The sequence below is a fragment of the Clostridium tepidiprofundi DSM 19306 genome, from assembly GCF_001594005.1.
Taxonomy (GTDB): domain Bacteria; phylum Bacillota; class Clostridia; order Clostridiales; family Clostridiaceae; genus Clostridium_AC; species Clostridium_AC tepidiprofundi.
In genome coordinates, this window is the sequence record NZ_LTBA01000014.1 from 1 (window position 1) to 57,671 (window position 57,671).

General features: G+C 28.9%; 45 protein-coding genes and 1 pseudogene (1 of these 46 running past the window's edge). 34 read left to right on the plus strand and 12 right to left on the minus strand.

The features are described from left to right. A pseudogene (locus CLTEP_RS15170) lies at positions 1 to 159 on the plus strand (IS982 family transposase); the annotation flags it as partial. 240 nt (positions 160 to 399) lie between these two features. On the opposite strand, the gene CLTEP_RS07175 reads toward CLTEP_RS15170, so the two are convergent. Next, positions 400 to 843 (minus strand): hypothetical protein, encoded by a 444-nt coding sequence (locus tag CLTEP_RS07175; RefSeq protein WP_066824741.1) that lies wholly within the window; start codon positions 841 to 843, stop codon positions 400 to 402. Positions 844 to 1,451: 608 nt separating this feature from the next. Between CLTEP_RS07175 and CLTEP_RS07180 the strand changes: the two genes are divergently transcribed. From CLTEP_RS07180 to CLTEP_RS07205, 6 genes are all read left to right on the plus strand, one after another. Further along, on the plus strand, positions 1,452 to 1,916 hold the full coding sequence (locus CLTEP_RS07180) for a hypothetical protein (protein WP_066824744.1): 465 nt from the start codon (positions 1,452 to 1,454) through the stop codon (positions 1,914 to 1,916). A 120-nt stretch (positions 1,917 to 2,036) separates the two neighbouring features. After that, the gene (locus CLTEP_RS07185; protein WP_066824746.1) at positions 2,037 to 2,378 is read left to right on the plus strand and encodes a hypothetical protein; all 342 of its coding nucleotides are present in this window, start codon (positions 2,037 to 2,039) and stop codon (positions 2,376 to 2,378) included. 372 nt (positions 2,379 to 2,750) lie between these two features. Then, positions 2,751 to 3,560, plus strand: coding sequence for a tetratricopeptide repeat protein (locus CLTEP_RS07190; RefSeq protein WP_066824749.1), 810 nt, complete (start codon positions 2,751 to 2,753; stop codon positions 3,558 to 3,560). A gap of 369 nt (positions 3,561 to 3,929) precedes the next feature. After that, positions 3,930 to 4,274: a hypothetical protein gene (locus CLTEP_RS07195; RefSeq protein WP_153016294.1), complete on the plus strand. Its 345-nt coding sequence runs from the start codon at positions 3,930 to 3,932 to the stop codon at positions 4,272 to 4,274. A 234-nt stretch (positions 4,275 to 4,508) separates the two neighbouring features. Continuing rightward, on the plus strand, positions 4,509 to 5,768 hold the full coding sequence (locus CLTEP_RS07200) for a WD40/YVTN/BNR-like repeat-containing protein (protein WP_066824754.1): 1,260 nt from the start codon (positions 4,509 to 4,511) through the stop codon (positions 5,766 to 5,768). A gap of 232 nt (positions 5,769 to 6,000) precedes the next feature. After that, on the plus strand, positions 6,001 to 7,677 hold the full coding sequence (locus CLTEP_RS07205; protein ID WP_066824756.1) for an AAA family ATPase: 1,677 nt from the start codon (positions 6,001 to 6,003) through the stop codon (positions 7,675 to 7,677). A gap of 635 nt (positions 7,678 to 8,312) precedes the next feature. On the opposite strand, the gene CLTEP_RS07210 is transcribed toward CLTEP_RS07205, so the two are convergent. The 3 genes from CLTEP_RS07210 to CLTEP_RS07220 are packed head-to-tail and all read right to left on the minus strand — an operon-like array spanning position 8,313 to position 10,721. After that, on the minus strand, positions 8,313 to 9,044 hold the full coding sequence (locus CLTEP_RS07210; RefSeq protein WP_066824758.1) for an ABC transporter permease: 732 nt from the start codon (positions 9,042 to 9,044) through the stop codon (positions 8,313 to 8,315). Between the two features lie 16 nt (positions 9,045 to 9,060). After that, a complete protein-coding gene (locus tag CLTEP_RS07215) occupies positions 9,061 to 9,813 on the minus strand; it encodes an ABC transporter permease (RefSeq protein WP_066824760.1) in 753 nt (250 codons plus the stop codon). Continuing rightward, entirely contained in the window at positions 9,810 to 10,721 is a 912-nt protein-coding gene (locus CLTEP_RS07220) for an ABC transporter ATP-binding protein (RefSeq protein ID WP_066824762.1), read from the minus strand. The genes CLTEP_RS07215 and CLTEP_RS07220 overlap by 4 nt, the downstream gene beginning before the upstream one ends. Before the next feature lie 167 nt (positions 10,722 to 10,888). Between CLTEP_RS07220 and CLTEP_RS07225 the strand changes: the two genes are divergently transcribed. Both CLTEP_RS07225 and CLTEP_RS07230 read left to right on the plus strand, forming a co-directional pair. Further along, the gene (locus CLTEP_RS07225) at positions 10,889 to 11,599 is read left to right on the plus strand and encodes a response regulator transcription factor (protein WP_066824765.1); all 711 of its coding nucleotides are present in this window, start codon (positions 10,889 to 10,891) and stop codon (positions 11,597 to 11,599) included. Between the two features lie 4 nt (positions 11,600 to 11,603). After that, positions 11,604 to 12,983, plus strand: a complete 1,380-nt coding sequence (locus CLTEP_RS07230) for a sensor histidine kinase (RefSeq protein ID WP_066824768.1) — start codon at positions 11,604 to 11,606, stop codon at positions 12,981 to 12,983. A 139-nt stretch (positions 12,984 to 13,122) separates the two neighbouring features. Here CLTEP_RS07230 and CLTEP_RS07235 read toward each other — a convergent pair whose 3' ends face one another. Further along, a complete protein-coding gene (locus tag CLTEP_RS07235) occupies positions 13,123 to 14,592 on the minus strand; it encodes a methyl-accepting chemotaxis protein (protein WP_066824771.1) in 1,470 nt (489 codons plus the stop codon). 320 nt (positions 14,593 to 14,912) lie between these two features. On the opposite strand from CLTEP_RS07235, the gene CLTEP_RS07240 reads away from it, so the two are divergent. The 4 genes from CLTEP_RS07240 (at position 14,913) to sstT (ending at position 18,717) form a co-directional block, all read left to right on the plus strand. Next, positions 14,913 to 15,542, plus strand: a complete 630-nt coding sequence (locus CLTEP_RS07240) for a YgjV family protein (RefSeq protein WP_066824774.1) — start codon at positions 14,913 to 14,915, stop codon at positions 15,540 to 15,542. Positions 15,543 to 16,034: 492 nt separating this feature from the next. Further along, positions 16,035 to 16,292, plus strand: coding sequence for a hypothetical protein (locus tag CLTEP_RS07245; protein ID WP_066824777.1), 258 nt, complete (start codon positions 16,035 to 16,037; stop codon positions 16,290 to 16,292). Between the two features lie 257 nt (positions 16,293 to 16,549). Further along, on the plus strand, positions 16,550 to 17,191 hold the full coding sequence (gene cobC / locus CLTEP_RS07250) for an alpha-ribazole phosphatase (protein WP_066824780.1): 642 nt from the start codon (positions 16,550 to 16,552) through the stop codon (positions 17,189 to 17,191). A gap of 278 nt (positions 17,192 to 17,469) precedes the next feature. After that, positions 17,470 to 18,717 (plus strand): serine/threonine transporter SstT, encoded by a 1,248-nt coding sequence (sstT, locus tag CLTEP_RS07255; RefSeq protein WP_066824783.1) that lies wholly within the window; start codon positions 17,470 to 17,472, stop codon positions 18,715 to 18,717. 110 nt (positions 18,718 to 18,827) lie between these two features. Here the strand turns inward: sstT and CLTEP_RS07260 are convergent, their stop codons facing one another. Further along, the gene (locus tag CLTEP_RS07260) at positions 18,828 to 19,451 is read right to left on the minus strand and encodes a hypothetical protein (protein ID WP_066824786.1); all 624 of its coding nucleotides are present in this window, start codon (positions 19,449 to 19,451) and stop codon (positions 18,828 to 18,830) included. Between the two features lie 372 nt (positions 19,452 to 19,823). Here CLTEP_RS07260 and CLTEP_RS07265 point away from each other — a divergent pair, with 372 nt between their 5' ends. After that, positions 19,824 to 21,524, plus strand: coding sequence for an oleate hydratase (locus tag CLTEP_RS07265; RefSeq protein ID WP_066824789.1), 1,701 nt, complete (start codon positions 19,824 to 19,826; stop codon positions 21,522 to 21,524). Between the two features lie 782 nt (positions 21,525 to 22,306). Here the strand turns inward: CLTEP_RS07265 and CLTEP_RS07270 are convergent. Further along, complete coding sequence (locus CLTEP_RS07270) at positions 22,307 to 22,873, minus strand: TetR/AcrR family transcriptional regulator (RefSeq protein WP_084364744.1); 567 nt, start codon at positions 22,871 to 22,873, stop codon at positions 22,307 to 22,309. Positions 22,874 to 23,112: 239 nt separating this feature from the next. Between CLTEP_RS07270 and CLTEP_RS07275 the strand changes: the two genes are divergently transcribed. The 9 genes from CLTEP_RS07275 (at position 23,113) to CLTEP_RS07315 (ending at position 34,422) form a co-directional block, all read left to right on the plus strand. Continuing rightward, positions 23,113 to 23,781 (plus strand): response regulator transcription factor, encoded by a 669-nt coding sequence (locus tag CLTEP_RS07275; protein WP_066824795.1) that lies wholly within the window; start codon positions 23,113 to 23,115, stop codon positions 23,779 to 23,781. Continuing rightward, on the plus strand, positions 23,778 to 24,788 hold the full coding sequence (locus CLTEP_RS07280) for a sensor histidine kinase (RefSeq protein WP_066824798.1): 1,011 nt from the start codon (positions 23,778 to 23,780) through the stop codon (positions 24,786 to 24,788). Before CLTEP_RS07275 ends, CLTEP_RS07280 begins: the two co-directional genes overlap by 4 nt. 178 nt (positions 24,789 to 24,966) lie before the next feature. Further along, a complete protein-coding gene (locus tag CLTEP_RS07285) occupies positions 24,967 to 25,734 on the plus strand; it encodes an ABC transporter ATP-binding protein (RefSeq protein ID WP_066824801.1) in 768 nt (255 codons plus the stop codon). Further along, positions 25,724 to 27,667 (plus strand): FtsX-like permease family protein, encoded by a 1,944-nt coding sequence (locus CLTEP_RS07290; protein ID WP_066824804.1) that lies wholly within the window; start codon positions 25,724 to 25,726, stop codon positions 27,665 to 27,667. Before CLTEP_RS07285 ends, CLTEP_RS07290 begins: the two co-directional genes overlap by 11 nt. A 391-nt stretch (positions 27,668 to 28,058) precedes the next feature. Next, on the plus strand, positions 28,059 to 30,665 hold the full coding sequence (gene mprF, locus CLTEP_RS07295; protein WP_066824807.1) for a bifunctional lysylphosphatidylglycerol flippase/synthetase MprF: 2,607 nt from the start codon (positions 28,059 to 28,061) through the stop codon (positions 30,663 to 30,665). A gap of 165 nt (positions 30,666 to 30,830) precedes the next feature. Continuing rightward, positions 30,831 to 32,798, plus strand: coding sequence for a methyl-accepting chemotaxis protein (locus CLTEP_RS07300; protein ID WP_066824809.1), 1,968 nt, complete (start codon positions 30,831 to 30,833; stop codon positions 32,796 to 32,798). A 129-nt stretch (positions 32,799 to 32,927) separates the two neighbouring features. After that, entirely contained in the window at positions 32,928 to 33,614 is a 687-nt protein-coding gene (locus tag CLTEP_RS07305; protein WP_066824812.1) for a YeeE/YedE thiosulfate transporter family protein, read from the plus strand. A 13-nt stretch (positions 33,615 to 33,627) separates the two neighbouring features. Beyond that, on the plus strand, positions 33,628 to 33,852 hold the full coding sequence (locus CLTEP_RS07310) for a sulfurtransferase TusA family protein (protein WP_066824815.1): 225 nt from the start codon (positions 33,628 to 33,630) through the stop codon (positions 33,850 to 33,852). 42 nt (positions 33,853 to 33,894) lie between these two features. Further along, entirely contained in the window at positions 33,895 to 34,422 is a 528-nt protein-coding gene (locus tag CLTEP_RS07315; RefSeq protein WP_066824818.1) for a YeeE/YedE thiosulfate transporter family protein, read from the plus strand. A gap of 93 nt (positions 34,423 to 34,515) precedes the next feature. On the opposite strand, the gene CLTEP_RS07320 is transcribed toward CLTEP_RS07315, so the two are convergent. Then, entirely contained in the window at positions 34,516 to 35,406 is an 891-nt protein-coding gene (locus tag CLTEP_RS07320; RefSeq protein ID WP_066824820.1) for a LysR family transcriptional regulator, read from the minus strand. Positions 35,407 to 35,564: 158 nt separating this feature from the next. Here CLTEP_RS07320 and CLTEP_RS07325 point away from each other — a divergent pair, with 158 nt between their 5' ends. From CLTEP_RS07325 to lepB (CLTEP_RS07365), 9 genes are all read left to right on the plus strand, one after another. Beyond that, positions 35,565 to 36,953, plus strand: coding sequence for an alanine:cation symporter family protein (locus CLTEP_RS07325; protein ID WP_242863886.1), 1,389 nt, complete (start codon positions 35,565 to 35,567; stop codon positions 36,951 to 36,953). Positions 36,954 to 36,968: 15 nt separating this feature from the next. Further along, positions 36,969 to 38,666, plus strand: a complete 1,698-nt coding sequence (locus CLTEP_RS07330) for an FAD-dependent oxidoreductase (protein ID WP_066824827.1) — start codon at positions 36,969 to 36,971, stop codon at positions 38,664 to 38,666. 84 nt (positions 38,667 to 38,750) lie between these two features. Further along, a complete protein-coding gene (locus CLTEP_RS07335; RefSeq protein ID WP_066824829.1) occupies positions 38,751 to 40,010 on the plus strand; it encodes a YeeE/YedE family protein in 1,260 nt (419 codons plus the stop codon). A gap of 106 nt (positions 40,011 to 40,116) precedes the next feature. After that, complete coding sequence (locus tag CLTEP_RS07340) at positions 40,117 to 42,180, plus strand: sigma-54 interaction domain-containing protein (RefSeq protein WP_066824832.1); 2,064 nt, start codon at positions 40,117 to 40,119, stop codon at positions 42,178 to 42,180. A 336-nt stretch (positions 42,181 to 42,516) separates the two neighbouring features. Next, positions 42,517 to 43,251 carry a gamma-glutamyl-gamma-aminobutyrate hydrolase family protein gene (locus tag CLTEP_RS07345; protein WP_066824835.1) on the plus strand — a complete coding sequence of 245 codons (735 nt, stop codon included), beginning with the start codon at positions 42,517 to 42,519 and terminating at the stop codon, positions 43,249 to 43,251. Positions 43,252 to 43,276: 25 nt separating this feature from the next. Next, positions 43,277 to 44,581 (plus strand): APC family permease, encoded by a 1,305-nt coding sequence (locus tag CLTEP_RS07350; RefSeq protein WP_066824839.1) that lies wholly within the window; start codon positions 43,277 to 43,279, stop codon positions 44,579 to 44,581. A 226-nt stretch (positions 44,582 to 44,807) separates the two neighbouring features. Next, positions 44,808 to 45,824, plus strand: coding sequence for a calcium/sodium antiporter (locus tag CLTEP_RS07355; RefSeq protein WP_066824843.1), 1,017 nt, complete (start codon positions 44,808 to 44,810; stop codon positions 45,822 to 45,824). Between the two features lie 1,093 nt (positions 45,825 to 46,917). Then, positions 46,918 to 47,499: a signal peptidase I gene (gene lepB, locus CLTEP_RS07360; RefSeq protein WP_084364750.1), complete on the plus strand. Its 582-nt coding sequence runs from the start codon at positions 46,918 to 46,920 to the stop codon at positions 47,497 to 47,499. A 31-nt stretch (positions 47,500 to 47,530) separates the two neighbouring features. Next, a complete protein-coding gene (gene lepB / locus CLTEP_RS07365) occupies positions 47,531 to 48,079 on the plus strand; it encodes a signal peptidase I (protein WP_066824846.1) in 549 nt (182 codons plus the stop codon). 55 nt (positions 48,080 to 48,134) lie between these two features. Here the strand turns inward: lepB (CLTEP_RS07365) and CLTEP_RS07370 are convergent, their stop codons facing one another. From CLTEP_RS07370 to pflB, 3 genes are all read right to left on the minus strand, one after another. After that, on the minus strand, positions 48,135 to 48,806 hold the full coding sequence (locus tag CLTEP_RS07370; RefSeq protein WP_066824861.1) for a Crp/Fnr family transcriptional regulator: 672 nt from the start codon (positions 48,804 to 48,806) through the stop codon (positions 48,135 to 48,137). Between the two features lie 66 nt (positions 48,807 to 48,872). Beyond that, positions 48,873 to 49,592, minus strand: coding sequence for a pyruvate formate-lyase-activating protein (gene pflA, locus CLTEP_RS07375; protein ID WP_066824863.1), 720 nt, complete (start codon positions 49,590 to 49,592; stop codon positions 48,873 to 48,875). A gap of 107 nt (positions 49,593 to 49,699) precedes the next feature. Beyond that, a complete protein-coding gene (pflB, locus tag CLTEP_RS07380) occupies positions 49,700 to 51,949 on the minus strand; it encodes a formate C-acetyltransferase (RefSeq protein ID WP_066824865.1) in 2,250 nt (749 codons plus the stop codon). Positions 51,950 to 52,862: 913 nt separating this feature from the next. Here pflB and recQ point away from each other — a divergent pair. Further along, positions 52,863 to 54,995: a DNA helicase RecQ gene (gene recQ / locus CLTEP_RS07385; protein WP_066824868.1), complete on the plus strand. Its 2,133-nt coding sequence runs from the start codon at positions 52,863 to 52,865 to the stop codon at positions 54,993 to 54,995. 198 nt (positions 54,996 to 55,193) lie between these two features. Here the strand turns inward: recQ and CLTEP_RS07390 are convergent, their stop codons facing one another. After that, the gene (locus CLTEP_RS07390; protein WP_066824872.1) at positions 55,194 to 56,093 is read right to left on the minus strand and encodes a hypothetical protein; all 900 of its coding nucleotides are present in this window, start codon (positions 56,091 to 56,093) and stop codon (positions 55,194 to 55,196) included. A gap of 541 nt (positions 56,094 to 56,634) precedes the next feature. Between CLTEP_RS07390 and CLTEP_RS07395 the strand changes: the two genes are divergently transcribed. Further along, positions 56,635 to 57,671, plus strand: the 5' portion of a protein-coding gene (locus tag CLTEP_RS07395) for an OPT family oligopeptide transporter (RefSeq protein ID WP_066824875.1). The gene runs 868 nt beyond the window's last position; 1,037 of the gene's 1,905 nt are visible here — the first part of the coding sequence; its start codon is at positions 56,635 to 56,637; its stop codon lies beyond the right edge, outside the window.

Sequence of the window (57,671 nt, forward strand, 5' to 3'; positions counted from 1 at the left end):
GAACAACTAAATATTCAAAGAGTACTAGCAAAATCTAAATGGGGCTTTATTACTAGAATAATTAATAAAGTATTAGCTCATAATCTTTGTTTCTTTATCAATAAAACGTTAGGTATTAATGTAAATCTAGCTAAAATTAAAGAACTTATATTTGGTTAATTATTCCTGAAGCGAACTTGATTTTAGTGGATACTTATACTTATTCTTAATGGAATAATTATCATTTAAATAAAAATTATTCTATTAGCACAACGGGTATAGAAAAGTAATTACTATATTCCATATTGAGTCTTTATACTAATTATCAAGTGATAAAGACATATAACTTAACAATTTAGGTTATATGTCTTTATTAACAAATTAAAATAGTTATTTTTTCATTAAAAGTCCAATATCAATTTAGTTTCTTACATGTATTGCGATAACATATGTTACATTTCCTTCTTTCCATTTACAATCTAAAAAATATATTTGTGTGCCTTCTTTTTCAGGTATAGTTATAATATTATTTTTTATAGTAGGTGAATTATCTGAAGTATATCCTCCCGTTAAAGTAATATTTTCAGGTTGATAATTAAAATGTAATTGTAAATTACTATTGCTACTTACATTTGAATAAGGCATTAATTCAACTATAATATTTGCATAATTGTCAACAATAAATTCTTTTGTTTTGAATCCATTCCTCCAAGTGTAAGACCCTTGACCTACTTTTAAGCTTTTTTCTTTATAAGTAACTGTTAGTTTGGGAATTTCCGGATGCTTATACATGAATTTAATAAATAAAAGAAAACTTATAACTATAATAAAGAGTGTAATTATAAATATTTTTTTTTTAGTCATAATAATATCTCCTCCCTCAACAATTTAATATTTTCTTTGAAATTCTCTTGTTTTCATAGAATTTCAATTTATATAATATAATGTATGACACTCCTTTCTACAATCTACCATTTTTAACACCAAATTAATAATACTACTTTACCATACTTTTTGCAATGCTAAAGCTCCTTAGCTTTTACACTAAAAGCTAACCGATTTTCAGTCGGTGGTTTTTATCTTACGCATGGAAAATAAAAAATAAACCATAGGGGTGATAGACGGGAACTCTTTTTTTGATATTTTTAGGGTGTTTAAAACAGGTATTGTATGGTATAATAACATTATTAATACTATATTTGTAATATTTTGTGTAGATGTAGAATTGAAAGGGGAATATATTTTCGAAAGAGATAAAATAGATATTCCATTTCTATCTTTAGATGTGGAACACGCACTCTATCGCACAGAAATAAATTAGAACAATAATAAAAAGATTTATCGTAGTGTTTGTTAGAATAATAGATAGTTTTCTATTGAATGGTATGACTACATTAAGATTACAAAAGTAATGCAATCTTGGAACAATTACCTGAATTAGATATTACTCAAAAGAAACAAGGATGATGTTTATGAATAATAGGTGTTATTTTGTAGTTGTAATTAGCTTAGTTTTAATAGTGACAATATTTAGCTATTGTAATAAGAATGATAATGTAGCTGAGGAGTTTATAAATACTTTTAACTTAGATATTGATAGTGATAAATTAAAGATTTCAACAATATACAATGATTACGGAGGAGTTCCTTATGAGGGACAGGCTTTATACAAATTGGAAGGCATAGAAGAAATTGAATTAGAAAATGAAGATTGGCTTGAGTTGCCGTTAACAGCTGAATTATCAGAGTTTTTGTATAAAGATAATGATGGAGTATCAGTAGCTAAAAAGATAAATTTTCCTGAGATAGAAGAAGGAAAGTGGTGTTTTGTTGATAGAGGTAAGACCGATTTTACAAATCCTTCGGCATATAATTTTTCGCTTTGTTTGTATGATGAGGTAAATAATATATTTTATTACTATAAGATTGATACATAAAAAATATTACAATGTATACTATTATAATTTAGTATGAACTGTTTGTGTTGGTATAACAAAACAATCCAAATATATCAGTACTGCATGGTGTAAATAATATTATTGTGAGGAGAAGGATATATGGATATTAAAAAATATTTTGATTATTATAGTACGGTAATTCCAATAGAAAAAGTTATGGAATTATCAGAAAATGATTTGGATGATTTGTATGCAAATAGTGAAGAAGTAGATAGAATGAATGTCTTTTTTCATTTGTTTAATGAATATATTTATTTGAAGCAACAAGATGCAAAAAAGGAGACTGCACATATTTGTTATCTTATTTCTTACTATGTTTTTCATCCATTAACTCCACCTCATTCAGAAAATATAGCATTAGAATATGCAAAAAAAGCTATTCAATATGACAATGATATAAAGTATAATGATTGGATAAAAGAAGTTATGAGAGGTAATTAGGTTATATTCTATAAATTAGCAAATTCCAATCCATTAAATGTAAAATAACATTTTTCTTTTATATCATCAGTTCCTCTTTTGTTCAATGTAATTTTACCAAAATTCTATTACTCCAACTAATATGCACAGATTCATTCCTCATAAATATTTATCGATTTTACAAGACTCCTACTTCTATAAGTGGGAGATTGAAGACTTTGTTTTAGCAAAATGAGTTCACTAGAATATGTATAAATTTTATCTATAATTTAATATAATGTCAAATTTTTATTAATAAATTTAAATTATTGTATTTTTGGTTTAAATATGTTATAAATACAAATAGATAGTGTAAATACTTTACACTATCTACAAATATAGAGGAGGAATAATATGAAAAAGAATAAATTTAAAATTTCACTCATTGTATTAATATTTTTATCTATATGTTTTGTTATTATAGGATGTTTTAAATATAATTCCTATTTAAAAACTAAAGCTAATACTTATTATAAACAAGGTAATTATTATAAAGCATATGCATTATATGAAAAAATATTTATTGAAAAATTTATTGACATAGACGTATTAATAAAAAAAAGTAGATCTGCTTATCGATTAGCTAGATATGATGATTGTATAAAAAACTTAAATTCCGTTGAAAAATTAATAATGGAAAATCCTCAAAATGATTATACAGAAGAATTTAAAACAATCTATGGACTTAAAGGTCAGTCTTATAATCATCTAAAAAATTACTCTAAGTGTATATACTATTTAAATAAATATAAAGAACTACAAAATGATTTTTTAATTATAAAAATAATTGAACCTACAATAATAGAAGCATATTGTGAGTTAAATGAATATGATAAATGTATTGAAGAAATAAACTCTATATTAGTGAATAAAGATAAATTCAATATTAAAGATGAATTTGATAATCATTTTCTTTTTCAATTATATGATCGATTATATACGTGTTATATTGAAAAAGATGATTACAACAATGCTTTATTAGCAGCAAAAAATCTTATAAATATAGCTCCAAACAATATAGATGGTTATTTTTCAACATACTATATATATACAAAAATTAAAGATAAAAAGTATGCAAATGAATATTTATTAAGTTTAAAAGAAATTTTCCCTAATAATAAAACACTACAAAGTATTATAAAACATCATATTGGTAATAATTAAAATAATTTGTGAAATCGTCCATTTACCTCAATATATAATCAAAAACTAAGTTTTTGTAAGGTACCTGACCCTTTATAGGGATTGGAAGTTAAACGAACAATCTTTGTGGATACTTATCCTGCTACTGAAAAACAGATGATGTGAGGGTTAATTTGGTTTTGATAAGTAACATTTAAGAAGTGAAAGATTTATTAAGTATATTATACGAGACGAGAGGAATTAAAGATAATGTTATTTATGTACATTATGACAATAATATTTAGTATGTTCTCAGTTTTTTATGTTGTATCTTTAATAAGATCTTATTTTAAAACATATAGGTTAAAAAAAATATATAAAAAAATTAAATTAAATTCACCTGAGGTATTAATGTATTTATTTATCATTTTAATGTCATTTGTAATTAGTTATACGAGCATTAATTATAAACTTGGGGAACATCATGTTTTTGTATATATTGGAATTGTAGGTATAATATTAAGTATTTTAAATATATATTATATGATTAATTACATAGTAATATATGATTTAGGAATAAAATATAAAGGAAAGTTCTACTATTATGATGAGTTAATTAAAAAAGAAGTATCTTCTTATTCTGATAATACAAAAAAAATTACTTTTATTTATAAAAACAATGAGTTATCACTAGTTGTAAATAACGATATTGAAACTGTAATAGATGATTCCATTAGTAACTTTAATAAAAAATGAACAGAGTGTAGTTTATTATAACACTTTGTTCATTTTTTTATTAACTAATATTTTTAGAATGGTTTGTTGACCAAGATAAATAAGAAGTTGCCATTTGCCAGGCATAGTGTCTGCATTAGTTAAAATATCTATCATGTTTAATGGTATCCAATAGTTGTGAGGATAAGGACGTAACTGGTTTAACTAATTTATCATATTTATGTTTATAGTAAGCTAAAGGAAGTGGAGGTATACATGAAAAAAATATATTTTGCTATTTTATTCAGTATAATGGCAATTTTAATGTCAGTATGTTTAATGAATAACTCTTTCAATACAAAAACGTCATATAAAACAGTAAAAAATATGTTTAATGAATTAGAAAATTTAAATAAAAATAAGCTTTCTTCATGTTCATTAACTGTAAATTCTTCAATAAAAAATAAAAATTCAAATACATATATAAACAAAAATACTTCGGATTCTTCAATAAACAATATAATATCCTTTTATAGCAATTTATCTATGAAAAGTACTTCTATTGGTTGGATTGTAAAAGATAATAGGATTCTAAGAACAGAGGATGTATGGAAAAGCTATAAAGATATTACTCCTTATAAATATAAGATAGATAGTTCCTATTACGAAATGACTCCTTCAGGTGTATTTTTTTATGATAGTAATACAGCATGGATTTCATTAAGGACACATAAAGATAAGAAATTAACTATATATCATACCGTTGATGGTGGCGAGCATTGGTATAAAACATATTTGCCCGTAGATAAAGGTTGGGAATGTGAAGGCAAGCAATATATTAGTTTTATTAATAATAAAATTGGATTTATATTACTAACTTCCACTCCTGCTTGCAGTATGATGAATAAATCAATTTATAAAACTATAGATGGAGGCGTTAATTGGAAAAAAGTTGGAGATATCACTAATAAAATTGCTAGTTATCCTACAGGTATTACATTTAGTAATGATATGAATGGTTGGATAACATCCTCATACCATGGTCAAAACTTTATTCTTGCATTCAAAACAACTGACAGTGGAGTAGATTGGATTAAAGAAAACTTACAGATTATTTCTAATTGTACCGATGGATATTATACAAATGTTTATCCACCTATTTTTTTCAAGGAGAATAAAGAAAAAGGCATTCTTCCTATTGAATATGTGAATAATGATTTGGGTGATAAATTTATTATACCTTATATGACTAGTAACAGAGGCTATACTTGGTCTGTACCTAATAATTTTAAAAATTATAAATTGAAAATCTATAGTTTTATAAATGAAAAACAATGGTGGGGCATAGATCAAAAGAATAACAAATTATATGTAACAAATACTAGTGGAGAAAACTGGAATGAAATATGCAAAAATAAAATGTTTAAAGATATAAAATATATTGAATTTGTAAATAAAAAAGTAGGTTTTGCTATTGGAGATTATATATTTATTAAAACTGTAGATGGAGGAAAAAATTGGTTCAAAATTAATTAAAATAACATTAAAATTCTAAATTGGACATATCATAGTATTTGCTATTAATAGGTTTAATTTTGAAATTTAGCGAAACGGGTTCACTTTATATTCAAGGATAAAATATAGCTTACAAGAAGAATAAACTTCGGCACTAATGTTATATAACATTCAGGTTTATCAAAAGTACCTTGTAGGATATAATATAAACATAAAGAATTATTATTAAGTTATATTGAAAAGAGGTGCTATTTTGGAACTAAAAGCTTTACCAATAGGTATAGATAATTTTGAAAAATTAATAACAAGAGATTATTATTATATAGATAAAACATTATTGATAAAAGATTTATTAGATAATAAAGCTGATGTTAATTTGTTTACAAGACCAAGAAGATTTGGGAAAACTTTAAATATGAGTATGCTTAAGTATTATTTTGAAAAAACCGATAAAGATAATTCCTATCTTTTTGAGAACTTAAATATAATGAAAGCAGGAGAAAAGTATATTTCTCATATGGGACAATACCCTGTAATTAATTTATCTTTAAAATCTGCCAAGCAGCCTAATTTTGAATTAGCTTATATTTCAATTAAAAGAAGAATAGCTGAAGAATACAAAAGACATGAATATATATTAGAAAGTGAAGAATTAAAATATGAAAACGAAAGATTTTTAAAGATTTTAATGGAACAAGGTGATGAATCAGATTACATTGACTCATTATTTTTTCTTAGTCAATGTTTAGAAAAATATCATAAGAAAAAAACGATAATACTTATTGATGAGTATGATGTTCCACTTGAAAATTCCTTTTTTGAAGGTTTTTATGATAGAATGATAGCATTTATAAGATCACTTTTTGAATCTGCATTAAAAACAAATTCTTCTCTAGAGTTTGGAGTTATAACAGGATGTTTGCGTATTTCAAAAGAAAGTATTTTTACTGGACTTAATAATCTGGAAATAATTTCAATTCTAAATAAATCTTATGATGAATATTTTGGATTTACTCAAAAAGAGGTAAATAGAATGCTTGAAGATTATAATTTAAGTAATAAAAAAGATTTAATAAAAGAATGGTACAATGGTTATATTTTTGGACATGTTAAGGTTTATAATCCTTGGAGTGTTGTGAGATTTGTAAAAGATTTGACAATAGATAAAAAGGTTTTTCCTTTATCTTATTGGGCAAACACAAGTTCAAACAGTATAGTTAGAAGTTTGATTGAAAAAGCAGATAGTGTTACTAAAAGAGAAATTGAATTATTAATTGAAGGAAAAACCATTGAAAAAAGAGTTCATGAGGATATAACTTATGATGAAATATATAACAGTATGGATAATCTATGGAATTTTATGTTTTTCACTGGATATTTTGAAAAAGTAAGTGAAAGAATGGATGAAGAGTATAATCGTTTTATAACATTAAAAATTCCAAATAAGGAAGTTAAATATATTTTCAAAAATAAAATTTTAGAATGGTTTTATGATAAAGTTAAAGTAAAAGACTTATCTAAAATGTATGAAGCAATATTAAATAAAAAGCCTGAAATTTTTGAGGAAGAGCTTGGAAAGCTGCTTATACAAACAATAAGCTTTAATGATGCTTATGAAAACTTCTACCATGGATTTGTTACTGGAGTTTTATCTAATATGCATGATTACATAGTAAAATCTAATAGAGAAGGTGGAACAGGGCGAAGTGATTTATTTATAAAATCTGTTTCGAAGAGAGGAATGGCAATAGTTATTGAATTTAAAATTGCTAAAAGCATAGATGATTTAGAAAAAAGAGCACAGGATGCTTTAGAACAAATAAGAGAGAAAAAGTATGATGAAGAACTTAAATGTGAAGGATATAAGAATATTGTGAGATATGGTATAAGCTTTTACCAAAAGGATTGCTCGATTAAGATGGAACCATAGATAACTGCTATATATAGAGATAATTTTATTGCAAATCTATGATGCGGCTAGATTAGCATCATAAAAGAGGGCTGTTGTACTAAATAATTAGTGCGTAGCTTCTTTTTTAACGCAACTAGCAGAAGATTTCTGCAACACCATTTGCAGTATATGTGTTACCATTTCGCATTAGCAACAAAAGCTGCATTCTATTTTTTGCAAGGTACTTGATTTCTTACAAAAATCGGAAGTTAAACAAACAATATCTGTGGCTATAAGATTGATGTGTAAAAATAGTACAGTTATATTATAATTTAGCCTGAACTGTTTGTGTTGATATAACAAAATAATTTATGCTTAATAACAAGAAAACATCTTGGATATTGTAAATATTGCTATAATTTTGGTTCTTTTCACTGTCAGCTGAAAAGAACCAAATATTCACATAATAACAAATTTAACTTCAATTCGTAATTTGGATTTTTATCATATATATTACAACGAAAAAATGCAGCATGTAGAGATTTTTATAGTGAATATTAATACAAAATATATGTATATTAAATATAAATATTGCATATTACGAATTGAAGAAATTTAAGTGTTGTCTTGATTTTAATAATTAAACAGAGTGAATTAATGTACAAACTGTCTATTTATGTTGTTACATCAGCTGTTTTTAATCTATGAATTGCAAGTGAAGAAAATAATATTGTAAAAAGAATACTCATAACAAAAAATTGAATATTATCAGCAATACTTAAACCTTCTTGGCTAAGCATCCCCATTCCTATCGATAAAAGGGAATGAGGGAAAAACATTCCGGATTTTATAATATACATACCTAAACCAATAAATATGCAACAAAGACTGATTCCGATAGGAGCAGCAAAGCTTTTAATTCGTATAGATAGTCCAAGTTGTAGTGCAATAATGGTTAAAGATGCGAAACAACCTCTAATTATCCACCCAATAGTTTCTGAGGGTATTTGAGTAGATAATCCAAATAGTTTACCCACAATAAAATATAAAATCAAAAAAAATACTTGTACCATAAATATCAAAATTGTTATGACAACTAATTTTGAAGTGAATATGTTCCTTGCAGATATAGGAGAAGTCATTATAATATTCCAATTTTTATTCACATGCTCAAGTTTGCAAATAAAGGCACAACATATAGCAATAAGAATGGGAAGAAAAAATTCTCCGTAAAATAGACTTACCTGCGTCCAAAGGCTGTACCATTCGTTTTGCAATACACCCCGATTAAAATAGTAATTAATACTACCCAATGATATACTTATAATAGGGAGGATTATAAGTACAAGCCATATACGGGAATGGCGTAGTTTTAGCCATTCAGCTGAAATACTTTTTTTAAACATATCAATTCCTCCTTCTTTAAACTTCCTGTTGGGAAAAGTGATGGCTTCCCGCAATATAAAAAATTATAGTTAATAAAAAAACTATAGTTAACATACCTATTTCGGGATTTTGATTAATAAATTTAAGTGACTTATTTGTAACATGATATCTAACAGGGCATAATACAGTATAGTAAGACCAAATGACAATTCGCTGTACAGTTTTAGGGAAAAAATCAGCTACCATTCCAAGAAAACCGCCAATCATTCCAAAACATAAAGCAAAAGCCTGATTTTTAATAGCTAGAGTTATCCATTGCTGTAATGCAAGTATTACCATAGAAGTTAGCATAGTACTTCCAATAAAACGTATTATTAGAAAAAGAGGCAACATTATGGTAGAACTCTTTGCGATGGTAAAAATCGTTATAGCAGAGGCTTGTAAAACAACCCCATATAATAGTAGAATACCAGAACATATATATTTTGATGCATATATAAATTTACGATTTAGGTTTGAGGAAATCAATAGCTTCCATGTGTTACCTTTATTTTCCATATCGCAAATGCGAGAACTTACAATAGCACATATTATGGGTAAAAACAACCCATTCATAGAAGCTATAGTTGTAATAATAGATTCCCAAACAGGACTATTAGGATTACGAGATAAAGAAATACTAACGGACATGAAAGCCCATAATATTTCACAGCCTAAAAACAAGGTAATCATTAAAAATATCTTTTTACGGCGTAATTTAAAAAATTCTAAGGTTATAGCTTTAATCAAAGCGATCTCTCCTTTCCTGTAAGTTCAAGGAAGATGTCCTCTAAACTTTTTTTATGTTCTTCGATACGAGTAACATTAATGCCATGCCCTATAAGAAGTTTGTTTAAATATGCTATATGTGAATCAGTTAAATTTTCAAAAATTAAACGATCATTATTTTGGTTAAATTCATATCCTTTTGGAAGTAATATTTTTTTAGCTAGCTTGTTATCTTCTGTTTTTATTGAAATGTAAGTTTTACTTTTTGCTTTCAATAAATCCATATCACCTTGAAATAAAAGCTTTCCATCGTTTATAATCCCTACTGATGTAGCCATCTGTTCGATTTCCGATAGAAGATGAGTAGAAATCAAAACAGTGATACCATAACGTTGAGGTAGTGATTTGATAAGTTCTCTAATTTCTCTGATACCGTTAGGGTCGAGACCGTTAGTGGGCTCATCAAGTATTAAAAGTTTTGGAAAATTAATCAAAGCCATTGCGATACCGAGACGTTGTTTCATACCTAGTGAATAATGCTTTACCAGTTTGTTTTGTTGATTTTCCAATCGGACAATATGTAAAGCTTCTTGTATATTTTTGGTTGATACATTACGTAGGCGTTGTAGGATACGCATATTTTCCAATCCCGTTAAATGACCGTAATATGATGGTGATTCAATAAGTGAGCCTGTTTGGCTTAAAATTAACTGTCGGTTTTTATTGAAATTCTTACCAAAGATTATTACATCTCCTTTTGTAGGTTTAGTTAATCCCAATAGCATTTTTAGAGTAGTGGATTTTCCTGCTCCATTGGGACCAAGAAATCCATATATATCTCCTTCGTATACTGTTAAATTAACTTCGTTAACTCTACAAATACCGTTAAAGTATTTAGATAAGTTGTGTGTTGATATAATTGTATTCATGTAGATTTCAACTCCAATCTATTTTGTATAATTGATATAACATATAATAGCATTTTCACCTTTCTTGAATCTAAAGAGAACCTTACGATAACCTTAAATTTTGTATTGAAACAAAATTTTGATGAAAATGTTATAATTTTTATATATAATAAAATAGGTGATTAAAAATGGAAAATATAAAAAATAAAAAAATACTTGTTGTAGATGATGAACCTGAAATTAGAAAAATGATAGAGATTTTTTTACGAAAAGAAGGTTTTTTTCGAATATATATTGCTACAAATTGTGAGGAGGCTTTAGAAATTTGTCGTTTGAATAAGCCACAAATTGCAATTCTTGATGTTATGCTTCCAGATGGTGATGGTTTTGAGTTATTTTCATCAATACGGCAGTTTTCTCAAATGCCAATACTTTTTTTAACAGCAAAAGGAGAAGATCAAGATCGTTTAGTAGGTCTTGGATTAGGGGCGGATGATTATATTGTTAAACCTTTTTTGCCACGAGAACTTATTTTACGACTTACGGCCATACTCAAACGAGTTTACACTAGTACAATGAAACAATATTTACCTATTTTTGTGTTAGAAGGGTGTACTATCGATCTAGAAAGTGCTACAGTACGTAGCGATAGAGGAGAACAGCCATTGACAGCAAAAGAGCATGGACTTCTTTTGAAATTGTACGAAAATAGGGGACGTATTGTTACCAGTGATGCTTTATGTGAAGCAGTATGGGGTGATGATTATTATGGTTATGAAAATAGTTTAATGGTGCATATTAGACGTATACGGGAGAAAATAGAGATAAATCCATCTAAACCCAAAAGTCTTCTTACTGTAAGAGGATTAGGCTATAAGTTAATAGTTAAGGAGGAATAATAGAATGGATGGTGTTATAAGTATCTTACGTCGGTTTATATGTGTAACAATTTTAATATGTATTTTATTGTTTATATTTAATTTTGTTATATTTGGTTCTTTTGTGTTTAGGGGGATGTATGAGGAACAACCTCCTAAAAATATACTTAAAAATGTAGTTTCACAACTTGAACGTAAGGATGCAACTTATATTTTAGGTGAGTCTAGTCAAAATCTATTAGCTCAAAATCATGCATGGGCGATGCTTATAGATAATACTGGAAAAGTAATTTGGAATTATAAATTACCAAAAGAGATTCCGCTTTCTTATAAATTAAAGGATATAGCAAAATTTTCACGAAATTATTTAATGGATTATCCCGTTTTTGTTTGGGAGTATGACGATGGACTTGTTGTTATTGGTTATCCCAAAAAAAGTTATGCTAAATATCAATTTTATTTTCCTATTAATTGGATAAGTTCTTTGCCGATAAGAACAATTACTTTGTTTGTAAGCAATATTATATTGGCTTTGTTTTTATCAGTTTTAATAGGTACAAAACTTGTAAAATCTGTAAAGCCACTTATTGATGGGGTACATGCTCTGTCAAAGGAAAAGCCTATTTGTCTTGAAGTAAAAGGAATTTTTAGTGATCTTGCCAAAAGTATTAATTATACTTCGAATATACTGCAAGAAAAAAATAATGCACTTAAAGCAAGAGATGAAGCACGTTCTAATTGGATAGCTGGTATTTCTCATGATATACGTACACCTCTTTCTATAGTGCTTGGTTATGCTAATGAATTGGAGGAAAATATAGCTGTACCTGCAGAACAGAGACAACAAGCTGGAATTATTCGCAAGCAGGCTCAAAAGCTCCGTTCTCTTGTCAGCGATTTAAACCTTGTATCTATGCTGGAATATGAAATGCAGCCATTAAATTTGAAAATTATTCGTTTGGCTATGATTGCAAGACAGGTTGCTTCGGAGTTCCTTAATAATGGGTTGGATGAAAAATTTACAATTGCTTTAGATATTTCTGATGAGGATATCAAAGTAAAGGTTGATAAAAAATTGCTTATTAGAGCTATAAATAATTTGGTGCAAAATAGCATTATGCATAATCCGAATGGTTGTAAAATTTTGTTAAAAGCATGTTTTTCTCCAAATAACATGACCTGTCAGTTTATTGTAGCTGATAATGGAAAAGGTGTGCCACATGATGAACTTTCTAAGTTAACAGAACTTCCATATTCATCAAGTAGAAAACATTCTGTTTGTAATGGGCATGGGTTAGGATTACCAATGGTTGCACGAATTTGTCAGGCACATCATGGTCAGCTTGTGCTTGAAAGTGAGATAGGTAAAGGAATGAAGGCGATTATAAATCTTCCACTGACGTAAGTAGAATATAGGGAATTTTTGCTACAAACGGTTAAAACATTAATTCTCAAGTCTATTTTCTGTAGTATTTGAAAATAAATAACTAGTCAGTATGTGAGTATATATTGACTAGTTACTTAGGTTATTTAATGCATTATTGTTACTCTGATATATATTTATTCATGCTATCTCCACATTCTAAAATCATATCTACATATTTTTTAGTTTCTTGAATTTGATTAACATATTCTTCTGCATTAGCCGAAGTTTCTTCTGTATTAGCCATAGTTTCTTCAGATATAGCAGACAGGTTATCAATTGCTTTGTTAATCATATTGCTCAAATTTGAAATATTACGTATTTCTTTGTTGACCTCATCTACATTATTAACTATTTCAATACTTTTATTTTTAATTTCATATAAATTAGTGCTAGTTTCTTCAACTAAATTGTTTTGTTCTTCATTTATGCTCGACAAATCTTCAATATATTTATTGGAATTCTTAACATCATTTCTTAGTTCATCAATTATATTTGAAATATTATTTGCAGAATTTTTGCTTTCTTCTGCTAATTTTCTAACTTCTTCAGCTACTACTGCAAAACCTCGACCATTTTCTCCGGCACGTGCGGCTTCGATGGCAGCATTGAGAGCTAGCAAATTTGTTTGTTCAGCGATATTTGTAATCATTTCTGTTATGTTTCTAATATTATCTGTTGCTTTTGTTAGTTTTACTGAACTTGCATATACTTGCTTATTTTTAACTTTAACTTGCTCTGAAGTATTTGATAAATTTTCTACAATTTTCAAAGCTTGATCAATAGACTTTGCATTTGATATTGCAGATTCTTTCATGCTATCTGATATAACTACAGTATGATTAATCTTATCTTCTATATCTAAAAGAGCAGAGGTTTGAGTTTGAATTTCATTAGCGGTGTTAGAGGCACCTGCCGCAATTTCTTCAATTGCTGAAGAAATCATTGTAGATGATACTTGAATTTTTTCAAAAATATCATTAACGTTATTAGAATTTTCATGTATTACTTTAATTATGTTTATAATGTCATTTAACATATCTTGTTGTTTTTTAGTAGCTTTTTCAGTTGCTATTTTTTCTTTTATCGCTTCGAGCTTCTTTTTTTCTGAAATCTTTGTTATAGAGTATATAATTACACAAAATAAAATCATAACTACGGATTGCGTAGGAGCGTCTTCTATAACATGTAAATCATTTTTATTGACAAAAATCCATATGAAATTAGTAATAATTGTAGTTGAGATTGGTATTATAAGGCGTTTAACGTCTAAATATATGCTTGCACCTACGACCAACGGTATAATTGTTAGAGGAGCACACCTAATATTAGAAAAGAAGAGTATAATTAAATATGCTACTGCGAAAAGAGGTTCTATTGTATATATTAATTTTTGAGTGTCATTGTTTTTTATGTATATTACCGTTGATAATAAAAGTGAACCAATTAGACAACATATTGCAGTTATTCCTGCTGATATGCTTATTTTGTTCATCGTTATGCCAACTATAAAAGATAAAGAATAAACAATACCAATAATCCAGCACACAGCAATGAAAACCTTATTCAAATCTTTTGTTCTTTTATTCATAAAACTTTCCCCCTTGGTAATTTTTTTACAAAGATAATTATATCATATCTAAAGTATATTTTGTATATATAAAGATAAAATGGTAAGAGGGTGTAAGAATATATACGATAATAGAGTATATTGGGTAATAACTAAATTTTGGATTTTAATTTAAAAAATATGGTTGTGGTATAATAGTGATGAGCAAAGTTAGTTTTGAAAAATTATATAGTGGAGAGACATTTGGGAAAATAATTAATTTAAATAAGCGATTAGCCAAAATATTTTTACGTTTTAGAAGAGTATGATGTATAATAAAGTCAATGGGAAGGAGATATAATATGCATATTAATTGGTTAGAATGGTTAGGGTATTTAGCTTCGGTTGTTGTGTTAATTTCTCTATTGATGAGTTCTATTATAAAATTAAGATGGATTAATTTAGTTGGCTCAAGTTTGTTTTCATTGTATGGTTTTTTAATTGGGGCTTTGCCTGTTGGATTTATGAATTTTGGCATAGCATTAATAAATGTATACTATCTTGTTAAAATGTATAATTCAAAAGAATACTTTGAAATACTACCGGTAGTTGAGAAGTCAAAGTATTTAAATCATTACCTAGATTTTTATAAGGATGAAATTGAAAAGTATTCGGACAAAATTGAATTTAAAATCAATGCATCTGATGTTTGTTTTTTTATTTTACGAAACATGGTGCCAGCAGGAATATTTTTAGCATCACATTATGATGCTAACACTTTGAACATAGAACTCGATTTTGTTATTCCAGAATATAGAGATTTTAAAATTGGCAAATTTGTATTTGAAGACAATAAAAAGCTATTTAAAGATAAAGGATATTCTAATTTTATAAGTTTTTCAACAAAAAAAGAACATATTATGTACTTAAAGAAAATGGGATTTATTGAAAGTATTGAAAATAGGCGTAAATGTTATAAAAAATCCATATAAAAAATATGCAATAGTTATATGTGTAAAATAGACTGATTTTTTAACTAAGAAGCAGTAATTTCAATGTGAGCAAGTGGATAAGCAGTTCACTAGATTAGAAATGAATATTTACATGTGCAACAAATATTAAAACTCCTGAAGATTTGGATAAACCTTTAGGAGTTTTCTTTAAGTTTTCTATTGTTATTATATTTTCAAATTAATCTTTAAAATATTGGTATATATTACTAAATGATATTATATTTAAGAAAAAGCAATAATATTATGTAAATTAATGTAATTTTTTTTTTTTTTTGAATAGACTTTATTAGACAATTTTTTTTAAACTTGTGTGATATAATAAATACTAGATAAGCTTATTAAAAGATTTAAGTACTTAGATCACTAAAGAATGATGGTCGTCTTTTACAAATATTGATTCATACTAGTGGATTTTATTCTAATTAGTTTTGTTGTATTGAAAATTTTAATTAATTTGAGAGGTAGTTTTACATGAAAAACTCCAAGAAAAAAATTTTTATAAGAATTATAATGGATGTTACTATATTATGTTCAATGTCATTGATACGAGATAATTATATACAACATGTAACAGAGACGCTGATGAACAATAGAACTGATATAGTTACATTAACAGCTTTAATAAAAAGACTTGATTATCATTTTAGAATGGTATATTATCTAGCACTTTTGGCTGTAGTTTTATTAATAATTTTTGAAACAAGTATAGGGAGGAAAAAGAATGGATAAATTAATAAAAAAAGTAGGCTTATTTTAAAGTATTCTAATGGTATTTTATATTATGCCATTATATAATGTACAAGCTTTGCTTGTGAATGATAAGTTATTTGATTCCAGAGAATTTTTAGTATATAACGGTAAAATTTTTAGTATTTTTGTGCGTTTATATTCTAATGATTGAAAATCATAGAAAATTAATCTATTTTAGTGTATGATTAAACAGTGTAAATACTTTACACTATCTATGATTATTTGGGGTGATTAAAGTGAAAATTTATTTAGTTAGACATGGACAAACAGATTGGAATAATGAATTTCGTTTGCAAGGAAGTAAAGATATTGAACTTAACAAAACGGGTATAGAACAAGCAGAGAAAGTAGGTGCAAGGTTAGCGAATAGTAATATAAAAAAAATATATAGCAGTAATTTACAAAGGGCACTTAAGACAGCTGAAGTGATTAATAAATACATCAATACAGATATTATAATAAAGGAAGATATTCAAGAGATGAATCTTGGAGAATGGGAAGGAAAAAGATGGGTGGATATCCAAATTGAATATGCAGAATACTTAGAAAAATGGTTTGAAGATATAGATGCATGTCCTTCACCCGGGGGAGAATCATATAATGATTTAAAGAAAAGGGCTTTTTCAGTAATGAATGATATAGTAAAAAATGAATTAGATGCTGAAGAGGTACTAATTGTTTCACATGGGGCAGTTATAAAAACAATATTATGTTCAATTTTAAATTTAGATTTAAAAAACAGAAGAAATTTTGAAATACATAATGGTAGTTTGAGTGTAGTTGAGTACAATATAGAGAAAGGAATTTTTACGGTATTGTCAATAAATGATGTTTCTCATTTTGAGGTTGATAAATTTGATAGATATGAAGCAGTGTAATAAGTAGGAGTTTAGACTCCTTTTTTTTTTTTTTTTGTAAGAATAAATCGAAAAAACTGAAAATTTTGACGTATGAAATAAAAAATGATATAATATTCATAACTTCGTGAAAATTGTCGAAATTTTTAAGAGGCTGTGTTTCGGGGTTATTTGAGGTTATGTTTATATTTTTAAAGTTGGGGAAAATATAAAGTATTGATGTTGTGAAGTTGCAGAACAAATGATTGTAAATTTGAAAAACTACTTGATCAATTATTTATGTACAAGGAGGAGAGAAAATGGGTAGTATAATTAAAAAGTGGAATCAAATTAGTCTAGTGAAAAGAATTATTATAGGTCTTATTATTGGTATTATTTTAGCTAAGACTATTCCTAATCAAGCTAAGGTAGTTGTTATTTTTGGGTCTTTATTTGTTGGGGCGTTAAAAGCTGTTGCACCTATTCTCGTGTTTTTTTTGGTAATGGCTGCTATATCACAACACAAGAGTGGGCAAAAAACTACTATGAAGTCAATCATTTTTTTGTATCTAATAGAAACATTTTTGGCTGGTCTTGTTGCGGTTGTTGTAAGTTCAACATTTCCAGTAACATTAAAATTAGGAGAAAGTATTAAGAATGTTGCAATTACACCGCCTGGTGGAGTTACAGAAGTATTGAAATCACTGTTAATGAATATTGTTGATAACCCTGTAAAGGCACTTTACAATGCAAATTACATAGGTGTTCTGACTTGGGCTGTACTTATGGGAATTGCTCTAAAAGGTGCACCAGAGTCTACTAAGACAATGATTAGTGAAGTTTCAGAGGCTCTATCTAAAGTTGTAAGATGGGTTATCAATTTAGCACCATTTGGTATTATGGGACTTGTTTTTGCTTCGATTGCTACAAGTGGTTTTGGAGCTTTGCTAAGCTATGGTAAATTGTTGCTTGTATTAGTTGGATGTATGTTATTTATGGCTCTTGTTGTTAATCCTATTATTGTATTTATTAATATTCGTCAGAATCCATATCCGCTTGTACTTAAGTGTCTAAAAGAAAGTGGAATAACAGCATTTTTCACACGTAGTTCAGCAGCAAATATTCCAGTAAATATGAGCCTTTGTGAGGAATTAGGCTTGGATGAAGATTCTTATTCTGTATCAATTCCTCTTGGTGCCACAATAAATATGGCAGGTGCAGCTATTACTATTTCTGTGTTAACGCTTGCCGGAGTTCATACACTTGGTATTCATGTGGATATTGGAACAGCTCTAATACTTAGTTTACTTTCAGCTGTAAGTGCTTGTGGTGCCTCTGGTGTAGCTGGTGGATCATTATTGCTTATTCCGCTTGCATGCAGTTTGTTTGGTATTCCAAATGATGTAGCAATGCAGATTGTTGGTGTAGGATTTGTTGTTGGTGTTATACAAGATTCTTGCGAAACTGCATTGAATTCATCAACTGATGCACTTTTAACTGCTACAGCTGAGTTTTCAGAATGGAGAAAAGAAGGAAAGCCAATTGTTATTCCTAAAAAATCATTATAAAATGGAGTAACTTTTAAGGGCTCATCTAAGCTTAGAAAATTTACATCTTAGATGAGTCCTTTTTTAGAACTTTTATATATTAATGGATACTTTGTTGTTAGTGAGAATGTTTAGTAAGTTGAATCACTTTCTTTTTCACTTTCTTCCCTAATTATATATATAGCTTTTTTAGAGAGTTCTTTTATCTTATTTAATTCATCACGAATCCTATATACTGGTTTTACAGAATCAAAATCCTTTCTGTAATTTTCAGAAGATATAATGTAGGTATTTATAAGGCCACTTCTGTGAAGTATTTCTTTTAATATTTTAATTTCCTCAGGTGATAGTTTACCGTCGGTATCATAACAACAATCGCTTAATCTCATAAAATAATACGATAAAAATGAATAGTCCGATATATTTAATTTGAAATTAAGCATTGACATACGATTCATAATTTCGGTTGCTGGTCGTATTTTATCACTTGTGCGAAATAAGTAGTGCCCAGTTTTATCTATTTCTTTATATTCACCTTCAGTTGTAAAAAGATCTTGTTTAACATCTTCCATTATATTGCAGTATATACTTAAGCAATTGTAAAAAGTTTTTTGTTGACTTAATGTATTATATAGGCAAAGTATAGCTACTAAAATTGCTATAGCTAATGCTGAAAGCAGTATTTTTTTTGCCTTATCTTTTATTATGATTATTAAAATTATTAAAATAACTAATGAAAGTTTTAGCCACTGCATATGACTAGTCCTCCCCAAAAATAGAATTAACATAAAATTTATCGATTTTACAAGATTCCCACTTCTATAAGTGGGAGATTGAAGATTTCGTTTCAGGTGGAGTAGAGTCTCCACCTGAAGTACCGATGTTTTGCTTTAGCAAAACGAGTTCACTAAATATACCTGTAATTAATTATAACACAAATTATATGATTATGTATATATTATTAAAATTAGAAATTTAATACTTAGAATTTTGATAGCATTATTGCACAAAACAGCGTATTTATTGCAAATTTACACACTCTCATATTTTTGATTATTTTCTATACAGCAAAGTTTGTTTATTATTAAATTATACTAAAACTAAATGAAATGAAGGGGAGATATATTATGGGAAATTATCAAAGAATTAATACGAAAAAACCAAAAGATATTGAAAATAAAAGAGCTTATTTAGTTGGAGGAGGAATTGCTTCATTAGCAGCCGCAGTTTATTTAATTAGAGATGGTCACATGAAAGGTGAACAGATTACTATACTTGAAGAAAGCAATATAGTAGGTGGTTCCATGGATGGTGCTGGAAATGCAGAAGATGGATACATTATACGTGGTGGTAGAGAAATGGAAGAGCATTATGAGTGTACTTGGGATTTGTTTGCCAGCATACCATCAATAGAGGATCCAAATAGAACTATACTTGATGAAGTTGTTGAAGTGAATAATTGGGATCCAAGTGTTGCAGCTTGCCGTGTTATTGAAAAAAGAGGTAAAAAATTAAATTCTACTACTCTTGGATTAAATAAAAGTCATATAAAACAGCTTGCAAAGCTTTCTATTGCGACAGAAGATGAACTTAAGGATATTACTGTTGAGCAGTTTTTCGATCCAACATTTTTAGAGACTGATATGTGGCTATATTGGCGTTCAATGTTTGCATTTGAGCCTTGGCATAGTGTTGTTGAAATGAAGCGTTACATGCAGCGTTTTATGCATTTGATGCCAGGAATGAGTAAATTAGAGAATATTTTATATTCAAGATACAATCAATATGATTCAATGATATTGCCTATAAAAAATTGGTTAAAGGATAAAAATGTTGTATTCGAATACAATACACAAGTAATTGATTTGGATATAGATATAACTGAAAATAAAAAGACAGTTACTGCTATTCATATTTTAAGAGATGGTAAGGAAGATATTATAAAAACTACTGAAAATGATTTGGTATTTGTTACAAATGGTTCAATGACTGAAAATTCAACATTGGGAAGTATGGACAAAGCACCTGTGCTTAATACAACTGAAGGCGGATGCTGGAGATTATGGAAGAACATCGCTAAGAAAGATAAATCCTTTGGAAGACCAGAAGTATTTTGTTCGGATATAGACAAGACTAAGTGGGAGTCATTTACGATTACGTGCACAGATTCAAAAATGGCAGATATATTGAAAGATTTTACAGGAAGAGATCCTTATTCTGGTAGAGCAATTACAGGTGGAATTATAACTATAAAAGATTCAAGTTGGGGTATGAGCGTTACATGCAGTAGACAGCCACATTTTATAAATCAACCTAAAAATGTTCTAGTTCTTTGGGCATATGGTCTTTTTGTGGACAATGAGGGAGATTATATTAAAAAGAAAATGAGTGAATGTACTGGTGAAGAGCTTATGAAGGAACTTTTATATCATTTAGGTGTCGATGAAGATGAAATGGAAGATATTCTTAAGACAGTTAAAGTTATACCTTGCATGATGCCATATATTACTAGTCAGTTTATGCCTCGTGTTAAAGGGGATAGACCAGAAGTAGTTCCAGAAGGTTGTGTAAATCTTGCATTTTTAGGTCAATTTGCAGAAGTTAAGGATGATTGTGTATTTACAGTTGAATATTCTGTTAGATCTGCAATTATGGCGGTATATAAACTTCTTAATCTTGAAAAGAAAGTACCAGAGATTTATCCATCACAGTTTGATATAAGGGTAATAGCTAATGCAATAAAAACAATGCATGGTAATGAGCAAATTCCAGGAGAATTTATTATAAAGAAATTATTAAAAGATACTCACTATGAGGGAATACTTTAAATATAGTGCAGAGTTTACTGGAAAATTAGGTACTAGGAGAAAGGTACTAGGAATTTAAAAACAAGGTAACAGGGAAAAGTAAGTTTGCTAGTTTACTAGGGGGCTAGAGAGCTAGGCGGCTAGTAATCCTCTAACTAAGTTACAATATGCTTTGGCGATTGGAGATTAGTGATTAGCGACTTTGGTTTAGTTTCCAATCTCCAATTTCCAGTACAGATTTGTGACTTGAAAACCAGCATCTTATTAGGTACCAGGAATTAGGTGCTAGGTTTTAATCTCTAGCTAAGTCACAATTTGTTTTGCTAACTGGTGATTGGTGACTTTGTTTTAGTCTCTAGTTTCCAATCTCTAGTCCCCAGTCTTCAGTATAGATTTACAACTTGAAAACTATTATCTATTTAAAAACAAAGTTTAAATATTAATATAAATCAAAGTAACAATCTGCTTTGGCGACTGGTGAGTGGTGATTAGCGACTTTATCTTAGTCTCCAGTACAGATTTGACATTTGTATGCCAGTATCTGTTTGAGGTACTGGAAATTAGGTGCTAGGATTAATCAAGTGTGCTAGTCTGCTAGAGGGCTAGACTGCTAGTGAAGATTTGTAATTTGATTACTGTGTAATTATAATCAACAGATGTTTTTGTATTGAATTTAAGAAATTGTATAACAATTTCAACATTAACCGGAAACTAGCCCACTAGCAATCTAACTGACTGGCACTCTTTATTTAAGAAATTGCGGAGCAATTTCAACCACTACTATATTCCTTATTCACTGTTCTCTAATTAGTTATTTTTGTTTCAAAATTGCGAAGGTCTTTTTGCATATCGCCGCTTATTATTTTATCCAAATTTTCGACTATTTCTTCAGGAGAATCTTTCATGTTGCTTTTAATCCATTCTAACAATAAGCCAACGAAAGCGAATTTATAAAAGTCTGTTATAAATTTTTTACCTTTTTCGGATATGTTTTTACCTTCAGACAGTTCATTAATAACATCATAAACGAGATTAAAAACTTCATTATATAGATGAAATTCAAGGTACTCTCGTCCAATTGAGTGATAAGTATTTAAAACCATTTTTTCATTTTCTTTTAAATATTCTAACAGCTGCTTAAATCCTTTTTTCCAAGTTTTATAAGTTCTATTTTCTCCTATTGCATCGTGAACTTCAGTTTTAAAAATCCATTCTAATAACTCATACATATCATGAAAATGATAGTATAGAGTTCTTCTATTAACTCCACAACCATTTACTATATCATTTACTGTGATTTTTGATAGAGGAGTAGTTTTCATGAGGTTTTTTAGCGATTTTGCTAAAGCTTTTTCTGTTAATTGTGACATATACATCTCCCTTCTTAAAATTTATAAATGTAATTGAGTACATTTAATTTAAATAAAGCTAAGAATAACTACAAAAATTTGATTATCGACTAATATTATACTATAATACTTTAGGAATATAAATACAAGATAAGATTTACATTCAAACTTCAATTCGTAACATGAAAATATCTAAAAATAAATGATATAATATTTAGTTTTAAAAACGATTTTAAATACTAAAATTAGGGGGCGAATAATTGTTTAATATAATGATAGTGGAAGATTGTGAGAATATAAGAAATGAACTTAGTTTATTACTCAAAAGAAAAGGGTACAATGTTATAGCACCTGTACAATTTGATAATATACCATTGACAGTTAAAGAAACAAATCCACATCTGATATTGCTAGACATAAATTTGCCTAATTATGATGGATTCAATGTATGCACTAAAATTAGAAGTTTTTCAAATGTACCTATAATATTCGTTACTAGCAGAAATACTGATATTGATGAACTTATGAGTATAACATTGGGTGGAGATGATTTTATAACAAAACCGTATAATACTTCAATACTTATTGCGAGAATATCTGCTATTCTTAGAAGAGCATATCCCAATTTAAAATCATGTGATATTATTGAACACAGAGGAGTTAAACTGAATATATTAACGAATAAGATAGAGTATAATTCTAAAGAGGTTGAGTTGACTAAAAATGAGTTTAAAATATTTTATTATCTTCTCACTAATAAGAGTAGAATTGTTTCAAGAGTGGATATTATTGAATATTTATGGGATAGTAAGTTATTTGTCAATGATAATACACTAACTGTAAATATTGCAAGAATTAGAGATAAACTTAAAATGTTAGGTGTTAATGATTTCATAAAAACAAAAAGAGGTCAAGGGTACAGCGTATGAGTTTTTCGTGTTTTTTAAGGGACAAAATTCCAGAGATAATTTTAAATATGTTATGTTCTGTTATGTTGACGATTTTTTTACTTAGTATGGGTAACAATATATATGTATTATTCATAATTCTTGTAACATGGTATTTGATTTTAATGGTATTTTATATTGTTCAGTATATAATGAAAAAAAAGTATTATGATGAGATTATTGATACTGCTAAGAGATTAGACAAAAAGTATCTTATTTCTGAGGTGATAAAAGAGCCAAGATATGCGGATGCATTAACGTATTATGTATTGCTTAAGATGGCTAATAAAGCTATGATTGAGGAAATAACTAATATCAAAAACGGGCGTAAGGATTATAAGGAGTGTATTGAACAGTGGGTACATGAAATAAAAACACCTATATCTTCAATAAAGCTTATATGTGACAATAATAAATCTGATATTTCCAGAGTAATTTTATTAGAGCTAGAAAATATAAATAATTTTGTTGAGCAAGTATTGTTTTATGCTCGTAGTGAGAATGTAGAAAAAGATTATCTTATAAAAGAAATATCGCTGCAGAGTTGCGTTGATGCTGTTGTTCTTAGAAATAAGCATATGTTTATACAAAATAATATTGAAATTGAGCTATATGAACTCGATAAAAGTGTATATTCAGATAACAAATGGATAGAATTTATTATTAATCAGTTGCTTATTAATTCAATAAAATATAGAAATGATACGTTTCCAAAAATTAAAATATATGCAGAGCAAATAAGAAATAGTGTGAGTCTTGTAATAGAAGATAATGGAATTGGAATTCCAGAAAGTGAATTATCAAGGGTTTTTAATAAGGGGTACACAGGAATTAATGGAAGAAACAACAAAAGTTCAACTGGTATGGGTTTATATCTTTGCAAGAGATTATGTGATAAGTTGGGACTTGTAATTAAAATCATATCTGTTAAAGATAAATATACAAAAATTTCAATAATTTTCCCGAAAGGAAGTTTTACTGAATTGTAAATATATTACTTTTACAAGTGAATATTGAAATTTCCATTTAACCAAAATGAGTTTGCTAGAATCACGAGCCAATAGGGCTCTTTTTTTATTATATGTTACAAAAGTGTAACATTATTGTAATGTTACATCGATTTAATTGTTATACCAGTATTGTATAATTGAAAGTGAGGTGATAATTGTGGAAACAATATTAAGTATTAGAAATATTGAAAAATACTATGGTAATAAAGGAAATATATTCAAAGCTTTGGATGATATAAGTTTTGATATAAGTAAGGGTGAATTTGTAGGGGTGATGGGACCATCAGGTTCGGGGAAAACAACATTGCTTAATGTAATAGGAACTATTGATAATGTAAGTGCAGGACATATATATATTGAAAATAGGGATTTGACGGAGATTTCTTCTAAGAATATAGCAAAATTCAGACGTGAAAATTTGGGATTTATATTTCAGGATTTAAATCTTATAGATACATTAACAATCCATGAGAATATAGCTTTAGCACTTACTATCAAAAAGTGTAAATCTAGTGATATCGATAATTTAGTAATAAAAGTATCTGAGCAACTTGATATTAGAAATATTTTAAATAAGTATCCATACCAGGTGTCGGGAGGTCAAAAACAAAGGGCAGCGTGTGCAAGGGCAATTGTTACAGAGCCTAAACTTATTCTTGCAGATGAACCGACAGGAGCATTAGATTCAAAATCTGCACAAATGCTTATTGAAACTATTTCAGATATGAATAATAAATTAGGTGCAACGATAATGATGGTAACACATGATTCATTTACGGCAAGTTATTGTAGTAGGATTTTATTCATAAAAGATGGCAAGATTTTTACTGAACTGGTTAAGGGCGAAAGCACACGAAAACAGTTTTTCAAGCAAATTCTTGATGTGGTTGCTTTGCTTGGAGGTGATATTAGAGATGTATACTAAAGTATTTTTGGGAAATGCTAGACGAGCTATAAAGGATTATATTGTATATATAGTGACATTAACATTATGCGTGAGTTTGTTTTATGCTTTTATGTCACTATCGAGTTCAAAATATAGATTAATAGTGGGAAGCAAATATAAACTAACAAATATGCTTTTTTACATAAAGTATTCAACATATGCAATAACAGCAGCAATGATATTTTTGGTTAATTATGTAAATAAATACATGATTAAGAGACGCAAAAGAGAGTTTGCAAATTATGTGTTATTAGGAATGGAACAAACAAATGTAGCTTTAATGTTTTTTGTTGAAACTTTAATTATCGGATTGGTAGCTATTGTTATTGGGATTTTAATAGGATGTTTGTTTTCTCAAGTACTTACAGTACTTATATGTACAACTATAGGAAGTAATGTGAGTTTTAAATTAAATTTATACATTGATACTGTAGTTATAACAATTATATTTTTTCTTGTTATGTTTGTAATAATAGGTTTATTTAATATAAGGACATTATCAAATATTAAACTTATTGATATGTTCAATGATGATAAAAAAGTTGAAATACAGTTTTCAAGGGGGAATATGTTTTATGTAATAGTATTCATAGTATCGGTTAGTATGTATATTTTGATTTCGATAAATATGAAAAAACACATTTCATTATGTATTGTAGGCTTAATTATAGCTACTTATGGTGTTTTTTATTCGGCTTCATATATTTTTATTATAATAAAAAGCAAATGTACTAGATTTAAATACAATAACACAAATTTATTTTTATTAGGTAATTTGCTTTCCAAAATAAATACAAACTCTTTTCTTATGGCAAATGTTACACTGATTTTATTTGCATCAATGGTATTATTTTCCATGACGCCTATATTATCAGAGTGGGCTAGAGGATATCTTGATTACAGAATAGTAGCCGATGTTCGCATAACAGCTCCTAATGGTTATAGTAAATTGGATTATACAGAGGTATATACATATTTAAAAAAAAGTAAAGTTGGTATAAAGAATTATTGCGAAGTTGAATTATATGATATAGATAGAGAAGATTCATATGGAAAATCTAAAATGAAAGTTCCAGTTTTTGCAGTCAGTTTAAGTGACTATAATAAATTGAGAAATATGGCAGGTTATGAGAGTATTAAACTCAGAAGTAATGAGTTTGCTACGCAGTGGACAGGATATCCTACGGATGAGTTTATTAAGAAGTATATAAATGAGAATTCTACTATTGAAGTTAATAATAGAGTATTTACTACAAATACAAACAAATATTATAATAAATCACTTGGAGAAGGGTTGTATTATCGTGCAGAATATATAATAATTCTTCCAGATGAAATTTGTAATGGATTAAGTATAGTACAAAGACAGTTTTACGCAAATACTATCAATGACATGGATTATGAATTTTCTTCGAAGTTTATTGCATTTGTAAAACAATGGGGAAGTAAAAATAGTAGCCTTAAGAGAAGAATACATGTTAGAGTTAAAAATTATGAGATTAATTCTATTACAAATATTTCATTATTTACGAAGACTCAAGGTATTTATGGTGGAGTGGTTTTGATGATAATTAGTTTAACTATATTATCACTTCAACAGTTATCAGATTCATTTGATAATAAAGACAGATTTAAAATTATCAAAAATTTGGGTGTAGATAGTGATGAAATAAATAAAATAATATTGAAGCAAATAGGGATTTATTTTGCAGTACCTATACTAGTTTCCATTTTAGTATTATCTATATTTTTATGTAATTTTGTCGATATGTTTAATGACATAGTAAGAGTATTTATAGGTACTAATGTTTTTATTTTAAATGTAAGTATTTCTAGTACGATTATAGTATTAATTTATATAAGCTATTTTCTTGTGACGTATTTTGGATTTAAGAGAAATATAAATGGTTAGTATAATTTATAGGCATAAGTGATTACATTTAATTTAAATAAAGCTAAGAATAACCATAAAAATTTGATTATCGCCTAATATTATACTATAATATTTTAAGGACTTTAAATGAGCAAAAATCATTACTATAACTTACAAATGACTTGATAATTCAATTTATAATACTGAATTTTACTGTTTTCTTGTATTAGACGATAATTGAGAGTTTTGCTTTTTATCGAATCTATAAGACTACCACTTTTGTAAGTAGAAGATTGAAGTGTTTTGATCAATTTTACAAGACTCCCACTTTTGTAAGTGGTAGACTGAAGCTTTTGCTTTAGCAAAACGAGTTTGTTGGATAATATATTAATGAACTATAAATGAAATATATATCTTAAGGAGGGAGAAAGTGGAAAAAAATGATTTTATTCTTATGGTAAAGGAAAAAGTGAAAAAAAATAAAAAAGATATTTTAAAAGTTTGTTTTTCCATTGCTGTTTTGTTTTTAGTATTTTATTTTGTAAAGAAGGAATTTAATGGCATAAACATAAAGACATCTTGGGGAATTTTGACATCTATGAAAATAAATAAGCTTGTTTTATTAGCTTCATTTGGAATAATTGCTGTGTTCACAATGGTATTTTATGATTATTTCATTGTAAAGCATATGAAATGCGATATTAAAGCTAAAGAATATGTGGTAATTTCATGGATAGCTAATACATTTAATAATGTGTGTAATTTGGGTGGAGTTACTGGTACTGGATTAAGGGCTTTGCTTTATAAAGATAAAGTTAAAAATAGAAGTGATATGAAGTATCCTTTATACATACAATTTATGTCAACACCTTCTGGATTAGCGATTTTATCTGCTTTTAGTTTAATCATTATTTTTACTTCAAAAGATATAGTTAAAAAAAATAAGATGTATATTGGTGTGCTTGTGGTTGTTATGCTATATTTGTTTGTTTATTTTTTGACTGATAAGATACCATGGTTAAAAAATAAATTGATTAAAGATAGTATACAGTATAGTGATGATTTGGGCTTTAAAATCAAGATGATGATTATTTCAGTAATAGAGTGGTTAATGGCAGCATTGTTGTTGTGGCTTATAATAATTCAATTCAATAATACTGTATCAGCTGCTGGAGTAATTGTTATGTTTACTATAGCATCAGCGATTGGAGTATTAAGTTTTATACCAGGTGGATTAGGGTCGATGGATGCTGTTATAATGTTTCATTTAAAACATTTAGGAATGTCACCAAATGAAATATTAGCTATTATAATATTATTTAGGTTATTTTACTATATAATTCCTTTCTTAATTGGAGGAGTAATGGCTTTAGGAAAGTTATTTGGTGCAAAATTGATGAATAAGATGGATAAGTATACTTGTGGAGTGGTTTGTAGATTTAAGAAAATTTGGAGGTTAGCTGAGCAGTTTAAACTGATTGGTGACATAGGTATTTTAATTATTTCTGTGTTGTTGTTTTTTAGAGGGTTTATATTGATAATGTATTCGTTAATTGGAGTATATTATGATATGCCTCATATTTCTAAAGGAATTATTAAATATTCGAATATTGTTTTTATGATTGTAGGGTATATTCTTATAATAATTGCCAAAGAGGTGTTTCACAGGGTTAAAGCTTCGTATAGATTGGCAATGTTTCTTTTATGCATAGATATGATTACAACATTTGTAAATACTTTTAGTTTATTTGAATTAATGAATGCAGGAATTGTAATAATTCTTTTATATGTTTTTAGAAATCAATTTTATAGAAAGAATATTCCTTTCATTAGAAAAGGATATATAATATCAGGTATAGTTACTCTGATTTTAGTGCTTATATATGTATTTGCGGGACCAAATATTCAGTATCAGTTAGTGAATAATGGAAGCATAAAGGAAATTCTTTTTACAAATAGGGAATTCAAAATATATGGTATTTCAACATTTATTGCAGCGTGGTTTTTGACAGGTGTGTATAATTTATTTAAGCCTAAATTTACTATGAAAATAGGATTGACACAAGAAGAAATAGATGATGTGTACGAATTTTTGAAAGAAAATGATGGAAATACGAATACTCACTTGATTTTTCTTAAAGATAAAAAATTGTTTTGGTATTCAGATAAAAAAGTATTAATAGCGTATAATAAAATCCATAATTCTTTGATAGCATTGGGGGATCCTATTGGTGATAAAAGCTTATTTAGTGATGCTATTTTAGAATTTCAAAAATATGCTGATTTATATGGACTTAGGGTAGCTTTTTACAGGGTGTCTTGGGAAAATTTCTCTATATATCATGAGAATGGATTTTATTTTTTCAAATTGGGTGAAGAGGCTGTTGTTGATGTCGAAAACTTTGATTTGAAGGGCAAGAAGAAGCAAAATTTAAGGACTGCAAAAAATAAGTTTGAAAAGAATAATTACAAATTTGAAATTTTAGATACCCCTATAAGTGATGAAGTTATGAATAAGTTGAGAATAATATCATATGAGTGGCTTGGAGATAGGAGTGAAAATAGATTTTCTATTGGATGGTTTGATGAGGAATATTTAAATAGAGGACCAATAGCGGTTATTAGAAATGAGTTCGGTAGGATAATAGCATTTGCATCTCTTATGCCGTCGTATGATAATAACAAGAGTCTTTCAATTGATTTAATGAGATATTCAAAAAATTCGTTCAATGGAATAATGGAGGTGCTCTTTTTATATATTATTTTGTGGGCAAAAGAAAATGGATATAAGTATTTTAGTTTGGGTATGGCTCCATTGTCTAATGTAGGTATGTTATCTAGAGCACATAAGCAGGAGAAGGCAGCAAAGTTTATATATAATTTTGGAAATCACTGGTATAATTTTAAGGGGCTTAGAAGATTTAAGGATAAGTATCAGCCAAATTGGGAACCTAGATATTTGGCATTTCCTAAGGCAGCTTCATTACCAGGATTGATGATAAGTATAATAAGATATATAGCAAAACCTTATAATTAAAAAGTATTTGTTTTTGAGGCATAATATTATTTATGTCTCGTTTTTTGTTTAGCAGATTTGAATGAAAATATTAAAAATATGTAAAGAAAGTGTTAATTTTGACGATAAGTTACTGTAGATGAGTAATGTATGTTATCAGTGTATAAATTGTGAGGAGATGATATGATGAAAAGCTTAAAGCAGAAAATTATTTTGCCTGTTTTGTTAAGTGCATTTGTCGGAATTTTAATTTTAGCAGTAGCTGTATTTTTTCGAGCACAAAGTATTATGATTGATAATATGGAGCAATTGGTGCAGAGTAAGGTTAGTAAACTTGCTATGATTACTGATAACAAAGTTAATGAATGGAAAAATCAAATAGATTTATTGTCATCAATTGATATTATTAAGGATTTAAATGCTGATGAACTTGAAAAATTTCATTCTCAAAATAGTCAGAGCTTTAAGGAATATGAGTCTTTGATTATATCAGATCAATATGGGAACTATAAAGGTACTAATGGAGGAATAGGAAACATAAGTGATAGAGAATATTTCAAAGAAGTTATGAATGGAAAACTTGTAATTTCTGAGCCGGTAATATCCAAAAGCCTAGGGGAACCAATTATTGTAGTAGCTGCACCTGTAGAGGATACTTACGGTAAGGTTATAGGTTTAATTGGTGGAACTGTAAAATTATCTGCAATAACGGATATAATTAATAGGGAGAAACTTGGAGAAAATGGGTATGCATATATGATAAATAAAAGTGGTATAGCAATAGCACATCCAGTAAAAGAAAAAATATTAAAGGAAAGTATTTTGGAATCTAGTAGTAAAACTTTAAAGAATATAGGCAAAAGAATGATTGCTGGAAAATATGGAGTAGATGATTATGAATGTAATGGCGTTAGAAAAATAGTAGCATATGCACCGATTAAATCAACAGGTTGGTCTGTTGCAATGACAACTAATTATAGTGAGGTTTTAGAGGGGGCCAATAAATTAAAGAACATTATTACGATAATGGGTATTTTGATATTAGTATTACTTGCATTGGTTATATATGTTTTAATAAATAAAGCAGTAAAACCAATTATAGATATTGCTAGTATCACAAAAGAGGTATCATCAGGAAATCTTAATGTTAACATAGATGTTAAGAGTAAGGATGAAATTGGAGTTCTTGCAAATAATTTTAATAAAATGATAGAAAATATGAAAAGCTTAATATCAAATATAAATGATATGGGAGAAACTGTTGCAACAACATCACAGCAAATGATGGAGTCCACACAAGAAGCTACAAAAGTTTCGGAGCAGATAACAGATACAATATCTGAACTAGCTAAGGGAGCAACTGTACAAGCACAATCAGCTCAAAATATAAGCGATATGGCAAGTGAACTCATAGATGGTATATCTAGAATATCTAAAAACACAGATAATACAGAAGAACTTGCTATTAACGCAAGGGAAGCTGTTGATTTTGGTATGAGTACCATAGAATATCAAAACAAAATGATGATTGAAAATAAGAATTCAACTAAGAAATTTTCCCGAGATATAGTGTCGTTATCCAAAAAATCTGAACATATTGGTCAAATTGTCGAATTGATTGGTAATATCGCTGAACAGACAAATTTACTTGCACTTAATGCAGCTATAGAGGCTGCTAGAGCGGGAGAACATGGTAAGGGGTTTGCTGTGGTAGCTGATGAAGTTAGAAAATTAGCAGAAGAGTCAAGCAAATCAACTCAAGATATAAGTAACATAATAAGTGAAATACAAACAGAAGTGGATAATGTTGTTAAGGAAATGAGTAATACAGAAAATATTATAGCTGAACAGGAGAAGGCAGTAAAAGAAACGGTTGGTGCTTTTGAAAAGATATTATCATCTGTTGAAGATGTTATGAATAATATTAAAGAAGTTGCAGATTATAGTAAAGAGTTAAGTGCTAAGTCTTTATCTGTAGGAGAGAGTATAGAAAGTATATCTAGTATAACGCAAGAAAATGCTGCAGGAACGGAAGAGGCTGCTGCTTCTACAGAAGAACAAACAGCTTCTTTAGAGGAAATAACAGCTTCGGCTCAAGAGTTAGCTGAGATTTCTAAAAAGCTTCAGCAATCTATTAAAAAATTTACAATATAAAATAAATATTTGAATAGTATTTTGAAATTAATATATAAAACCAAAAGGGGTTGTAGCATAAGTAATTAAAAATTACTTATGTACAACTCTTTTATATTAAAAATAAACTTTTGAAAGGCGGGTAGTATATTGTCAAATGAAATAAGCGATTTGATAAATCAACGTAAGAAAAAAGTTAATAGCAAGAAAAACCAGATTTTTTATGGAGGTACGTTATTAATAATTGCATTGTTTTTATGCATGGTGATTTGGAAAAATAATCATGTTTATGCTTTGTGTTGGATTATAGGAATTATTATAGGAATAGTTATACGATATTCTAGATTTTGTTTTGCTTCTGCATTCAGAGAGCCATTCCTTGTTGGTAATACCAGAATAATTAGAGCGATTATTTTAGCTTTGATTATTAGCAGTATAGGATTTGCAATAATTCAATATAAATATTGCCATGGGAATTTTGCTGATTATAATGTAGTTCCAGGTGAAATAAGTTCTGTTGGAATACATGTGGCTTTAGGGGCATTTATATTTGGAATAGGTATGATTTTTGCAGGGGGATGTGCGTGTAGTACATTGATGCGAATAGGCGAAGGACATTCTTTGCATTGGGTTGTTCTATTAGGTTTTATAATTGGTACATTGCTTGGAGCAAAGAATTATCCTTTTTGGTATAATCATATCATAGTAAATGCAAAGACAATTTATTTTTTCAAATATTTTGATTTTAAAATAGTCCTTTTTGGACAAATAATAGTGCTGATAGTTTTATACATGGCAGCATTGTGGTATGAAAATAGACATTCAAAAGATATGTGATGGAGGAAGTTTTATGACAGTAAAAAAATTGGATTGTTTATCAGAGGTATGTCCTATACCTTTACTAAAGGCTATGAAGGAATTAAAAAATATGAAATCAGGTGATATATTGATTTTGAATTCAGATCATAGTTGTGTAGGCATTGATGTTAAGGAATGGGCAGAAAAGCACAACTATCCTGTAGAAGTAGTTGAAGTTGAAGATGGAGAATGGGAAGTATATATACAAAAGATATAGAGCATTTTATTTCAAATGCCTAGTGCAAATGGGAGTGGTATCATGAAATCTGTTACAAAATGGTTAAAAAAGCCCTGGCCTTATTGGGTAGGAGGAATTTTACTCGGATTAATGAGTATTGTTTTATTAGCATCAGTAGGTATAACTTGGCAGATTACTAGTGGTTTTTTATTATGGGGAGTTAGTATTTTAAATCTATTTGGTTTTAAACCTTTGAATTGGGAATATTTTGGATATTTACAATCGTATTATGAACCTATATTCAAACATGAGAGCTTGGTTTTAAATAAGTATACTATTTTGAATTTAGCTGTTATTATTGGAGCTTTGATAGCGACATTATTAGCATCTCAATTCAAATGGAAAAAAATAAAGAGTAAGAAGCAATTTATATTAGCACTTGTTGGTGGAATAATGATGGGATATGGTACTAGGTTAGCTGGAGGGTGCAATATTGGAGCTTTTTTTAGTGGTATTCCATCATTTTCATTGCATGGTTGGATTTTTGGAATTTTTGCTATTTTAGGAGTATGGGTAGGTATTAAAATTTTAACTCGTTTTTTCATATAACTCATATGAAAATAAATAACAAATCAAATATGCAATTTATATTTTGCGTAGTACAAAGACTTAGGTTCTGCTAATCAAAGTAATGTAGATTTTTTAGCAGAACCCTCTTTTACTTGATATAATAAAATCGACAAATTTTTGCTCGTATTCTGTAAATGTGTAATTTTTTCTAGAAGCAATGTAGTAATTAAAATTTATGGTTAAGTTTTCAACTTTAACAGGTGTAATTCTTTGTTCTTTAAGTTCTTGTGCAATTGTTAGCTTTGGCAAGAATGAAAATCCCTTTCCAGCAAGTATAGATGATTTTATAGCTTCAGGAGAATTTAAATCATATATTACGTTTAAATTTTCAAGTTTAATATTTTTTTCTTCAAGTGCTTTTTCTATTAAGTATCGTGTTCCAGAATTTTTTTCGCGTAAAATCAAAGGTATATTTCTAAGCTCATCTATTGAAATTTGTTTTGGAGAATCACAACAATTTCCTATTAAAATAAGTTCGTCTGATATTATCGTCTGTGTTACAATATCATCATTTTGAGGTTTATATTGTATAATACCAATATTTATGGTATGGTTTTGAAGTTTTTTAATAACATCGGTAGAGTTATTTACATCTATGTGAATATCTACTTCTTCATATAAATGTTTAAATGTATAAATACTGCATGGTAATGCATATTCACCTACGCTTTTGCAGGAACCTATCATGAGTTTTGGTCTATTTTGTTGAAGATTTTTAAGATCTCTTTGTATGTTTCCATGAATAGAAAGCATAGTTTTTGCATAGTCAAATACTACTTTGCCTTCTTCGGTAAGTTCCACACCCTTGTTGCTTCTCTTTAGAAGGTTCACACCTAATTCTTTTTCTAAATTTCTTAACTGCATACTTAATCCAGGCTGTGTAAGATGAAGATCTTTTGCAGCTTTTGATATGCTATTGCATTTTACGGTTATATAAAATGAGTGTAAATATTCAAGATTCATATAGTCACATCCTCAATATATAGAAAATAATCTTACTCCTATTGTACTACTATACGGTATAAAAATAAATATATTTTCACTTTTGAAATTTACGTTAAAGGTTATAATAAAAAAGTGTTATAGTATATAACATTTGCTTATTATGAAAAGAGATATTAATGTATTATAATTATCATATAGATAAATATTTAACAAACAAACTTCATATTCAAAATGTTATGACAGGAGTTGAGTTTATATTTAAATTAATAGACAAAATAATTGAATTGATTAATATGTGCTTGTGGAATGTGTTTTTACCTGTTTTTATAATAGTAGCTTTGTACATAACTTATAGAACTGTAAAATTTATTGATACCATAAGTGTTAAGGATAAAACAATGTGGGAATTTTCCAAGATTAAGAACTCACTTTTTGTATCATTATCATCCAAAATAGGAACAGGTGCTATTATTGGAGTTTTGGCTGCTATGAGGAAAGCATCATATAACGGAATAGGTGGAGAGGGTATAGTATTATGGGTTATTATTGGAATGCTTTTACTAGTTCCAGTAACTTATTCGGAAGTCTTATTTTCGATGATAACAAAAAAGACACCAAAAGATTTCATAGCATATAACGTAACTGATAAAGCAAGTGTTGTATATAGTGTTGGATTGACTATATTATACTCATTTGGTTTTGTCGGATTTCAATTGACAGGAATTCAAAGCATAATAAAGATAGTTTTTAAACAGAAATTCAATTATGAATTTACATATAGTTCTATGATGTTTTGTGTGATATTACCACTCATTATAGTAGTGTCTTTAATAGTAATATTAAAAAGCTATAAACTTTTTATAAATGTTTTAGGTTTTTTGATATCTTTTATGGTTTTAGCGTATGTAATATTTTTTATTGCATTTTTGGTTTCAACAGCAGATTTTATTCCAAAATATTTAGTGCTTGTTTGGAATGATTTTATAAGATTTAGGTCTGCTTCTATTGGAATACCGATAGGATTTATAGTAGGTTTGCAAAGAATTATACAAACAAGTGAAACAGCTCTTGGAACGAGTGCACTTTCGAGTGCAGATGCAAAGAATTCACCAAGGAGAGAAGCTATTATTCAAGTAATATCAACTGTTATTACTATATTTATAGCTGTTGTAATAACATCATATGTATTTACATACGGTAGATATAATGTGAGTGGTATAAATTTAAGTGCAAATGGGTTTGAAAGGATTTTAGCTTATCTAAGGAGTGCTATTTCTGTAACAGGGTATTGGGGTGGAATGGTTATAATTATTTTCTTTATATTATCTGGTTTTACAACAGTATTAGGGTCATTTCACTTTTTAAATAGAACAATGAGTTTAAGTGAAAATAGGAGAATTTTGTTTTACATAAGCTTAATAACACTATCAGGAATATTAAGCATTTCTAATTTTGATACTATTTTTGAAGTAGTAAACTTACTCATGTTTATTGTTAGCTTTATAAATATTTTAGCAATGCTAATTTTTGCAATTAAAAATATATATGATTTTAAAATTAGATAATGGAGGTACATATAGATGAAAAAGTATTTAATAGTTGGAGGAGTAGCAGGTGGAGCATCTACAGCTGCTAGATTAAGAAGACTTAGTGAAGAAGACAAAATAATAATGTTTGAGAGAGGACCTCATGTATCGTTTTCGAATTGTTGTTTACCATATCATTTAAGCGGAGTGGTAGAGGATGCTGATAGTTTGGTTCTTATGTGCCCAGAGAAATTTTTAAAACAGTACGAAATTGAAGCTAGAGTAAATAACGAAGTTTTATCTATTGATAGGGAAAATAAAGAAGTTGCTGTGAAGGATTTGTTAACTGGAGAAGTATATAAAGAATCATATGATAAATTAATATTATCTCCAGGTGCAAAACCAATAGTTCCTAATATACCAGGTATTGAAAATGTAAATGTATTTACTATAAGAAATGTTGTAGATATTGAGAAATTAAATAATTTTGTTAAATCAAATGGAATTAAAAATGTATCAGTAATAGGTGGAGGATTTATAGGTGTTGAGGCTGCTGAAAACCTAAAAGAAGCAGGATATAATGTAACTTTAATTGAAGCTATGCCTCAAATAATGAAACCTTTTGATTATGATATGGTTCAGATATTACATAAAGAATTATATGATAATGATGTAAATTTAATAGTTGGAGACAAAGTAAGTTCTTTTGAAAAAGATACAGTTGTTTTAGAATCAGGTAAAAAAGTTCAGGCTGAAGCAGTGGTTATGGCTATTGGTGTTCTTCCAGAAACAGAGTTAGCTGTTAAAGCAGGTTTGGAATTGGGAGAGACAGGTGCTATAAAAGTTGATCAAAATTATAGAACAAATGATAAAGATATATATGCTGTTGGTGATGCTATTGAAGTATATAATGCATTGACTAACTCAATGACTAAATTACCTTTAGCTGGACCGGCTCAAAAGCAAGCTAGAGCGGTAGCAGATCATATACATGGGAAAAATGTATTAAACAAAGGATTTATTGGTTCATCTGTAATTAAAGTATTTAATTACAATGCTGCTTCTACTGGATTGAATGAAGGATTGATTAAAGCACTTAATATGAACATAAGTTATGATATTGTTTACATAATACCAGGGGATAAAGTTGGCTTAATGCCTGGATGTGAGCAGGTTCACTTTAAATTAATATATGAAGTTCCAACTGGAAGAATATTAGGTGCTCAGGCTATTGGTAAAGGAAATGTTGATAAGAGAATAGATGTTATTGCAACAGCAATTAAATTTGGTGCTACAGTAGAAGATTTAAGAGATTTAGAATTATGTTATGCTCCACCATTTGGAACAGCAAAAGATGTTGTTAATTTTGCAGGATATGTAGCTTCTAATTTACTTAATGATAGTTTTAGACAGGTACGAGTTAGTTCTGTAAGAGAATTAGTAGAAAGCGGTGCTTGTATAATTGATGTGAGAGAAAAAGATGAATATGAGCAAAGCCACATTGTAGGTGCGATGAATTTACCTTTAAGCGAAATTAGAAATAGGTTAGATGAGATTCCAAAGGATAGACCTGTTTATTTGCACTGCAGAAGTGGTCAAAGAAGCTATAATGCTGTGTTAGCATTACAACACTTAGGATTTGAAAATGTATATAATATTTCAGGTGGATTCTTAGGAATATCATTTTATGAGTATTTTAATGATAAAACAATGAATAGAAAAATGATTGTTACAGATTACAATTTTGAGTAAGAAATAGGGGCGTATTGCCCCTTAACATACTAAATTTTTGCAATATGAAGTTAAAAAAATAACAATTGGGAGGATGAATACCAAATGAAGAAAAAGCAAATATATATTGGTTTTGCAATATTGATAGCTATGATTGTTTTTGGTGCAATGCAATATGCAAAGGATTACAGGTTAGCGTTACATTTAACTATTGGACTTACAATAGGATATGTAATGCAAAGGTCTAGATTTGGTTTTGCAGGAGCTATCAGAAAAACGTATTCAACTGGTGATAGCAGTTTAGCAAAAGCACTAATGTTTTTATTTTCTATTTCATTGATAGTTACTGCTGCAATACATTATGGTGCAGCTATTAATGGTGCAGATGTGTACTTTAGGGCAGTTAAATCAGGTGCAGATGTAATTCCGGGATCTGATTATGTTGAACCTGCTAATTTAGCTACAGTACTAGGTGGAATATTATTCGGTATTGGTATGATGCTAGGTGGAGGATGTGCTTCAGGAACACTTACAGATGCAGGAGAAGGTGAAGGAAGAGCTCTTATTGTATTATTTTTCTTTTCAACTGGTGCATTGTGGGGAGCACATGATATGCCATGGTGGAGACAAAGTATATTTTTCAGAATACATAAAAGACTTTATTTACCAGATATTTTTGGGTATATGGGAGCAATAGCAGTTTCATTATTAGGATATTTATTAATATATATTTTAGTTAAAAAATATGAAGATAAAAGAAGAAAAGAAAACACTTTAAAATTAGAAGAGTATGCTGATTGGGAGAAGGAATTGCCAGAACCATCAGAATTTAAATTTTTCAGTAAGGAGACATATCATAAGTTTTTTGTTAAGAGATGGTCTTATTATACTGGAGCAGTAATGATAATGCTTATGTTTGTAGCTATATTGGTTACAACAGGTACAAGCTGGGGTGTAACAGCTGTATATGCACATTGGGCAGCTTGGTTCTATCAAGCATTAGGTTTAGTAGATGTTTCTAATTGGGGATGGTTTGCAGGAAAAATGGATGCTGTAAGAGCAGGATTTTTCAATCATCCAGGTTCTATGAGAAATATGGGAATAATGATTGGAGCATTGATAGCACCTTTATTAGCAGGACATTTTTCATTTAAAACAAACTTTAAATTAAGAGATGTTTTATTCTATGCAATTGGTGGATTGATGATGGGATACGGAGCTAGGATAGCTTTGGGATGTAATATAGGAGCTTTGTATTCAGGATTGACTAATATGTCGTTATCAGGTTGGGTATTTATGCCTGCACTGACTCTTGGAGGAATATTGGGAGTTAAATTAACTCGAAAACTTAATGTTAAAATTTAGAATGTTTATTATAGAGCAGTAGTTACTACACTACTGTTCTATTTTTGTGCTAAAATATACTTATGTGTATTTATTTATTCTATTTATTTTGAGGAGTGCTTTATTTATGAAAAGTATTGCTTTGGTTACTGATGGTAAAAATATTGAAGTTGAAGAGGCATTAATTGAAAATTTAAATGCTGTTTTTAAAGGATATGTTAAGATTAATAATTATTATTTTAAGAATTTATCAAAAAATCAGATAATAACTGATGATATAGTTTTGGTAATGATAAAAGAGAGGGCTATTAGAATTAAGGAACATGTTTTGGATCGTAAAAGAATAGTTGTTGTGAATAGAACTATAAGAGAAGGCGAAATTTATAAATTATTTTCATTACCTGAAAAAATAGATGTTCTTGTTGTAAATGATAATATGGAAACGACAATTCAAACTACTGCATTATTATATGAGTTAGGAGTAAATCATTTAAATCTTATACCGTATGATGAAAATAAATCATATGAAAATATAAAAATAGCTGTTACGCCTGGTGAATGTGATAAAGTTCCTAAATATATAGAACGAGTAATTGATTTAGGTCAAAGGTGCATTGATATATCTACGTTTTTAAATATAATGAATAAATTGAAGATAGGAAATAAGGAAATTAGCAGAAGAATTGTTAAGTATTCTGAACAGGTTATAAGTCTTGATACGGGTATAAAGGAAAGATATAAGGAACTTGTCATTAAAAATGATGAATTGGATAGCATAATAAATTTGTCGAATGATGGAATATTAGCTGTTTCAAATAAAGGTATTATAACTGTATGCAATGAGAGTTTAAAAAAGATATTTAATATTAATGAAGATATAATAGGAAAAAATATAAATAAATATTTAAATGAAGATACTAGAAAAATTTTTGATAATAATGAGGAAATGAATGGTGTTTACAAATTTAAAAATAGATTTGGTGAAAAATATGTAAATGTAAATAAGAAAAACATATTCCATTTTGGAAAGAAGAATGGCATGTATTATAACATACAAGAGATAACATATATAAGGCAGCTTGAGCAGAATTTAAGCAAAAAGCTTAGGGAAAATGGTCAGATTGCAAGATATAACTTTGAAGATATACAGACGAATTCCATTAGCATGAATAAAACTAAGATATTAGCTAAAAAGATAGCATCTGTTGATTTTACGGTTTTAATTACAGGGGAAAGTGGTACTGGTAAAGAATTATTTGCTCAATCGATTCATAATGCATCAAAGAGGAGTAAGCAACCTTTTATTGCTGTTAATTGTGCTGCAATGCCTGAAAATTTGTTAGAGAGTGAGCTATTTGGATATGAGTCAGGTGCATTTACTGGGGCTTTAAAATCAGGTAAAAGAGGATTGTTTGAACAAGCAAATAATGGAACTATATTTTTAGATGAAATAGGTGATATGCCACTTCATCTTCAAACTAAATTATTGAGGGTTTTGCAGGAAAAGCAGGTTATGAGAATTGGTGCAGAGCGGGTTATTGATATTGACGTTAGAATAATTGCTGCTACTAATAGGGATTTATTGCGTATGGTAAATGAAGGGGAATTTAGAGCTGATTTATACTACAGAATAAATGTATTTCCCATAAATATTCCCCCTTTAAGAGAAAGAAAAGAAGATATAATTATATTGCTGAAACATTTTATAAATAGAAAAGTTAAATTAAGTGATGAAGTTATTAGTATTCTTATGAAGTATGATTGGCCAGGAAATATAAGAGAGCTTAAAAATGTTGCTATTTATATAGAGACTATGTGTGAAAGCGATATCGTAAAACCAAGTGATTTACCGTTTAATTTGATGAATGTTAAAAGCAGGTACATTTGTGAAATGCGAGTACTTGAAGATAAGAATTGTTTAGATGAATCCTTAAAAATTATGCGTATAATATATGAAAATAATATGAAGAATAAAAGTATAGGTAGGAATAACATTGTAAAAATACTTCAAGATGTAGGTATTACACTGACAGAGGGAGAGGTTAGAGGAGTATTATCGCTACTGAATGAATTGGATTTTATAACATGTAGTGTTGGAAGAAGGGGAAGCAAAATAACTAGAAAGGGAATAGAATTTTTAACAAGATTCGATAAGCTAAAATTAATAAGTAGTAGTGAAAAGTTCATATAAGGGAAGTTAATAGGCAAAGAAATAGGTTATAATATTAACCTATTAAACCTATTATGATATGTATTTATGTATATATTGATACAATTAAATAATAGTGAATTAAAATAATTATAAAGAATAAAAATAGGGAGTATCTATTTAAAATATAGATGCTTCTTATTTTTATAAATATTAAGAAAATTATAAAAACATCAATAAATTCTAAAAAATAGATTAAAATAATTAACAATTTTGATTTTTGGCATTAAAATTGCTTAAAAATAATAATGTGATATTTTTATCAAATATATCAGTAAGTCGTTATAAAATTTTATCAACTAAAAGGAGGAGCAACACATGGGAAATGACAATAAACCAATAATTGGGATTTCGGGAAGCTTAATAATTGATGAAGGAGGGATGTTTCCAGGATATGAAAGAGCTTATGTAAATAATGATTATGTGCAGTCTGTTGTTATGGCAGGTGGTATTCCTTATATCATTCCTATGGTGTATGATGATGAAGTTATTAAAGAACAAATTAAAAACATTGATGCACTGATATTATCAGGAGGACATGATGTTAATCCATTGCTTTGGGGAGAAGAGCCATCTCAAAAGTTGGGAGGAATACTTCCAAAGAGAGATACTTATGATATTAAATTGTTAAAAGTAGCTCAAGAAATGCATAAGCCAATTTTGGGTATATGTAGAGGAGAACATATATTAAATGTAGGAAATGGAGGAAGTCTATATCAAGACCTATCTTTTATCGACGGTTGTTATATAAAGCATAATCAGCAGCATTTATCAAATGTTCCGACTCATACAGTTAATATTGTTAAAGGCACAAAATTATATGATATTCTAGGAGAAAAAGTATTAACAAATAGTTTCCATCACTTGGGTATAAAAGATGTTGCACCAGGTTTTGTAGTTGCAGCTAGAGCAGAAGATGGTGTGGTTGAGGCTATAGAAAGAGAAGGAGATTTATTTGCAATAGGAATACAATGGCATCCTGAAATGATGACTAGAGATTATCCAATAATGCTTGAAATATTTAAAAGGTTAATTGAAGAAGCAAAAAAATAATGAACAAAAATAAGGAGGAAAAATAATGAGTGATAAGAACAAATTAGGTTTTTGGAGTATTGTTTTACTAGGTATTAATGCAATCATAGGTTCAGGTATTTTTGGTCTTCCTGGTAAAGCATATGCTAAAATGGGACCGGCTAGTATGTTGGTATTGCTATTTTGTATGGTTTTAGCAGTATCGATAGCTCTTTGTTTTGCTGAAGCAAGTAGTTGGTTTGAAGAAAATGGTGGCCCGTATTTGTATGCTAAGGAAGCATTTGGTGACTTTATTGGATTTGAAGTTGGCTTTATGAAATGGGCAATAGGTATGATTGCATGGGCTGCAATGGCTAATTTCTTTGCTATTACGTTATCAAAGATATGGCCTGTAATGGCAGAAACATTTTACAAAAATATTATTATTACAGTTGTTTTAGTTGGTCTTGGTATAATTAATATTTTAGGTGTAAAGATTTCAAAAATAGTAAATGATTCAATAACTATAGGTAAATTAGTTCCTTTGTTCATTTTCATAATTGTTGGTATATTCTTTATTAAAGGTGGAAATTTTAAACCGTTTGTAATAATTCCTAAAGGACATACTGCATCTACTGCATTTGTTGCAGCATCAATTTCATTATTTTATGCATTTACTGGTTTTGAATCTTTAGCAGTTGCAGCAAAAGATATGGAAAATCCTAAAAAGAATGTTCCTAAAGCGTTGGTAACAGTTATGGCTTTGGTTTCTTTGGTTTATTTTCTTGTTTTAGCTATAAGCATAGGTGTATTAGGTGGAAATTTAAGTGGTGCTGATACTCCAGTCGCAGATGCTGCAGGAGCTATACTTGGTAATGCAGGAGCATATTTTATAACTATTGGTACTGTAATATCAGTTGGAGGAATTAATATAGCAGCTTCATTCCTTACTCCTAGATCAGGCGTTGCTTTAGCTGATCAGGGATTAGTCCCTAAGTGTGTTGCAAAGAATAATAAACATGGAGCACCATATATTGCAATTATAATTACGGTTTTAGGCTCATTGTTGATAGCTTGGTCAGGAACTTTTGGAACTCTTCTTCAAATAAGTGTTATTTCTAGATTTATTCAGTATATACCAACATGTATAGCTGTACTAGTATTTAGAAAGAAATTTGTTGGTAAAGAAATTAATTTTAGAATTCCAGGTGGAGCATTTGTACCATTGCTTGCTGTTTCAATAAGTGTGTGGTTATTAATTAAAGCTGGAATGGCAAGTCCAATGAAGATTGTTTGGGGATTAGGTGGATTATTAGTTGCCGTACCATTCTATTTCTTCATGACAAAGGTATATAATAAAAAAGAAGCATAGTAAAACTAGAGTTTTGTATTTAAGTTGATTTACTAATATGTATATGTTATATTATAGGTGTAACTGAGAGGGAGTAGCTGAGAATTTTCTCAAATAGAATCAACATCCGGTGAAAAGCCTGGTTCTATTTACTTTTAAAGGAGCAAGACTTTCAGTTTAGTAGAATCTGTATATTCTATTAAACTGAAAGTTTTTTTTATGAAATTGTATAAGGGGGGTATACATTATGGAAATTTTAGTACCATCTGTATTATTTCTTTTAGGATTAGTAATAATAATTAAAGGTGGTGATTTTTTTGTCGATGCAGCTGTTTGGATTGCAAAGGTTACGGGTGTACCTAATATTTTGATTGGTGCTACAATAGTTAGTCTCGCAACAACATTACCAGAAGTATTTGTTTCAACTATTGCAACTATTAATGGTTCACCAGAAATGGCTATTGGAAATGCAGTAGGTTCTACTATATGTAATATAGGGTTGATACTTGCAATATCTGTTATATTCATGTCAGGAAATATTGATAAAAAATCGTTTAGGTCAAAAGGATTATTAATGCTAGGTTCGACATTATTATTATTTTTCTTTAGTAGGGATAACGTTTTAAGTGCTTATGAAGGCGGAGTTTTGTTGTTATTATTAGTATTTTATATAGTATTAAATATTTATGAGGCAAAGGTTAGTAGGAATACGTTTCGAGAAGTGGCTACAACTGTCCAAGCTAAAGAAAAATTAGATATCAAGGTTACAATAATCAATATCTCAAAATTTGTTGTTGGTTCAATTTTTATCATTGTTGGTGCCAAGTTGTTGGTTAATAATGGTCAGATTTTAGCGAGATTATTAAATGTTCCTGAGCAAATTATAAGTTTGACATTGATAGCTTTAGGAACGTCTTTACCTGAATTGGTTACAGCAATAAATGCTATAATTAAGAAAGAACATGGTATTTCTATTGGTAATATAATAGGTGCTAATATATTGAATATCACAATGATTCTCGGTAATTGTTCAATAATTTCACCCAATGGATTGATAATTAAAACAAGAGATATAAATATTTTTGGAAATGTGTTTAAAAATATACCACAGACATTGTATATAGATATACCTGTTACTTTAGTACTTATGATTTTAATTGTTGTTCCGGGAGCGGTTTTTGGTAAGATAAAAAAAGCAAATGGTGTATTGCTTTTAGGAATTTATATTGCATATATAGCATTTTTAGCGTTAATTACTTTTTAGTATGTATCAGTTTTTTTAATATTATTTTAATTAAAATTTTAACGTGGTATAATGTTTGTATGAAAAACAATAAACAGAGAATAGTGAATAGAGAATAGCAGTTGATTACAATTATGCAGTAACCAAATTATAAATTTGCACTGAAGACTAAAACAAAGTTGCTAATCGCCAATCACTAGTCGCCAAAGCAGATTGTTGCTTTGATGAAAACTAATATAAGAGTGCTAGTTTCCCAGGTGGCTAGTTACCAGTTAATGTTGAAATCGTTACACGATTTCCTTAATAAGGATTGCCAGTTGACTAGTTTGCTAGTGGCTAGTTAATGATGAAATCGTTACACGATTTCTTGAATGATAAATTGTAAGTTGGCTAGTTTGGCTAGTAAAGGTGTAAATTGTTTTACAATTTCTTAAATGAATATAAAGTATTTGCTGGTTGTAAGTATATAACAGTCAAGTCACAAATTTGCACTAGCCCTCTAGCAGCCTGGCAAACTTGCTTCATTTCTGGTACCTAAAACAGATACTGGTATACAGATGGCAAATCTGTACTGGGGACTAGAGATTGGAGACTAAAACAAAGTCGCTAATCACCACTCACCAGTCGCCAAAGCAGATTGTTTTTTTGATGAAAACTAATATAAGAGTGCTAGTTTCCCAGGTGGCTAGTTACCAGTTAATGTTGAAATCGTTACACGATTTCTTGAATGATAAATTGTAAGTTGGCTAGTTTGGTTAGTAAAGGTGTAAATTGTTTTACAATTTCTTAAATGAATATAAAGTATTTGCTGGTTGTAAGTATATAACAGTCAGTCACAAATTTGCACTAGCCCTCTAGTAGCCTGGCAAATTTGCTTCATTTTTGGTACCTAAAACAGATACTGGTATACAGATGGCAAATCTGTACTGGGGATTAGAGATTGGAAACTAGAGACTAAAACAAAGTCGCTAATCACCAGTTAGCAAAACAAATTGTGACTTAGCTAGAGATTAAAACCTAGCACCTAGTACCTCAAACAGATGTAGGTTTTCAAGTTGCAAATTTGTGTTGGAGACTAGAGACTGGAGATTTAATATGTGAAAGAAGTGAGAATATGAGTAAAAATATTGAAGGCTTGGATAACATAAATGAAGGGGAGTGTAAAAAAGAGTATAAAAATAAAAAAGGCATTGCTTATTTGGTAAAAGATTGGGCTATACCAATTGTTTTAGCAATATTTATAGCTTTAGTTATAAATAAGTTCATTTTTTTTAATATTGTTGTGCCTACGGGTTCAATGATACCTACCATAATGCCAGGGGATAGAATTTTTGTTACTAGAGTTCACAATGTGTCTAATCTAAAGAGAGGAGACATTGTTGTATTTCATTCAGATGAATTACATAAGGATTTGATAAAAAGGTTGATTGGATTACCTGGAGACATTGTTCAAAGAAAAATGGATGGTTCGGTTTATGTAAATGATAAAAAAATAGATGAAGAATATGTTGCTAATGATGGTGGCCCAACAGGTGTTTTTGTTGTTCCTAAAGAGCATTATCTGTTTTTTGGTGATAATAGGGCAAATTCTTATGATGGCAGATGCTGGAAACAACCATTTATAGATAAGAAAGATATAATGGGTAAAGCACGGATTATTATATTTCCATTTAAAAGGATTGGTGTGCTTAAATAGATATTAAAATTATGTGATTGAGGGTGTTTTAATGAAAACGAATAATACTTTTTTGAAGATATTATATGATTGGGGAATTCCCATAGTTGTCGCAGTTATAGTATATATTATTATAACAAAATTACTCTTCTTTAATATTAAAGTGCCTACAAGTTCTATGTATCCTACGATAAAGCCTGGCGATAGGATAGTTACGACGGTTGTACATAATGTGAGTAAGCTTAAAAGAGGAGATATAATTGTTTTCTATTCAAGAGAAAAGAAAGAGAGAATGGCTAAAAGGCTTATAGGATTACCTGGAGATGTGGTTGATATTAAAAGAGATGGTTCTGTATATATTAATGGTAAAAAGTTAAATGAGCCTTATGTAAAGAATCAAATAAAGGAAAATGAAATATACTTTGGGATTCATTTAGGGGAATATAAAGTTCCTGAAGGACATTATTTCTTTTTAGGAGATAATAGAGCAAATTCTTGGGATTCACGTTATTGGAAGAATCCATATATTGATGGAAAAGATATTATCGGTAAAGCTAGATTTGTATTTTTCCCATTTAGCAGGTTTGGAAAACTAAAATAAAATAACATAACAAAAATAAAAATAAAGTATTCCATCTTGTTTTAACAGGATGGAATTAATTTATAAAACTTCTTAATTTTTCGATATTTTTTATCAGTATCTTCTTATTACCTATTAGAGCGATAATATCTTTGTCATGCATTTCTTTTAATTTTCTGCTAACTGTTTCTCTTGCAACACCTGTATAATTTCCCATCTCTTCTCTACTCATAGTCATATTTAAAAGTATACCATCATCGGTTTCAATGCCAAAATCTTTTATTAAACTTAATAGTAGGCCTGCGATTTTTGCATCTATGTTATTTGTAGTTAGTCTATCCACTAAGCTTTCAACCTTATTTATTCTGTCATATGCTTTTTCTAGTATTTTTAATGTGATTTCTGGATTTTTAATTATAATAGCATCAAAATCTTTTTTATCTAGTGTGCAAATTACGCTATCTTCAATTGCTTTAGCATAAAAATCAAATCTATCCTCTTTTAATAGATTGAAAGCTCCAATGAAATTAAAATCATTTGGAGATAATATGTATAGTATACCTTCTTTTCCATCGGGTGTATATCTAAATATCTTTACTTTTCCACTACAAACTATATAAAGTTTACGTGCTTTATCACCTTGTGAAAAGATTATTTCACCTTTTTTATATTTTGTTTTAACAGTACCCTTGGAAATTTCAATCAGTTGATCATGATCCAAAGAAGATAGCAAAGGAATCTGTTTCATACAAAAATCAGTACTGCACTTTTTTGTGATAGAATTTGAATTAATACAGGTATTAATGTTAACCACCTACTTTATGTTTTTTTCAAGTAGAGTTTGAAGCTGAATAGTTTTTTTCTTGTCCATAGGATTTAATTCACTTAATTTATATGATATACCTAATTGTTCATATTTATTGACACCTAATGTGTGGTAAGGAAGCAACTCTACTTTATCTAAATTTGGTATTTTATCTTTTATTATACTTGCTAAAGCTAGTATATGTTCTTCTGAATCAGTAATTCCAGGAACAACAACATGTCTTATCCAAACTCGTGAATTTGATCTCTTAAGAGCTTTTATAAAAAGATTTAAGCCTTCTATATTTTGACCAGTTAAATTTATATATCCCTCGTTGTTTATGTGTTTAATATCTAAAAGAACCAAATCGGTATATTTTAGTATTTCATCATAATCCCCATTACCATAACCAGCGGTATCTATAGCTGTGTGAATATTATTTTTCTTACAGAGTTTAAGACAGTCTAATAAAAATTCAGGTTGCAGCAAAGGATCTCCACCTGAAAAAGTTACACCACCACCAGATTTTTCAAAATAAGGTTTAAATCTTATTATTTTATTTACTAATTCTTCTGATGTAATTGTTAGGCCAGTATTTTTATTCCATGTATCAGGATTATGACAGTAAAGACATCTCAATTTACATCCTTGAAAGAATACAACTGTTCTTATTCCAGGGCCATCAACAAGGCCCATGCTTTCAATAGAGTGAATTTTACCCTTAACCATATTTTATAACAACTCCCTTCAAGGTAGAAAATAAAAAAAGTAGCGTATAAAAGAGAATTCATATAGCTTATAATACTAAGTATTATAAACTATATGAATGATTTTATCTACATATTTTGATGAAAAGTTCTGCTTATAACTTCTAATTGTTGTTCTCTTGATAATCTTACAAAGTTAACGGCATATCCAGATACTCTTATTGTAAGAGTTGGATATTTTTCAGGATGTTCCATTGCATCCACTAAAGTTTCTCTATTGAATACATTAACATTTAAGTGGAAAGCACTTTGAGCAAAATATCCATCTAATAGTGAAACAAGATTGTTGATTCTAGTTTCACTATTTTTTCCAAGTGCGTCAGGCACTATTGAAAATGTATTTGATACTCCATCTTGGCACCATTCTCTGTATGGAATCTTAGCAACTGAATTTAATGAAGCTAATGCACCATGTGTATCTCTGCCATGCATTGGGTTGGCACCTGGAGCTAAAGGTTCACCTTTCTTTCTTCCATCAGGAGTTGAACCAGTCTTTTTACCATACACTACATTTGAAGTAATTGTTAATACTGATAATGTGTGTTCAGCATTTCTATATGTTTTGTGTTTCTTCAATTCAGAAGTAAACTTTTTAACTAATTCTACTGCTATATCATCAACTCTATCATCATCATTTCCGTATTTAGGGAAATCACCTTCAATTTCAAAGTCAACAGTTATTCCATCTTCATTTCTTATAGGTTTAACTTTTGCATATTTTATAGCACTTAATGAATCTGCTGCAACTGACAATCCAGCTACTCCAAATGCCATGAATCTATGAACCATTGTGTCATGAAGTGCCATTTGACCAGCTTCATAAGCGTATTTATCATGCATGTAGTGTATTGTATTCATAGTATTTACATACAATTCTGCTACATATTCAAGTACTTTCCAGTAGTTTTGTTTTACTTTGTTGTAGTCAAGAACTTCATCTTCCATTTTAGGTATTCCAGGAACAACCTTTATTAAATTGCCTTGTTTATCTTTCTTAATTTCATCTATACCACCATTAATTGCATACAGTAGTGATTTTGCAAGGTTAGCTCTTGCACCAAAGAATTGCATTTGCTTACCTATTTGCATTGCAGATACACAACAAGCAATACCATAATCATCACCGTATATTGGTCTCATTATGTCGTCATTTTCATATTGAATAGCTGCAGTTTTTATTGACATTTCAGCACAGTATTTTTTGAAGTTTTCTGGTAGTTTGTCTGACCATAAAACAGTCATGTTTGGTTCAGGTGCTGCACCTAAATTTGTTAATGTGTGTAAGAATCTAAACGCAGTTTTTGTTACAAGTGTCTTACCATTAAGACCCATACCACCAATTGCTTCAGTTACCCAGTTTGGATCTCCTGCAAATAGTTCATTGTATTCTGGTGTTCTAAGGTGTCTTGCAAGTCTTAGTTTTATTACAAACTGATCTATTAATTCTTGTGCTTCTTCTTCGGTTAATACACCATTTTTTAAATCTCTTTCTATATATATATCTAAGAAAGCTGTGTTTCTTCCAAGAGACATTGCTGCACCATTATTTTCTTTGATTGCTGCTAGATATCCAAAGTATAGATATTGAACAGCTTCTTTTGCATCATTAGCAGGTGTTGATATATCAAAACCATATGTTGCCGCCATTTCTTTGATTTCTACTAGAGCTCTTATTTGTTCAGAAACTTCTTCTCTTGCTCTTATCAAGTCTTCAGTAGCTGCACCAACTAGTAGTGTATCTAAATCATTTATTTTTTCTTTTATTAGATAGTCTATTCCATAAAGAGCTATTCTTCTGTAATCACCAATTATTCTTCCTCTACCATATGCATCAGGTAGACCTGTTAATAAACCAACAGTACGAGCTTTTCTAGTTTCTTTTGAATAAGCATCAAATACTCCTTCATTGTGAGTTTTTCTGTATTTTTTAAAGTATTTTTCTATTTCAGAGTTTATTTCGTAATTGTAAGCTTTTAAAGATTGTTCAACCATTCTATATCCACCAAAAGGATTGATTATTCTTTTTAGTGGGGCATCTGTTTGTAGTCCAACTATTACTTCATTGTCTTTATCGATGTATCCAGCTTTAAAGTTATTTATTCCTGATACTTCATTTGTTTCAACATCAATTATTCCCTTTTTGATTTCTTCAACGATTAAGTTGTGAGCTTTTTCCCATACTTTTTTTGTTTTTTCTGTTATATCTGCAAGAAAGTTTGAATCACCTTCATAAGGTGTATAGTTCTTTTGAATAAAATTTCTAACGTCAATTTTTTCTTGCCAATTTCCTGCAATAAATCCATTCCATTGTTTAAACATATATATCAACTCCTTATATTGATTAAGAATTTTATCGAATTTTGTTGTTTCCAAGTAAATTATATTATTTTTAATGTAGAAAATATGTGATTTAGGTCACATAAAATAATATTTTTACAATTGTAATAATAATGATATAATACATTTGAATAATTAAAAAATTAGATGTTAACTAGAAGAGTTGATAAAATATATTTGACGTATAATATTTTGTGCACTAGTAATTAGGTACTAGGTACTGGGTGCTAGGAGTTAATTTTCAGTATTTAATGTCTAACTAAGTGACAATCTGCTCTGGTGATTGGAGATTGGTGACTTTGGATTAGTCGCTAATCTCTAGTCTCCAGTCTCCAGTACAGATTTGTAACTTGAGAACCAGTATCTGTTTAGCTTCTGGGTACTAGGAGGAAGAACAAAGTACTGGTATTTATTCTCTGACTAAGTCACAATCTACTTTGGCGATTGGCGATTAGTGACTTTGTTTTAGTCTCCAGTACAGATTTGCCATCTGTATGCCAGTATCTGTTTGAGGTACTGGGTACTATGGTGAAAAGAAGGGGATAGAAATTGGATGCTAGGGAATAAAACAAGTTTGCTAGTCTGCTAGAGTACTAGAGGCCTAGTGCAAATTTGTGACTTGACTGTTATATACTTACAACCAGCAAATACTTTATATTCATTTAAGAAATTGTAAAACAATTTACACCTTTACTAGCCAAACTAGCCAACTTACAGTCTATCATTCAAGAAATCGTGTAACGATTTCAACATTAACTGGTAACTAGCCACATGGAAAACTAGCACTCTTATATTAGTTTTCATCAAAGTAACAATCTGCTTTGGTGATTGGAGATTGGTGATTGGAGAAAAAAGAAGGTACTGGGAATTATTATAAAGAAAGCGAGGTGAAAAATTGTCTTATAATACTAAAGAAATATTAAAAAAATATTATGGATATAAGGAGTTTAGAAAAGGTCAATATAAAATAATATCAAGCATTTTAAATAAAAATGATACTTTTGGTATAATGCCAACAGGTGGTGGAAAATCATTATGCTACCAGATTCCAGCACTGATATTTGAAGGTATGACGATTGTTATTTCACCTTTGATTTCTCTTATGAAAGATCAAGTTGATTCATTAAATAATATTGGTATTAAAGCCTCATTTATAAACAGTTCATTGAGTGCATTGGAAGTAAAAAAAAGAATTACAGATGCTTTATATGGAAGATATAAGCTTTTGTATATTGCTCCTGAGAGATTAGAGTCGAGAGAATTTTGTGAAACGTTGAGAATGATTAATATTTCTTTAATAGCAGTTGATGAAGCGCATTGTGTATCTCAATGGGGGCATGATTTTAGACCTAGTTATAGAAATATATCTGCTTTTATTGAATCTCTCTCAGAAAGACCAACTGTGGCAGCTTTTACTGCAACGGCAACTGAGGATGTAAAGAAAGATGTAGTTCGTCTATTAAAATTGAATAATCCTAATACGTATTTTACTGGATTTGATAGAGAAAACTTGTATTTTTCAGTTGTTAAGGGGGTTAACAAAAAAGATTTTCTGTTAAATTATTTAGAAAACAATAGAGAAAAAGTTGGTATTATATATGCTGCTACAAGAAAAGAAGTAGACAATACTTATGAATTTTTGAAAAGAAAAGGATTTAAGATAGGTAAATATCATGCGGGACTTTCTGAAAAAGAAAGAATAGAAAATCAGGAAGCTTTTATTTATGATGATATAAATATCATGATTGCTACAAATGCATTTGGTATGGGAATCGATAAATCAAATGTTAGATTTGTTATACATTATAATATGCCTAAAAATATGGAAAGCTACTATCAGGAGGCTGGGCGTGCTGGTAGAGATGGAGAAAAGAGCGAATGTGTATTGTTATTTTCGCCTCAAGATATTTTACTTCAAAAATATTTAATAGAGCAGACGTTGTTTGAATATGATAGAAAGATTAATGAATATAAGAAACTTCAGCATATGATAGATTATTGTCATACTCAAAAATGTTTGAGAAAATATATATTGGAATATTTTGGGGAGAAAGAAATTGACGAAAATTGTAGTAACTGCAGTAATTGCTGTGAAGAAATTGAATTTTCAGACATTACAATAGAGGCTCAGAAAATTTTTTCATGTATTCTACGTGTAAAGCAATGCTATGGAGCTACTATGATTGCGGAGATTCTTAGGGGTTCTAAAAATAAAAAATTATTAGATTTACATTTTGATGAATTATCAACTTACGGTATTATTAAAAATTACACTATTAAAGAAATAAAGGATATAATTAATATGCTAATAGCAGATGGTTTTTTATATATTACAGAGGGGCAATATCCTGTGATAAGGATGCAAGAAAAAGCAATAAAAGCACTGAAGAATAGAGAAAAGATTATGATGAGAATACATAAGAAAAAGGTAGCTACAAAAAGTGACAATTCATTATTTGATAGCTTAAGAAAGTTAAGAAAGGCAATTTCAGAGAGGGAAAAAGTTCCACCGTATATAATTTTTTCTGACAGTACACTTAGAGAAATGAGTAAGTACTATCCTACAGATATGAAATCTATGTTAGATATTAAAGGAGTAGGGGAAGTTAAATTTAAAAAATATGGGGATGAATTTATTGAGGTTATAAAAAGGTATGTATCTGAGAATGATATTGAATTACCACATACTGATAAAAATATGAATAATGGTATAATAAAAAATCAAGAGAAGATTCCTAGTCATGAAGTTACATTCAATTTGTATAGGGAAGGAAAGAGTTTAAAGGAAATTTCTGAGTGCAGAAATTTAAAGATTGTGACAATTCAAGATCATTTAATTAGGTGCAGTGTTGAAGGGTTAGACGTAAACTTAGATGATTTTATTCCTAAAAAGTATGAACAATTAATATATGACACTATTAAAAAAATAGGAGCAGAAAAATTAAAGCCTATAAAAGAGATGCTTCCTGATGAAGTTGAATATATGGCAATTAAGGCTGCAATATGTAAAATGAAAAGAATTGTGTAAGAGATTTTTATACTACTAAATTTTCTATAAAAGAGTTGTCGCATTGATGGATATTAAAATCCGTTAATGCGACAATTTTTTTTTACAGTATGAAATTACTATAGTTTTATCAATAGTTTTATCAATAGTTTTATCAATTTCAAAAACTTACATTTTCATAAGTGGAGGTTTGAATATTTTTACTTCATAAAAACGAGTTTATTTTCTCATAAAGAAATTAAATTTGTCTTTGGTTTTAGTAGCAAAGTCTATATTTCTTATATGAATAGTTTTTTTGTATTCACTAACTTGTCCATCACAAACATAGGCGTAATCAGTTTTGCCATCTTCGACCCAGCCCATAAAAATATATGCATGACTAGGGACGCTTTTCATACCAACGAGATTTGTTGTGAAGCATACATCTCCTTTTTCTAATTTGTGATAATCGTAATATGCTTTCCAACCCTTCGACTTTAGATAGCTAACTAACTGAGAAGTATTGCAAGTGTTTTTTGGGACATCAAGTCCACTATTTCTCATCAATTCTGATAGAAAAAGTATTGTCATTCCAGTGTTTTTCCCTTGGTTTAAATCAATCGCATTTTTTAAAGAAACAGTTCTATTTGTATCGTTTAGCAAATATTTGTATAGCTTTTGATTAAAAGGCGTAGAAACTGAACTGTCTTGTTTTGTAGCATCATTGTGGTTATCTGATTTCGAATCTGATTTAGTATCAGTATTATTGCTAACAGCTTGTTTATTTGAAGTATCCTCTTCAGATGAATTTTTATCATCTGAAATAATATTACTAGCTACAGTACTGTTAGCAGTATATTGTGTTGTATTAGATTTAATAAAAAATATTTTTGTTGATAAACCACCTATAATTAGAACTAATGAAGCGAGAATTATCGTAGCGATAACATTTGTTCTTCTTTCATTTTTATCTTCCATTTCTTGCATTTCTTTTATGTATTTCTGAACTTCATCTGAGTTTTCAAAATTCTTTTTTGATTTTAATTTTTTATTTAAATATTCTATGTTATTGAACTTTCCTTTATCTTGATTGTATAATTTTTTTAAGCTTTCATCTTTTTTATTAATATTGTTTCTCATTACGTCACCCCTTTACAGTTCTTATAATTAAAGTCTAAATCAAATCGATGTTAATTTCAATATGTTTTTATTATAATATATTTATTTAAAGTAATATTGAAATAAATAAGTAATATTATATACTAATAGACAAATTATTAGAACATTATTTAGGAAAAACATGCTAATTGTATAAATATTAAGCAGGAAATTATATGTCAATGTAGAATTACAATAATAAGAAATTTCTAAAAATTATAATTATATTGAATTTTCGCAAATAATATTATGATGATTAAATAAATGTGCTAAATTATAATAAAAAGAAATCAAATATAATTATTTTGTTTATCGATTTTACAAGAAGCCCATTTCTATAAGTGGGAAATTGAAGCTTTTGCTTTAGCAAAACGAGTTCACTTTGAAGAAAGCAGTTAAAGGAATTGGGAGTGATTATACTATTAAAATTAACTATATATGCTAACTATCGTAAATGAAAGGAGGTGAAACTGAAAAATATTTTCATCATAAGAACTTAGAATTATTTTAAAGGGGGATTATTATGGCTGAAAAGAGAAATGCAGGTCAGGAATATGTTCCATATGTTCCGGCAAACAAGATTATGCCTGAGTTTACGGTAACATCAATTATTTTAGGTATTTTAATGGCAATCGTTTTTGGTGCTGCTAATGCTTATTTAGGATTAAAAGTAGGTATGACTATTAGTGCTTCTATACCAGCAGCAGTTATTTCAATGGGAATCATTAGAGGTATTATGAGAAAAGAATCAATACTTGAAAATAATATAGTTCAAACTATTGGTTCTGCTGGTGAATCATTGGCAGCAGGTGCGATTTTTACACTACCAGCTTTGTTTATATGGGCCGAACAGGGGTTGTTACAGGTTGATTTAGTTCGTATTATAGTTATATCTCTTTGTGGTGGTATTCTAGGAGTTCTTTTTATGGTACCTTTGAGAAAAGCTTTAATAGTTAATGAACATGGTGTTCTTCCTTATCCAGAAGGTACTGCTTGTGCAGAAGTACTTTTAGCTGGAGAAAAAGGTGGTTCAAGTGCAGCTACAGTTTTTGTAGGAATGGGAATAGGTGCTGCATATAAATTTATTGCAGATGGATTAAAATTATTCCCATCTGAGATTGAATGGTCAATAAAGGGTTACAAAGGTGCTACAATAGGTGCAGATGTTTTGCCTGCATTGCTTGGTGTAGGATTTATCATAGGACCAAGAATTTCAGCATACATGCTTAGTGGTGCTGTTGTTGGTTGGTTAGCAATTATACCATTAATAACCAAAATAGGAAGTTATGGAAATATAATTATGTATCCAGCATCTATACCAATAAGCAAAATGGGAGCAGGAGATATTTGGAATTATTATATAAGATATATTGGTGCTGGAGCGGTTGCATTTGGTGGTATTATTAGTTTGATTAAATCTTTACCATTAATAGTAAAAACATTTAAAGAAGCTATGGGAGATTATAAAAAAGGTGTTGGTGGAGATGCATCGGTAAGAACAGACAGAGATATGCCAATGAAATTAGTTCTTTTCGGTACTATTATAATTATTATACTTAT

What these genes read in the sequence shown, in the direction of transcription:
- CLTEP_RS07175 (WP_066824741.1), bottom strand. Translation starts at nt 843, where the DNA reads ATGACTAAAAAAAAAATATTTATAATTACACTCTTTATTATAGTTATA.
- CLTEP_RS07180 (WP_066824744.1), top strand. Translation starts at nt 1,452, where the DNA reads ATGAATAATAGGTGTTATTTTGTAGTTGTAATTAGCTTAGTTTTAATA.
- CLTEP_RS07185 (WP_066824746.1), top strand. Translation starts at nt 2,037, where the DNA reads ATGGATATTAAAAAATATTTTGATTATTATAGTACGGTAATTCCAATA.
- CLTEP_RS07190 (WP_066824749.1), top strand. Translation starts at nt 2,751, where the DNA reads ATGAAAAAGAATAAATTTAAAATTTCACTCATTGTATTAATATTTTTA.
- CLTEP_RS07195 (WP_153016294.1), top strand. Translation starts at nt 3,930, where the DNA reads ATGTATTTATTTATCATTTTAATGTCATTTGTAATTAGTTATACGAGC.
- CLTEP_RS07200 (WP_066824754.1), top strand. Translation starts at nt 4,509, where the DNA reads ATGAAAAAAATATATTTTGCTATTTTATTCAGTATAATGGCAATTTTA.
- CLTEP_RS07210 (WP_066824758.1), bottom strand. Translation starts at nt 9,044, where the DNA reads ATGTTTAAAAAAAGTATTTCAGCTGAATGGCTAAAACTACGCCATTCC.
- CLTEP_RS07220 (WP_066824762.1), bottom strand. Translation starts at nt 10,721, where the DNA reads ATGAATACAATTATATCAACACACAACTTATCTAAATACTTTAACGGT.
- CLTEP_RS07225 (WP_066824765.1), top strand. Translation starts at nt 10,889, where the DNA reads ATGGAAAATATAAAAAATAAAAAAATACTTGTTGTAGATGATGAACCT.
- CLTEP_RS07230 (WP_066824768.1), top strand. Translation starts at nt 11,604, where the DNA reads ATGGATGGTGTTATAAGTATCTTACGTCGGTTTATATGTGTAACAATT.
- CLTEP_RS07235 (WP_066824771.1), bottom strand. Translation starts at nt 14,592, where the DNA reads ATGAATAAAAGAACAAAAGATTTGAATAAGGTTTTCATTGCTGTGTGC.
- CLTEP_RS07240 (WP_066824774.1), top strand. Translation starts at nt 14,913, where the DNA reads ATGCATATTAATTGGTTAGAATGGTTAGGGTATTTAGCTTCGGTTGTT.
- CLTEP_RS07245 (WP_066824777.1), top strand. Translation starts at nt 16,035, where the DNA reads ATGAAAAACTCCAAGAAAAAAATTTTTATAAGAATTATAATGGATGTT.
- sstT (WP_066824783.1), top strand. Translation starts at nt 17,470, where the DNA reads ATGGGTAGTATAATTAAAAAGTGGAATCAAATTAGTCTAGTGAAAAGA.
- CLTEP_RS07260 (WP_066824786.1), bottom strand. Translation starts at nt 19,451, where the DNA reads ATGCAGTGGCTAAAACTTTCATTAGTTATTTTAATAATTTTAATAATC.
- CLTEP_RS07265 (WP_066824789.1), top strand. Translation starts at nt 19,824, where the DNA reads ATGGGAAATTATCAAAGAATTAATACGAAAAAACCAAAAGATATTGAA.
- CLTEP_RS07270 (WP_084364744.1), bottom strand. Translation starts at nt 22,873, where the DNA reads ATGTCACAATTAACAGAAAAAGCTTTAGCAAAATCGCTAAAAAACCTC.
- CLTEP_RS07280 (WP_066824798.1), top strand. Translation starts at nt 23,778, where the DNA reads ATGAGTTTTTCGTGTTTTTTAAGGGACAAAATTCCAGAGATAATTTTA.
- CLTEP_RS07290 (WP_066824804.1), top strand. Translation starts at nt 25,724, where the DNA reads ATGTATACTAAAGTATTTTTGGGAAATGCTAGACGAGCTATAAAGGAT.
- CLTEP_RS07300 (WP_066824809.1), top strand. Translation starts at nt 30,831, where the DNA reads ATGAAAAGCTTAAAGCAGAAAATTATTTTGCCTGTTTTGTTAAGTGCA.
- CLTEP_RS07310 (WP_066824815.1), top strand. Translation starts at nt 33,628, where the DNA reads ATGACAGTAAAAAAATTGGATTGTTTATCAGAGGTATGTCCTATACCT.
- CLTEP_RS07315 (WP_066824818.1), top strand. Translation starts at nt 33,895, where the DNA reads ATGAAATCTGTTACAAAATGGTTAAAAAAGCCCTGGCCTTATTGGGTA.
- CLTEP_RS07320 (WP_066824820.1), bottom strand. Translation starts at nt 35,406, where the DNA reads ATGAATCTTGAATATTTACACTCATTTTATATAACCGTAAAATGCAAT.
- CLTEP_RS07325 (WP_242863886.1), top strand. Translation starts at nt 35,565, where the DNA reads ATGTATTATAATTATCATATAGATAAATATTTAACAAACAAACTTCAT.
- CLTEP_RS07330 (WP_066824827.1), top strand. Translation starts at nt 36,969, where the DNA reads ATGAAAAAGTATTTAATAGTTGGAGGAGTAGCAGGTGGAGCATCTACA.
- CLTEP_RS07335 (WP_066824829.1), top strand. Translation starts at nt 38,751, where the DNA reads ATGAAGAAAAAGCAAATATATATTGGTTTTGCAATATTGATAGCTATG.
- CLTEP_RS07340 (WP_066824832.1), top strand. Translation starts at nt 40,117, where the DNA reads ATGAAAAGTATTGCTTTGGTTACTGATGGTAAAAATATTGAAGTTGAA.
- CLTEP_RS07345 (WP_066824835.1), top strand. Translation starts at nt 42,517, where the DNA reads ATGGGAAATGACAATAAACCAATAATTGGGATTTCGGGAAGCTTAATA.
- CLTEP_RS07350 (WP_066824839.1), top strand. Translation starts at nt 43,277, where the DNA reads ATGAGTGATAAGAACAAATTAGGTTTTTGGAGTATTGTTTTACTAGGT.
- CLTEP_RS07355 (WP_066824843.1), top strand. Translation starts at nt 44,808, where the DNA reads ATGGAAATTTTAGTACCATCTGTATTATTTCTTTTAGGATTAGTAATA.
- lepB (WP_084364750.1), top strand. Translation starts at nt 46,918, where the DNA reads ATGAGTAAAAATATTGAAGGCTTGGATAACATAAATGAAGGGGAGTGT.
- lepB (WP_066824846.1), top strand. Translation starts at nt 47,531, where the DNA reads ATGAAAACGAATAATACTTTTTTGAAGATATTATATGATTGGGGAATT.
- CLTEP_RS07370 (WP_066824861.1), bottom strand. Translation starts at nt 48,806, where the DNA reads ATGAAACAGATTCCTTTGCTATCTTCTTTGGATCATGATCAACTGATT.
- pflA (WP_066824863.1), bottom strand. Translation starts at nt 49,592, where the DNA reads ATGGTTAAGGGTAAAATTCACTCTATTGAAAGCATGGGCCTTGTTGAT.
- pflB (WP_066824865.1), bottom strand. Translation starts at nt 51,949, where the DNA reads ATGTTTAAACAATGGAATGGATTTATTGCAGGAAATTGGCAAGAAAAA.
- CLTEP_RS07390 (WP_066824872.1), bottom strand. Translation starts at nt 56,093, where the DNA reads ATGAGAAACAATATTAATAAAAAAGATGAAAGCTTAAAAAAATTATAC.